Source organism: Sorangium sp. So ce363 (assembly GCF_051520435.1).
Taxonomy (GTDB): Bacteria; Myxococcota_A; Polyangia; order Polyangiales; family Polyangiaceae; genus Sorangium; species Sorangium cellulosum_B.
Genome location: NZ_CP150333.1, coordinates 7625096 through 7682766, shown reverse-complemented (window position 1 = coordinate 7682766; position 57671 = coordinate 7625096). Strand labels below are relative to the sequence as shown.

The following is a 57671-nucleotide window of genomic DNA, read 5'->3' as shown; positions in this document are numbered from 1 at the left end:
TACACTGCCAAAAGCACTGCGACCCGTCACGAGCAAACGGCGGCGCGTCAGCGCCGGCTGAGGCAGCAGTCGGGTAGTGAGCAGGCTTCGCGCGCCTACGCCTGCGGGAGGAAGGTGCCCTGGACGTCCGTCTCCGTATCCGGCGAGCGCAAAGGCAGCTCGACGACGAACGTGGCGCCGGCGCCCGGCTTGCTCTCGACGCGGATGGTGCCGCCGTGGGAGGTGACGATCCATCGAACGATGTAGAGGCCGAGGCCGAGGCCGCCGAAGTTGCGGACGGAGACGGCGCGCTCGAAGCGCTCGAAGATCCTGGCCTGGTCGGCCTCCGCGATGCCCATGCCGTGATCGCGGACGATGAGCAACGCGCGGCTGGCCAGGCTGCGCACGACGACGTGAATGGGGCCTCCCGCGCCATATTTGAGCGCGTTGGACAGGAGGTTGATGAGGATCTGCTCCATGCGGAAAGCGTCCCAGTTGCCCACCACGGGCCCTTCCAGGTCGAGCTGGGTGCGGCAGCGGGCGTCGGTGAGCTGCTCGTGCATCCGCTCGACGACATCGCGCGCCAGGGCCGCCAGATCGACGGGCGCGCGAGAGAGGGTCAGCTGGCCGGCGTTGAGGCGGGTGACGTCGAGCAGCTCGTTGACCAGGTGGGCGAGGCGCGCGATCTGTCGGTTGAGGAGCTGGATCGCGGCGTCGATGCGCTCCGGAGCGACCTCGGCGCGCTGGAGGCGGGGCAGGAGCCGGGCGAGCAGGTGGGCTTGCATCGTGAGCGAGGTGAGCGGTGTCTTGAGCTCGTGCGAGGCGACGAGGAGGAACTCGTCGCGGCGCTCGATCGCCTCCTGGGCCTCGGCGAACAGGCGGCTGTTGTCGAGGGCGAGCGCGGCGCGGCTCGCCAGCTCCTGGGCCAGCCACAGGTCGGCGGGGCCGTAGCGGCGCCGTGGCGCGGTTGCCAGCAGGGTCATGACCCCGAAGCGCCGGTGGCGCGCGAGGAGCGGGACGCGGAGGAAGGAGTGAACGCCGAGCGGATCGAGGAGGGGCGCGGCGCGGATGTCGCCCTCCTCGGCGTGATCCAGAGAGCTCGCCGCCAGGGGCCGCAGGGCGTCCATCACCGCGCCTGCGAGCTCGGCCGGCACGCCCGCGGTGACCGCGGTGACCGTCCGCCCCGGGGCGTCCTGGGCGAGGTCCACGTCGATGACGCACCGGTCGGCGAGCTCGGGCACGGCGAGCTGCGCGATGCTGTCGAGGGTGGCGCCGTAACCGAGGGCCATGAGCTTGCGGCTCGCCTCGGCGAGGAAGCGCTCGGCGAGCTCGGCGCGCTTGCGCTCGGTGATGTCGGTGGAGATGCCGCAAACCACGCCGGGCATGACGCTCTCGCCGAGCGGGAACTTGAGAGACAGGTAGGTGCGCAGCTCGCCGTCTATCAGCACCTCCTCCTCGAACTCCATCGGCTCGCCCGAGTCGAGCACCCGCCGGTCGTGCTCGTCGATGGTCGCGGTGGCGGCGGCAGGCAAGAGCTCGGCGCTCGTCTTTCCGAGGATCTGCTCTGTCGGGATGCCGAGGCCGCGGCTCACCTGACGGTTGACGAGCACGTGGCGGCCATCGCGACCCTTGAGGTAGATGGCCGCGGCGGAGTTGTCGACGATGGCCTGCAGCGTGGCCTGGCTCTCGCGGAGCTCGCGCTCCGCCCGGCGCCGCTCGGCGTTCTCCTGCTCGATGTCGGTATAGAGCATGGCGTTCTCGAGCGAGATGGCCGACTGCGAGGCGAGCAGCTCGAGCACGGTGAGCCGCCCTGGGGTGAACGCGCCGGTGACGAGGTTGTTCTCCAGGTAGAGCAGGCCGAGCAGCCGCGTTTGCCGCACGATCGGGAGGCACAGCACCGACCTCGGCCTCTTGCGCGCGAAATACGCGTCCTCCGAGAACGGGTGCCGCCCGGTAGCGTCGTCGAGCAGCACGCGCTCGTGGCTGCGGAGGACATAGTTGAGAATGGATTGCGGCAGCGCCGCCAGGGCCTCGCCCGCGTCGAGCAGCCGCGCGGCGCTCCCCGACGCGGTGATCGCCGCCGCGGTCGACACGCGATCTTCCCGGACCAGGAGCGCGACCCCCTCTCCGGCGCCCGCGTGCTCGACCACGATGCGCAGCAGCGTCTCGAGCAGGCGGTGGAGCTTGAGCTCTCCGGAGATGCTCTGAGAGGCCTTGACGACGGACAGGACGTCGAACTGCTCGGCCCGGACGGCGAAGGTGACGGTGGGGGCGATCGGCTTTCGCTCGACGAGGAAGGGATACCGCTGGTCGAGCTGCTCCACCTTGGCGTGCGCGCCCCAGCGGAAGTAGGCGGCGCGCGCCCGCTGCAGGTGGGCGACGGCGGGCGTGGACAGGCCGCGGTCGAGGTAGAAGCGGGCGGCGAGCTCGCAGGCGATGGCCTCGTGCTGGACGAAGCCGCCCTCTTGCGCCGACGAGATGGCTTGCTCGTAGAGCCGGATGGCCTCGGGCTCGCGCCCGAGGAGCCGGGCGATCTCGGCGCGGACCAGGGCGTGTTTGTGGAGGTAGTTGTCGGGGCAGCTCGCGGCCCACACGCCGAGCTGCCGCTCGCACGCGAGGAGCCCTTCGGGGAGCTCCCGCTCTGGCGAGGTCGCCGCGTCGCGCGCCTCGCGCGCGTCGTCGAACACCGCGGCGAGCGCGAGCGCGTGAACATAGAAGGTCTCGGGGATCTCGGCGCACGCGTCCATCCTCCAGTCGTAATCGACGACGACACGGGTCGACGCCGCGAGCGCCTCCCTGGGAGAGCCGAGGAGGAACAGCGCCTGCGCCTTCAGGCTGTAGTACAAGCTATGAGCCCCGTACGAGGATCCCGGAGGAAGCCGCGCCTCGAAGGCCTCCTGATCCAGCTCGGAGCCATCCAGCATCGCGTAATGGACCGGCCTCCCGCGCAGCGTCTGGATGAGGTACCGGACGCTGAGGAGGATGCCATGGATGAACGCGTAGCCGGCCTTGCGCACGAAGCCGAGGCGCTCCTCGGTCAGGTGGAGGACGTCCTCCAGCGGCTCCCCGCAGAGCAGGGGGAACACCGACGCCCAGACGCAATGGTAACATGCGTTGTTCAAGTCGCCGCACTCCACGGCGGCGTTGAAGCCGAGGCGATTGTAGGGGTAGGTCTCCCTGTAATGGCGCGTCCAGAAGACGGTCAGCTGCCCGAACAGGAAGAACACGGTGGGCTTCGTGGCGAGGTGCTCGCTCCTCTCCGCGAGGTCGTAGCCGAGCTTGCCGAACAGATAAGCCTCCTTGTATCTCCCGAACCGCGGGCCGAGCACCCGCGCGAAGGCGGTGTACGCATGGGCGGAGCTCTCGGCGTTGCCATGGAGGAGGCTGAGCGTGACCATGCGCTCGAGGACCAGGTGATGCAGGTTCTGGTCCACGAAATACGCAGCGACGGACACGCTCTTCAAGATGCTCATCGCGATCTTGATCTCCGGGTGCGTCATGGGGGGCAGGTGGATGAGGCCCTCGATCGCCCGGTCGCCCAGGGCCTTCCATACGCTCTCGGTCTCTTCGTCGATGCGCGCGTCGGTGAGGTGGGTTGGCAGATGGATGTCGTAAGAGCGCAAAAAGGAGAGACCGAGCTCCACAGCGCGGGCGCTCTGCCCGCGGGTCACGTGCAAGGCGACGGCGAGCTCGACGACGGCGGCCCTCTCGATCTTGGTCATCGAGCGATCCGTGAGCTCATCGAGCAGCCGCTCGGCTTCATCGAAGTTGCCGAGGATGTACGCGCAGCGCGCTCGCTCGAAGCTCAGGGCGTGGGTCAGCGCGTATTGCGTCTCCCAGCGCTCGCGGGGATCTTGCGCGAGGAGGGCCATGCCGGCGGCGAAGAGGGCGGCGGCAGATTCATACGCCGCGGCGGCCTGGGCCTTCCTGCCGGCGCGGAGGTTGAGGGCGGCGAGCTCGTCGCGCTCGGCCCGGGAACGGAGGAGCGCGGCGCCGCGGTTGAGGTGGCCCACGATCTCGAACAGCGTGTCCTCGCGCTCGTCCGGCCTCCGCCCCTTCAAGAGCAGCTGACCGATGCAGAGGTGCACCTCGGCGAGCTGTCCGGGCGGGATGAGCGAATAAGCGGCTTGCTGCACCCGGTCATGGAGGAAGCGATAGGCGCTGTCCCGGCGGAGCAGCAGCCCCTCCCGCACGGCCTCCTCGAGCGCCTCGCGGAGCTCCTCCGCCGGACGGCGCGCGAGCAGCGCGAGGGTGTCGAGGTCCACGCTGCCGCCGAGGCACGCGGCGAGCTTGAGCGCGTCGCGCGTCGGGACCGAGAGCCGATTGAGCTTGCCCACCATCAAGTCGACGACGTTGTCGGTGAAGCCCTTGTCGCGAATGGGGGCGATGTCCCACCGCCATGCGCCCTCGTCCGCATCGAAGGTGATGAGCCGCTCTTCGTGCAGGGTGATGAGGAACTGGAGAACGAAGAAGGGGTTGCCGCCGGTCTTCTCGTAAACCAGCCGTGAGAGCGGCTCGACCTGCGCTTCGGGGGTGCGGACCGTCTCGGCGACGAGCGCCCCGACGTGGACGGCGGAGAGCGGCTCGAGGACGATGTCGCCGAAGGCGGCGCCGCGCTTTCGGACCTCGGCGAGGGTGAGCCGGAGCGGGTGCGCGGGGCCGACCTCGTTGTCGCGATAAGCGCCGATCAGCAGGAGGTGCGCGTCGCCGGCGAGGGTGGCGAGGTGCTCGAGGAGCAGGAGGCTGCCGGCGTCGGCCCATTGCAGGTCGTCGAGGAACAGGGTGACGGGGTGCTCTTTCCGGGCGCACGCGGCGACGAAGCGCTGGAGCGTGGCGAGCAGCCGGCTCTGGGCTTCGGCGGGCGGGAGCTCGGGCACGGGCGGCTGCGGGCCGAGGAGGCGCTCGATCTCCGGGAGCACGTCGGTGAGCAGCCTGCCGTTCTGGCCGACGGCCTCGCGGAGGCGCTCTCTCCAGCGCTCGACCTGCTGCTCGCTCGCGCCGAGGATCTCCTGCACGAGCCCCCGGAAGGCGTGAAGGAGGGGGCGGTAGGGGACGTCGCGCTTGAGCTGATCGAACTTGCCGGAGAGGAAGAAGCCGCGCTCGCGCACGACGGGCCCGTGCAGCTCGGCGACGAGCGAGGACTTGCCGATGCCCGAATAGCCCGAGACGAGCACGAGCTCTGGCCGGCCGTTCGCGACCACGCGCTCGAACGCGGCGAGAAGCGCCTCCACCTCGCGCTCGCGGCCGTAGAGCCGCTGCGGGATCTGGAACCGATCGGAGACGTCGCGCCGTCCGAGCGGGAAGGCCTCGATGGCGCCGCTCTGGCGCAGCTGGGAAAAGCACGTGTCGAGGTCGTGGCGCAGGCCGAGTGCGCTCTGGTAACGCTCCTCGGCGGCCTTGGAGAGCAGCTTGAGGACGACGGCGGAGAGCTGGGGTGGAATCGAGGGGACGAGCGTGTGGGGCGGCCGCGGCGCCTGGGCGATGTGGCAATAGACCCACGCGACGGGGTCGCTGGCCTGGAAGGGCAGGGTCCCAGTCAGAAGCTCGTAGAAGGTGACGCCGAGGGAGTACAGATCGGTCCGCTCGTCGACGCGGCGGTTCATGCGGCCGGTCTGCTCCGGCGCCATGTAGGCGAGCGTGCCCTCGATGAGCCCGTCGTGCGCGAGCTCGTGGGCCCCGCGCGCGGAGAGGGAGGCGATGCCGAGATCGGTGATCTTCACCTCGCCGGTGTCGGGGTTGTAGAGGAGGTTCTGGGGCTTGATGTCCTTGTGGATGACGTGGTGTCGGTGGAGCTCTGCGAGCGCGGCAGCGAGGCGGAGGGCGAGGGGGAAGAAGCGCTCGATCGACATCGGGCGCATCGGGCGCATGGGCCCGTCGCCATCGAGCAGCCGGTCGAGCGAGCGGCCGCCGAAGTCCTCGAGGACCAGGGTCATCTGGTCGCGGAACGGCTCGATCCCGTAGGCCCTGGCGATGACCGGCGAAGCGAGCGCTCTGGCGACCTCGAGCTCGTGCTGGAGCCTGCCGAGGGCGCGGGGGCTCGCGTGATCGCGCCGCAGGACCTTGAGCACCACCGGCCGGCCGTCCTCCTCGCGCTGCGCGCGGTAGAGGATCGTGTCCGCACCCTGGTGCAGCACCTCCAGCACGCGGTAACGTGGACTATGGGGCATAGGAGGATCTTTGAAAGCCGGGACGCCAGCGGCGTGCTGCGGTTCAACTTGGTACATTGCCAAAAGCGCTGCGACCCGTCACGAGCAAACGGCGCGGAGCAGCGCCGGCTTCGGCTCCCGGTGAACGCTCATGCCGGCGGGAGAAAGGTGCCCTGGCCTTCCGTCTCCGCCTCCGGCGGGTGCAAAGGCAGCTCGACGATGAACGTGGCGCCTGCGCCCGGCTTGCTCTCGACGCGGATGGTACCGCCGTGGGAGGTGACGATCCATCGAACGATGTAGAGGCCGAGGCCGAGGCCGCCGAAGTTGCGGACGGAGACGGCGCGCTCGAAGCGCTCGAAGATCCTCGCCTGGTCGGCCTCCGCGATGCCCATGCCATGATCGCGGACGACGAGCACGGCGCGAGCGCCCTCGCGGCGCGCGATGACGTGAATGAGGCCTCCCGCGCCGTATTTGAGCGCGTTGGACAGGAGGTTGATGAGGACCTGCTCCATGCGAGACGGATCCCAGTGTCCCATCACGGGCTCGTCCAGCTCGAGCTGGGTGCGGCAGCGGGCGTCGGTGAGCTGCTGGTGCATCCGCTCGACGACCTCGCGCGCCAGGGCCGCCAGATCGACGGGCGCGCGAGAGAGGGTGAGCCGGCCGGCGTTCAGGCGGGTGACGTCGAGCAGCTCGTTGACCAGGTGGGCGAGGCGCGCGATCTGTCGGTTGAGGAGCTGGATCGCGGCGTCGATGCGCTCCGGAGCGACCTCGGCGCGCTGGAGGCGGGGCAGGAGCCGGGCGAGCAGGTGGGCTTGCATCGTGAGCGAGGTGAGCGGTGTCTTGAGCTCGTGCGAGGCGACGAGGAGGAACTCGTCGCGGCGCTCGATCGCCTCCTGGGCCTCGGCGAACAGGCGGCTGTTGTCGAGGGCGAGCGCGGCGCGGCTCGCCAGCTCCTGGGCCAGCCACAGGTCGGCGGGGCCGTAACGGTGCCGCGGCGCGGCCGCCAGCAGGGTCATGACCCCGAAGCGCCGGTCGCGCGCGAGGAGCGGGACGCGGAGGAAGGAGTGAACGCCGAGCGGATCGAGGAGAGGTGCGGCGCGGACGTCGCCTATCTCGGGCCGGTCCGGCGACGCCGCCGCCAGAGGCCGCAGGGCGTCCGTCACCGCGCCTGCGAGCTCGGCCGGCATCCCCGCGGTGACCGCCCGCCCCGGGGCGTCCTGGGCGAGGTCCACGTCGATGACGCATCGGTCGGCCAGCGCCGGCAACGCGAGCTGCGCCACGCTCTCGAGGGTGGCGCCGTAGCCGAGGGCCATGAGCTTGCGGCTCGCGTCGGCGAGGAAGCGCTCGGCGAGCTCGGCGCGCTTGCGCTCGGTGATGTCGGTGGAGATGCCGCAGACCACGCCGGGCATGACGCTCTCGCCGAGCGGGAACTTGAGGGAAAGGTAGATGCGCGGCTCGCCCTCTTTCGTCATCACCTCCTCCTCGAACTCCAGGGGCTCGCCCGCGTCGAGCACCCGCCGGTCGTTGTCTCGGAGGACCTTGACGTCCGCACCACGATAGACCTCGGCGTCGGTCTTTCCGAGGAGCTCATGGCTCGGCACGCCGGCGACGTTCCCTGCGTGGCGGTTGGCGAGCAAATACCGGCCTTCGCGATCCTTGAGGAAGATGGCCGCGGCGGAGTTGTCGACGATGGCCTGCAGCGTCACCTGGTTGGCCTTCAGCGCCTGCTCCGCCCGCCGCCGCTCGGCGTTCTCCTGCTCGATGTCGGTATAGAGCATGGCGTTCTCGAGCGAGATGGCCGACTGCGAGGTGAGCAGCTCGAGCACGGTGAGCCGCCCGGGGGTGAACGCCCCGGCCACGAGCCCGTTCTCCAGGTAGAGCACGCCGAGCAGCCGGGCCTGCCGCATGATCGGGAGGCACAGCACCGATCTCGGCCTCTTGCGGCCGAAATACTCGTCTTCCGAGAACGGGTGCCTGGCCGTCGCGTCGTCGAGCAGCACGCGCTCGTGGCTGCGGAGGACATAGTTGAGAATGGATTGCGGCAGCGCCGCCGCCTCGCCCGCGTCGAGCAGCCGCGCCGCGCCCCTGGACGTCGCGATCGCCGCCGCCGTCGACAGGCGCTCTTCCCGGACCAGGAGCACGACCCCCTCTCCGGCGCCCGCGTGCTCGACCACGATGCGCAGCAGCATCTCGAGCAGGCGCGGGAGCTTGAGCTCGCCCGAGATGCTCTGAGAGGCCTTGACGATGGAGAGGACGTCGAACTGCTCGGCCCGGACGGCGAAGGTGACGGTGGGGGCGATCGGCTTTCGCTCGACGAGGAAGGGATACCGCTGGTCGAGCTGCTCGACCTTGGCGTGGGCGCCCCAGCGGAAGTAGGCGGCGCGGGCGTCCCGCAGGTAGGCGTCGGCGGGCGTGGACAGGCCGCGATCGCGGTAGAACCGGGCGGCGAGCTCGCTGGCGATGGCCTCGTGCTGGACGAAGCCGTTCTCCCGCGCCGAGGAGATGGCCTGCTCGTAGAGCCGGATGGCCTCGGGCTCATGCCCGAGGAGCCGGGCGATCTCGGCGCGGACCAGGGCGTGTTTGTGGAGGAAGTTCTCGGGGCAGCTCGCTGCCCACTCGCCGAGCTGCCGCTCGCTGTCGAGGAGGCCCTCGGGCAGCTCCTGCGCCGGCGACCGCCGCGCTTCGTGCGGCTTGGGCGGCTCGGGCGCGCCACCGTCGGCGAGGGCCGCGAGCGCGAGCGCGTGAACATAGCAGTTCTCGGCGATGAGCGCGTAGGGCTCGTTCCTGAAGGGGTGATCGACGATCACGCGCGTCGCCGCGGCGAGCGCCTCTCCGTAAGAGCCGAGGGCGAAGAGCGCCCGGGCCTTCATGCTGAAATGGAGGCCGCGGGCGCCCCGCATATCCCCCTCGTCGAGCCGCGCCTCGAAGGCCGGCGGATCCAGCTCGGAGCCGTCGAGCGTCGAGAAGCGGACCGGCCTCCCGCGCAGCGTCTGGATGACGGCGTGGGCGCTGGCCAGGACGCCGTAGGCGAACGCGTAACCGGCCTTGCGCACGAAGCGGCTGCGCTCCTCGACCTCGTGGAGGACGTCCTCCAGCGGCTCGCCGGCGAGCAGCGGGAACAGCGGAGCCCAGACGCAGTTGAAGCACGCCATGCGCATATCGCCGGACTCGACCGCGGCGCTGAACCCGGCGCGCGTGTAGGGGTACGTCTCCCGGTAGTGGCGTGTCCAGAAGACGACTTGCTGTCCGAAGATGGTGAATACCAGCGACTTCACGGTGAGGAGTTCGCTCCTGTCCGCGAGGTCGTAGCCGAGCTTGCCGAACTTGTAGGCCTCGCGGTATCGCCCGAACCGCGGGCCGAACAGCCGTGCGAAGGCCGCGTACGCGTGGGCGGAGCTCTCCGCGTTGCCGTAGCGCAGGCCGAGCTTCACCTGGCGCAGGACGATGAGGTAGTGCAGGTCCTGGTCCACGAAGATCGCGGGGCCGGCCACGGCTTGCAGCACCGCCATCACGACCTTGCACTTCGGGTGCTCCATGGGAGGCAGGCGGATGAGGTCCTCGATCGCCCGATCGCCGAGGGCTTGCCAGAGGCTCTCGGTCTCTTCTTTGACCTGCGCGTCGGTGGGGTGGAGCGGAAGATCGATATCCGAGGCGCGGAGCCACGCGAGCGCGAGGTCGACGGCGTGGTCGGACCGCCCTCGGGTCTGGTAGAAGCTTACGGCGAGCTCGACGACCGCGGCGCGATCGAGCTCGTTGCTCGCGCGCTCCAGGAGCTCCTCGAGCAGCCGCCCGGCCTCCTCCAGGCTGCCGGTGGCGTAGGCGGCGTGCGCGCGCTCGAGGCTCAGGGGATAGGCCAGATCGTACCGAGTCTCCCAGCGCTCGCGGGGATCTTGCGCGAGGAGGGCCATGCCGGCGGCGAAGAGGGCGGCGGCAGACTGGTAGGCGGCGGCGGCCTTGGCCTTCCTGCCGGCGCGGAGGTTGAGGGCGGCGAGCTCGTCGCGCTCGGCCCGGGAACGGAGGAGCGCGGCGCCGCGGTTGAGGTGGCCGACGACCTCGAAAAGCGTCTCATCGGGCTCCTCCGCGCGCCGTGCCTTCAAGAGCAGCCGGCCGATCCCGAGGTGCACCTCGGCGAGCTGCCCGGGCGGGATGAGCGAATACGCGGCCTGCTGCACCCGGTCGTGGAGGAAGCGATAGGCGCTGTCCCGGCGGAGCAGCAGCCCCTCCCGCACGGCCCCCTCGAGCGCCCCGCGGAGCGCGTCCGCCGGCCTTCGCGCGACGACCGCGAGGGTGTCGAGGTCCACGCTGCCGCCGAGGCAGGCGGCGAGCTTGAGCGCGTCGCGCGTCGGGACCGAGAGCCGATTGAGCTTGCCGGCCATCAGCTCGACGACGTTGTCGGTGAAGCCCTTGTCGCGGATGGCGGCGATGTCCCACCGCCATGCGCCCTCGTCCGCATCGAAGGTGATGAGCCGCTCTTCGTGCAGGGTGATGAGGAACTGGAGAACGAAGAAGGGGTTGCCGCCGGTCTTCTCGTGGACGAGCCGCGAGAGCGGCTCGACCTGCGCTTCGGGTGCGTGGACCGCCTCGGCGACGAGCGCCCCGACATGGGCGGCGGAGAGCGGCTCGAGAACGATGTCGCCGACGGTGGCGCCGCGCTTCTGCACCTCGGCCAAGGTGAGCCGGAGCGGGTGCGCGGGGCCGACCTCGTTGTCGCGATAAGCGCCTATCAACAGGAGGTGTGCGTCGCCGGCGAGGGTGGCGAGCTGCTCGAGCAAGAGGAGGCTGCCGGCGTCGGCCCATTGCAGGTCGTCGAGGAACAGGGTGACGGGGTGCTCCTTCCGGGCGCACGCGGCGACGAAGCGCTGGAGCGTGGCGAGCAGCCGGCTCTGGGCCTCGGCGGGCGGGAGCTCGGGCACGGGCGGCTGCGGGCCGAGGAGCAGGGCGAGCTCGGGGAGCATGTCGGTGAGCAGAACGCCGCTCGCGCCGAGGGCCTCGCGGAGGCGCTCTCTCCAGCGCTCGACCTGCTGCTCGCTCGCGCTCAGGATCTCCTGCACGAGCCCCCGGAAGGCCTGAAGGAAGGCGCGGTAGGGGACGTCGCGCTTGAGCTGATCGAACTTGCCGGAGAGGAAGGAGCCGCGCTCGCGCACGACGGGCCCGTGCAGCTCGGCGACGAGCGAGGACTTGCCGATGCCCGAATAGCCCGAGACGAGCACGAGCTCTGGCCGGCCGTTCGCGACCACGCGCTCGAACGCGGCGAGAAGCGCCTCCACCTCGCGCTCGCGGCCGTAGAGCCGCTGCGGGATCTGGAACCGATCGGAGACGTCGCGCCGTCCGAGCGGGAAGGCCTCGATGGCGCCGCTCTGGCGCAGCTGGGAAAAGCACGTGTCGAGGTCGTGGCGCAGGCCGAGTGCGCTCTGGTAACGCTCCTCGGCGGCCTTGGAGAGCAGCTTGAGGACGACGGCGGAGAGCTGGGGTGGAATCGAGGGGACGAGCGTGTGGGGCGGCCGCGGCGCCTGGGCGATGTGGCAATAGACCCACGCGACGGGGTCGCTGGCCTGGAAGGGCAGGGTCCCAGTCAGAAGCTCGTAGAAGGTGACGCCGAGGGAGTACAGATCGGTCCGCTCGTCGACGCGGCGGTTCATGCGGCCGGTCTGCTCCGGCGCCATGTAGGCGAGCGTGCCCTCGATGAGCCCGTCGTGCGCGAGCTCGTGGGCCCCGCGCGCGGAGAGGGAGGCGATGCCGAGATCGGTGATCTTCACCTCGCCGGTGTCGGGGTTGTAGAGGAGGTTCTGGGGCTTGATGTCCTTGTGGATGACGTGGTGTCGGTGGAGCTCTGCGAGCGCGGCAGCGAGGCGGAGGGCGAGGGGGAAGAAGCGCTCGATCGACATCGGGCGCGTGGGCCCGTCGCCATCGAGCAGCTGGTCGAGCGAGCGGCCGCCGAAGTCCTCGAGGACCAGCGTCATCTGGTCGCGGAACGGCTCGATCCCGTAGGCCTTGACGACCGCGGGCGACTTCAGCGCCCTGGCGACCTCGAGCTCGTGCTGGAGCCTGCGGAGGGCGCGGGGGCTGGCGTGGTCGCGCCGCAGGACCTTGAGCACCACCGGCTGGCCGTCCTCCTCGCGCCGCGCGCGGTAGAGGATCGTGTCCGCACCTTGATGCAGCACCCCCAGCACGCGGTAACGTGGACTGTCGGTCATAGAGGGAGGGTGTCCAAAGCCGGATCGGTCTCCGAGGCGCCCGGTCGATTCGTGATGTTGCCAAAAGCACCTCGCTGCGCCACGGGAAACGGCGGCGAGCTCTCGCGCCGGCCCGCCCGCGGCGGTCTCTTGCGTCATGCAGGGCGGGAGCGGCCGGACGGCCGCTGGACGCCGTGCCTCGACAGCACCTCACGGACGCGATCCAGCGGAATGGCGTCCACGGTGCGACCGCTCCCCGTGGTGGTCTCGGCCGTGAAGAGCGAGTTGTAGATGGCCTCCTCCGTCGCCTCGATCACGGCCTGAAAGAGGGCGGACGTCTCCTGGTTCGAGAGCTCCGTGATCGCGAGCCGCTTCGCGCCGGAGCGGCGCCGCACCGACGCGCTCGTCGAGAAGGCGATCGCGTAGTCGCCGGAGCCGTTCGCGCCGGAGGATCCGGTGCGCGCGAGGCCCAGGATCGCGCGGGCAGCGAGTCGCCCGAGGTTGCGATCCGACAGCGGCGCGTCCGTCGCGACGAGGATGAGGATGGAGCCGTCCCCCGCCGCCGCCTCGACCTGCGACCGGAAAGCGTACCGGCCGAGCTCCTCGCCGACGGGCGCCCCCATCACCTGCAGCACGCCGCCGAAGTTCGACTGGACGAGCACGCCGACGCAGGCCCCGCCGAGCGACGCCGGCAGCACCCGCGAGGCGGTGCCGATCCCCCCCTTCCATCCGAACGCGATGGTGCCCGTGCCCGCGCCGACGCACCCCTCCGGCGTGGGCCCCTCCCGCGCCGAGCCCAGCGCCGCGCGCACGTGCTCGGCGGTGATCGGGCGGAGCCGGACCGCATTGAGCACGCCGTCGTTGGTCTCGCCGACGACCGGGTTGAGCGAGCGCACCTCCTCCATGTCCGGCTGAGCCAGCATCCATTCGACGAGCGCGTCGGCGGCCCGGAACGCGCAAAGCGTGGTCGTGAGGAGAATGGGAGTCTCCAGCTCACCCAGCTCGCGCACCTGGGTCGCGCCGACGAGCTTGCCAAACCCGTTGCCCACGTGGATCGCCGCGGGGACGCGATCGAGGTAGAGGTTCCCCCCGTGGGGGAATACGGCGGTGACGCCGGTGCGGATCGCGTCTCCCTCGATCACCGTCGCGTGCCCGACGCGCACGCCGCCCACGTCGGTGATCGCGTTCAGCGGGCCCGGATCGAAGATGCCAGGCGCGACGCCGAGCTCACGCGCGCGCACGGCGTCTCCCGCGCGCTTCGTGGATCCGGGCGCGAAGGGCGCGCTGCCCGCCTCGTCCGGGCAGCGAGCGATCGGGCAGCGGCAGGACGAGGCGGCCAGGCGCGACGTGCGGCCCGGTGGCGGGACACGGCCGAGAGAGGGTTTCGGCATCCACGGGGAGCGGCGGTATCAACCTCCGTGCCAGGCGCGTCGGACGCCGCCCGATCAGGCCGTGTCCTTGTCGCTGCGCCGCGAGCGGCCCGAGCAGCGGTGCGAGCCGAGGTCGCGCGCCTGAGCAGGGTTTGACCAACTCGGGGTGAGCGGCGGCGCTACCCACACGAGATTGTTAAGTGTATTACATAATGGCGAGCGCCTGACGATTCCCGGAGAGCGCGTTGAAAGGTTAGGATATTCGACGGGTCGTCCGGCCCGGAGAACGCTGGGCCGCTCGTGTCGCGTAGAAGGATCCCGAATGACCCTAGATCTCGATGGGCCCGGCTCGCACGTCGGCGCCGGCCCCTTGCCGCACGTCGGCGCCGGCCCCCTGCCGCACGTTGGCGTCGACCCCCTGCCGCTCCTCTGCGCGCTCCCGGTAGCCGCCGCTGTCTTCGATGCAAAGGGAGCGCTCCGGTGCGCCAATCCCCGTCTGGAGCAGATCCTCGCGGAAGGCGCGTTCCCCGCCTGGCCGGTGTCCCTCGCGCACACGCCAGCCGTCCTGCCCGCGTCGCCCGAGGGGCTCGCCGGCGAGGCGCAGGAGGTGCTCGCAGGCATCCGCGCCGTGCTCGAAGGCGAGCGCGAGCAGGCCGGCATCGCGCTCCGGGGCGGCGCGCCCGGCGCGCCGTCCTGCGAGATCTCGGTCACGCAGCTCCGCGTCGATGGCGCGCGCGGCGCGCTCGTCTGCGTCCACGACCCGGCTGCGCCGCGCAGCACGCCAGGGACGGTGCCCATCGAGAGCTTCCTCGACACCATCATCGAGCACGTGCCGGTCTCGGTCTTCATCAAGGAGGTGACGGAATTCCGCGTTGTCCGGATGAACGGCCACTACGAAAAGGTCTTCGGCGCCCCGCGGAGCGGCGTTCTCGGCAAGAACGTCTTCGACCTCTTCCCGCATCGACTGGAGGAGGCCAGGTGGCTCGATCGCATGGATCGGGACGTGATCGAGAAGGGCGAGATCGTGGACGTGCCCGAAACGCGCATCGCCACGCCGGCCGGGGAGCGGTGGCTTCACATGGTGAAGGTGCCGCTCAAAGACGAGCACGGCGTCTGCCGCTATCTCCTGGTCATGATCGAGGACATCACGGAGAAGAAGCGCGCCAACGAGGCGGTGCAGAAAGAGCTCGCGTGGTTCGCGACGCAGCGGAAGCTCCTCGATGTCATCCAGGAGCTGTCCACGCCGGTCATCCCGGTTCACGAAGGCATCCTCGTGGTGCCCCTCGTGGGGACCATCGACTCCGCCCGCGGCGCCCAGCTCCTGGAGACGCTGCTCCAGGGCATCGAGCGCCACAGGGCCGAGACGGTGCTCATCGACATCACGGGCGTGCCGGTCCTCGACGCCGATGTGGCTGCCCGCCTCCTCCAGGCCACGCGGGCCGCCGCGCTCCTTGGCGCCACGTGTGTCCTCGTCGGGGCGTCACCCGACGTCGCCCAGACGCTGGTCGCGCAGGGGATCGAGCTGGGCAACCTCCTGACGCAGCGCGATCTCCAGGCCGGCATCCGTTATGCTCTCGCCCGTCAGGGAACAGCGATCGTCGAGCGGCGGCGCGAGCGGCGCTGATCTCACGCCGCGGCTCGCCCGGCGCCGAGCTCTTGCCATAAAAGCGCGACGAGGACGCTGGGCGATCGCGCCTCGATCAAACCCCCTGGATGGCGGCGTCAGATCGCGACGAACCGGTCGCGGCAACCCAGCGGCCGGTACATCGGCGCGATCAGGCTCGCCCCGGCCGCGCCGCGCAGCGCGGCGGGCGTCATTCCCGCATACCGCCGCACGGCGCGGCAAAGATGGCTCTGGTCGGCGAACCCGGCGTCGGCGCTCAGCGCGGCCCACGACAGGTCCTCATCGAGGCGCGTGAGCGCGCGCTGGAAGCGCCGGATACCCTTCATCTCACGCAGCGTCACCCCGTGGTGGCGCCGCAGCAGCCGCTCGGACTGGCGCAGCGAGACGCCCAGCGCGCGGGCCAGGCCGGCGGCGTCCCGGTCGGCGAGCCAGGCGTCGCGCAGCGGGGCTGGCGCCGCCGCGCGCGGCGTCAGCGCGGCCAGCCAGCGCCGCACCGCCAGCAGGCGGTCCTTCGCCGCGCCGGCGCGCTGCGCCGCCCGCAGCAACCTCGCCACGGGCGCGGCGCCCAGGACGTCGCGCAGATCGACGCGGCGATCGACGAGGCACGCGGCGTCGACGCCGAACCACTCGGGGATCGCCCAGGGCTCGATCAGGACGATCACGGCGTGCAGCTCGGCCGACAGCCGGTAGCTGAACGGCCGGGTCGCGACGCCGGACAGCCGCACCGCGCCGCCCGCGCGGTCGTCGCGCTCGCTCTGGATCTCGCCGAGCAGGCCGACGCTCAGCACCGCATGCAGCGACGGCAAGGCGCACGGCGCCGGCGGGCCCCACGACGCGACCCGCCCCGCCACGTCGACGAGCCCGGTGACGCCGCGCTGGCCGTCCCCGGGCGCGGTATGCGTGGCCAGCGGCGACGCGCGGCCGGGGCTCCTGGCGATGGCGAGCGTCGATGTCGACATCGTTCAATACAGGGCCGCCGTCGGCGGACACACTGCGCCTGAGCCGCCGCACGCCGGCGTTGTTCGAGAGGACTGCAACGCATGAAGGCAATCGGAATCCATCACCATGGCGACGCCTCGCAGCTCGTGCCGCTGGAGCTGCCCGAGCCAGCGCCCGGACCCCACCAGGTGAGCGTGCGCGTGATCGCGTCGTCGGTCAACCCGGCGGACATCCGGGCGCGCTCGGCGGCGCCCGGGCCGCGCCGCATCGAGCGGCAGTTTCCGCTGGTGCTCGGCTATGACGTCTCCGGGATCGTCGACGCGGTCGGCCCCGGCGTCGACGATCTCGCGGTCGGAGACGAGGTGTTCGGCTCACCCAGCCTGTTCGGGCAGGGCGCGAACGCGGAGCGGGTGGTGGCCGACAGCCGCACCCTCGCGCGCAAACCGGCGGCCCTCTCCCATGAGCAGGCTGCCTGCCTGTCGCTCGCGGGCGTCACGGCCTGGGAATGCCTCTCGCGCGCGCGGCCCGCGCCCGGCGCCGCGGTGCTGGTCACCGCGGGCGCAGGCGGCGTGGGCCATCTGCAGCTGCAGCTCGCGCGTCACCTCGGGCTACGGGTGGTGGCGACCGCCAGCCGACCCGAGTCGACGGCGCTCTGCCGCGACCTCGGCGCAGCGGTCGTGCTCGATCACACGACGCAGGACGTGGGCCAGGCGTGCCGGGACCTGACCGGCGGGGCGGGCGTCGCGGTGGCCTTCGACAACGCCGGTGGCCGCGCGCTGGATCAGGCGCTCGACGCCGTGGCGCCGATGGGCACCGTGGTGAGCATCGTGCCGACGCCCGCGCCGGTCGCGGACCGGCTGTTCATGAAGGCGGCGTCGCTCCTCTATCACGTGATGGGGGCCGCCACGATCTGGCGGCTCGACCCGCACGCGCAGGGCCGCGCGCTCGCCGCGGTGGCGGAGCTGGCGGCGCAAGGCCACGTCAGGCCCATCGTCAGCGCGAGCTACCCGGTGCGCGAGCTCTCGCAGGCGCACCGCGCCATCGAGTCGGGCCGCACCATCGGGAAGATCGCGATCCGCGTGGCGGAAGGCTGGTGAGGCTGGGCGGGGAGCGCTGGGGGCCGGGGGGGAGATCGGGCGGGCGCTCGAGCGCGCCCGCGCCGCGCCGCGCTACTTCGTCTGGATCCGGCGCGCGGGAAGGAGGCGCCGGAGCGAGGGCGCCTCGAAGGACACGAGCCGCCTGGCGAACGCGCCGATCGCCCGGTATTCCGCGTCCGCGATGAGCGCCAGCTCGACGCTGATCATGAATACTGCGAACGTGCCGAGCCCCATCATGACGGCGATGCCGGCGTGGAACAGGAACGCCGCGGCGAGCGAGAGCCTGCGTGTGTGCCGGTTCAGGGCGAACAGGAACGGGAAGCTGAGCTGGAACCCGACCGTCACGTAGGTCAGCGCCGTCACCACCGCCACGCTGCGGGAGAGGCTGTCGCTGTGGCCGGGCCACGTGAACTCGCCGACGCGGGTGATGTAATAAAGGGCCGTCCCGTTCTGCCACAGCTCCCCCTGCACCTTGTAGAGCCCCGCGACCCCGTAGACCAGGCACACCTGGACGGCGCAGGCGAGGATCGCCGCGTTGTGGAGCATCCCCTTGATCCGCTGGAGCTCCCCGCCGCGCTCCCGCTGCGCGCGGAGGCGATCGGCGTCGAGCGAGAAGTACGCGCCGAGCTCGGCGAAGATGCCGTACAGCAGCGCGAGCCGGACGAGGTTGTCGCCGCCGTCGAGCAGGACGGGGTTCCGCTGATGCAACGACCAGAGCCCGACATACGTGAGCAGCGACATGAGCCGCGTGCGGAAGCCGATCACCCACAGCGCCGCGAACAGCATGGCGAGGTGGAAGACGACCTCGAAGTAGAGCGGCGACCTGCTGAGCAGGTAAATCGAGAACGCGCCGTTGCTGTGGGCCTCCTCGAGCGACCGCGCGAAGGGCCACACCCCCTCGGGGCCGTAGAGGTAATGGCGCTGGAAGTAGTTGGCCAGGTAGAGGTGGAGGATGGTCAACCCGGCGACGATCCGGAAGAGGCTGGCCCCGATGAGACAGCGCTCGCGGCTCGTGAGCTCCACGATGCGGTGCCAGCGTGCGTTCAGCTTGCTCAGCATGGCGTCACCTCTCCTCCGCGGACGCCGCCCGGAGGGCCACGGGCGTCTCGGGTCTGTCCTCGGTCGTCGCGTCCAGCGGCGCCACCGGTCGATGGGGAGCCCAGTCGAAATCATAGTACGTCATTTCACCCTTCGAGTCGGGCAGGTCGCGCCGGGAGAAGCGCGGGAATTTCAGCACCGCCAGGCGCAACCGCACCGCCGCGGTGCGGCTCGGGCCGTACAGGCTGTCACAGTGCGCGGAGCCGGCCCGCTCCAGGACGGTCTTGCCGAGCTGAAAGCCGGCGTCCTGCTCCTTCTTCACCTCGTCCCTGAGCATGTCGGCCACCTGCGCATCGGGCGCCTCGGCGCCGCCTCCGCCCGCCTGCGCGCGTGTGCGCTGCTGATCGAGCTTCTTCGCCATCTGCAGCGACGTCGGATCGACGGTGTAGATCATGCGCGCCGCGCCCGTCACCGATCGTCCGAGGCGCGTCGCGGGGCCGAGTCGGTTCTCCAGGTGGGATTCCCAGTAGGGGGTCGTGATATCGGTCCACCCGGTCTCGGTCGTGCTCCCGTCCGGCTCGTGAACGCGGCAGGCGACCATCACGAGGCGCGTGTCGGTGATGGGATCGGGGGCGAAGAGGTGCCAGTTCTGCTCGAAGAACGGGTTCATGTACCCGCTGATGAGCCGCGCGAAGCGGAGCTGGAGCGGGTTCTGCGGCGTCAGGTAAGCGAGTGTCATCGCGAAATGAAAGCAGAGCGCCGCGGCCAGCAGCGCGGGCGCGGACGTCGAGAGCACACGGAGTAAACGGCGCATGGTTTCGTCCATCCCGGGTTCGGGGTCGTCGGAGAGGAGGCCGCGCGCCGCCGGAGCGCCGCGCGCGGCCCGTGGATGCTCCGGCCCCAGCGGGCCGGCCGGGGCCGCTTGTGGCCGCCGGGGTGCGGAGTGGGGCGGAGCCCCGAGGAAACCAGCCAGGTCCGCCCGCGCGAAGCCGCCGCGAAGCGGCGCAGAGGTCCGGCCATTCCTGGCCGGACCTCTGGCCGGTGGAACTAGTTGTCGAAGAGGATGTCGGCTTGACCGGACGCCGGCGCGTCGTTCATCGCGATCCTCCTCCAGCCTCCATGGCCCCGGCCGTGGCCGCGGCCATGGAAGCCCCCTGCGTTGGCCGTCGCGACACCGACGTTGCCGTACCCGCCGGCCTGGGCGACCGACGACTGGGCGACGGATCCCGAGGTCCCGATCGCGATGCCCGCGATGCCGATGTTCGTCGAGGTGGCCACGTTGGCCCCAGGGTACCCGTAATACTGCGCCACCTTCTCGGGCGTCCCGGCGCTCGCGTCGGGGTGAAGGGCAGAGCGACCCTTCAGGCTCGAGGTGGCGGGCGTCGCCGCCTGCGCCATCGCCACGCCGACGAACAACGACATACCAGCGACCGCGGTGATGATCTTTCGTGTCATGTTCTTCCTCTTTCGTTCGATCTCGTGATGGTTGATGGTCAGAGAGGCCAGACATGCCAGCTGCGTTTGCCGACCGCGCGGAGCCCCTGCGTTCGAGCAGCTCCACCGGACTCGGAGCATCAAGCCAGCTCGCGGGTCATGTGCCCCTGTGTGCTGCGTGACCAAAGAGCACTCGTCGTGCCAGCCGCGTTCTCCGCTGGCCCAGCGCGCGACGCGCCCTCTCGTCGCGCCAAGTTGAGGCCGCGGCCGCTCGGCGGCGGTATCCGCCCGCGGTCGGCTTGCGTGTTCGAGCAAACCATCGCGCGCAACCCTTTGCTCGGATTGTCGCGTTCGAAGCGACGATCTCGCCGCCCGTGGTGAGGATGCGGCAGGGCAGGCGGGCTCAACCAGCGCAGCCGGGCTGGCTGCGCCGTTTGAACATCGCGGACACACGCGGGGCAGCGCTCCCGTACCTGCCGTGGCGCCGCGAGCTCGGCCGCCGGCCGCGCCATTCGGCACGCCGCGTGCCTCGGCCCCTGCCAATCAATGATGCCCGATCATGGAAGCATCGCTGACCAGGAGGAGTGAAGATGAGCGGTACGCTGTTATCGGTGTTCGTGTTGTCGATGCTGCCCGCTTCCGCGGCGCTCTGGAGGAGCGCGGCCGCGGAGGCCGTGGACGGCAGAGCAGGGGCGTCGGTCGACGCCAATGAGCCTGATCCTTGGCAGGCCAGCGACGCTGAGGTCGCGGCGGGCGGCGAGGATGACTCCATTGCCTCGTGCGTCGCCACCTGCCCGAAGGGCGATAAGGTCGTCACGTGTCCTGAGGGAGTGTGTCAGTGCCACTGTGACGATGGCGGTCGCCCGGTCTGCAAGTGCGAATGAGCGCACGCCGAAGGCGCGTCCATGGCGCATAGCGAGGTGTAGATTCGTGTGATACGGGCTCATCCGCCAGGCAGGCGAGCGAAGCCTACAAAAGTACGCCGCAGCGAGCCGAACGACGCGGATGAGCCCGCAGCGCGCGAAGGCTCGCGCGAGGTCGAGCGCGAGGGGCGGCCGATGGCGCTCGGCTCCTACGAGCCGCCCCTCTTCTGGTACGTCCCGACGAGCTCGACATGCGCGAGGACGTGTCCCTCCATCGCCTTCTCGAGCTCCACCTTCGTGAGCCCGCCTCGCGGGGGCAGCACCGTGTCGAGCGCATACAGCTTGAAGAAGTAACGGTGCTTGCCGATCGGCGGGCACGGGCCGCCGTAGCCGGCGCGCTTCCAGTCGTTCCTTCCCTCGAGCGTGCCCGTCGGCAGATCGGCCTTGCGCGCGCCCTCGGGCAGGCCGCCGGCGTCGGGCGGGATGTTGTAGAGCACCCAGTGGACCCACGTCGTCTTGGGGGCGCGTGGATCGGGCGCGTCCGGGTCGTCGACGATGAGCGCAAGGCTCCTCGTGCCGCCGGGGATACCCGACCAGGAGAGCGCGGGCGGCACGTCCTTCCCCTCGCAGGTGTGCACGATCGGGATCACGTCGCCATGGTGGAAATCGGGAGATTGTAACGAGAGCATCGGCTCACCTCGCCCAGCGCGCTTTGCACTGCGCGCGCCATGCAGCCGGCGTCACACGCCGGAGGGGTAGGTCTCCGGCGGCTCCTTCTCGGCCCGCGGCGCGATGTGCAGGGGCCGGACGGCCTGTGACTCGTCGACGAAGACGAGCGCGTCGTAGCGGCGCGGCAGCACCGTCGGCACGTAGTTCCCGTACCCGTCGTACTCGGGGTGGTAGACGACGCCGACGGCGCGGTGGCCGCGCCAGGCCAGCGACTCCTGCGGCAGCCTCCCCGGCTCGAAGATCAGCAGCTGATCCCGGCCGCCCGTCTCGTGCAGCAGGTCCTCCCAGCTCTCGGGCCGCCCGACCGGCAAGCGCATCACCTCCATCGGCGCGTCCCACGCCCGGGCGGCGATCACCGTGCCGCGGTGGGCGCCGAAGGCGACGAGCGCGACGCGCTCCTCCCCGTGGCGCTCGCGGGCGAGCTGGCCGAGGTTCACCTCGCCCCGCTCCGCCATGTCGGTGAAGCGCGCGTCGCCGATGTGCGTGTTGTGCGCCCAGACGATCGCGCGGCCGCGCGGGCCGTGCTGCTCGAGCAGCCGATCGAGCGTCTCGGCCATGTGCCGATCGCGGACGTTCCACGACTCCGCGTCGCTTCGCACCATCGCCCGGTAGTAGGCCTCGGCGTTCTTGACCACGAGCGCGTTCTGCTCGGCGACGAAGTGCCCGTCGCGCCCGTCGGCGCCGAACTCCGGCGTTCTCCTGCGCACCTCGGCGAGCAGCTTGACGGCCTCTGCCTGGCAAGACTCCGGCACGAGCACCGTCGCCCGGGCGTACTCCTGGGCATCGTCGGCATACGGCTCGAAGCAGCGCAGCGCGCGCCGCGCGGCCGGCAGCGCGTCGGGGGCGGCCCCCTCCAGGTAGCGCATGACCTCGCGGAGCGAGTCCCAGAGGCTGTAGACGTCGAGCCCGTAGAAGCCGACCCGCTGCTCCTCGGGCCGCCCCTCGTTGTGCCTGCGCAGCCACTCGACAAGGTCGGCGACCTCGTCGTTGGCCCACATCCAGGTCGGCCAGCGATCGAAGGCGCGCAGCACCGCGCGGGCGCTGCTCCCCGCGTCCGCGTAGCCCTTCACATAGCGGTTGACGCGGTAGCAATCGGGCCAGTCGCCCTCGACGGCGATGAAGGAGGCCCCCGCTTCGACGATCAGCCGCCTGGAGAGCGCTGCGCGCCACGTGTAGAACTCGCGCGTCCCGTGCGTCGCCTCGCCCAGGAGCGCGCAGCGCGCGTCGCCGATGCGCTCGATCAAGGGGTCGAGATCGGCCGTGGAGCGCAGCGGCCGAGCCAGCGCGCGGAGCGCGGCCAGGAGGTCGGGCGTCGCGCGCGTCCCCGGCTCGATGAGGCGTTGTAGTCGAGCCATGATGGGATCCTCCTGGGGCGCGGCGGCGGAACGGCAAGCTCGCGCGGGGTAAGGGCGAGCGTGCAGGCCGCCTGGTGACGGAAGAAGGGCCGCCCGGTGCCGCTGAGCCCGTGCCTCCGCGGGCGCATCGCCGCCGGAGTCCGGTTCGTCCTCCGACGACGAGCAGACGACCAGACACTGCGTCAACGCGACGCGACGACAAAAGTCTCGCTAACGAGTGTCGCTTCCTCGGATGCCCCGCAGGTGCGAGCTTTCGCGAGGTGTTCCCGGAGACGATCCGGATCACATCGACTACAAGCTTGTTGAATATTTGCATCCGGACCAAACGCTGCCCGCTCCGGTCGTACGATTCCCAGCGATAAGCGTGATCGAACCGCCCTCCGCTGGGAATGGGCATCTGGTGATGTCGTTCCGGCCAGCGTTCTCCAAACCTCCCCCTAACCGCCCTCCTCCCCTGTTCGTCGCGCGCGGCCCCAGCGACAGCCCCGAGACCACCGGCTCCGAGGCGCTTCCCTCCGGACCCGGCTGGACCGGAGGCGTCGTCCGGGAAGAACTTCTCCTCATCGAGCGACGTCCGCCCACCGCAGGCGACTGCAGAGAACCCGGCGAGGAAGCGAAGAGCTCGTGCTCGATCGGAGCGCATAACCAGATCCGGGACTTGCGCCCCCAAGCCCCGGGAGCGCCGTTCTCATAGCTCGATTGACGGGTCCTTGGCTTGACGGCGGACGATTCGCACCGCGCCCTGGAACTTCTCGTTCACGTGCCATTGGCATAGTCACAGCGCAAATTCGCATACGTTACGAAAGCAGCGTCACCAACGCGAAAAACGCACCAACTTCCCTATCGTCTGCTATAGATGCGGCGGTTTGCCCGCGTGTCACGTACTACGTGTCAAGGACCGCGTGTCGCATTCCGCCACTGCCCTCGAAACATGGAGGCCTTCATGTCTGTCCGTTCTCGTGCCTCGCGCAAAATAACCGCTCTCGCGATCCCCGTCCTCGCCCTCTTGAACTTCCCTGGCTGCGCTTCAGAAGTAGGAACCGGCGGTGCCGGGGGTGATGCTTCGGGCTCAGGCGGCGGGACACCGAGCGGGAGCGGGGGAGTCACCTCGGGTGCAGGCCCCGCGACCAGCGGTGCTTCCTCGACCAGCGGAGGTGCCGGTACGGGCGGCGGTGCTGCGACGAGCGGAGCCGGCACGGGCGGCTCCCCGACTGGCGGGGCCAGCACGACCAGCGGGACTGGCGAGGCAAGCGCGACCACCGGGACTGGCGGCGGCGAATTCACGTGTGTCCTGCCCACTTTGCCTGAGCCGAGCGGTCTGACCGAGGTAAACGAGAAGCTCCCGGATCCGTTCACGTTCTTCAACGGAACGAAGGTCACGACCAAGGAGCAGTGGGAGTGCCGCCGCAAGGAAATCCTGGCCATGGCAGCCAAGTACCTTTACGGTCCGGTCCCCGCCGAGCCGGATGAGGTGACCGGAACCGTGTCCGGAGGTACGGTTTCAATCACCGCCAAGGTGGGTGGAAAATCAGAGACCTTCTCGGCGAGCATCAGCGGATCCGGCAGCGTGATCGCTCTCAAGTTGTCGGGTGGGATCTTCCCGTCAGGCAGCAAGACGCTGTCGTTCGGAAGCGGCTTTGAAGGCAAGATAAGAAATCTTTTCGGCTTGTCCGAGGTCAACACCAACGTCGCCAACGGGTGGATGATTGACCGGGTGATGGATGTGTTGGAGCAGAACCCGGGCAGCGGACACGATCCCACGAAGGTGATGGTGTCGGGGTGCTCCGGATGTGGAAAAGGTGCTTACCTGGCGGGTGTCTTCAGTCGTGCACCGGTGGTTGTCATCGTGGAGTCGGGCGGTGGTGGTGTAGCCAACTTGCGCCAGGCAGAGTGGTTCAGGCACGGTGAAGGTGGTTCTGTCTGGCAGTGCAAGGATGCCAAGCCTCAGAGCATCGACAACCTCGAGGACAGCGGTATCTGCGGACCCTGGGTGACCAGCGCGGCCCGCTGGCTCCGGAACGACCCCTCGAAGGTATACAACCTCCCCTTCGATACGCATATGCTCCTGGCGACCATCGCTCCACGGCACCTGGTGCACTTCACGAATGCCAATGGCAGGGACTCATGGTGTCACCTGGGTGGGACCTGCGAAGCGCTCTCCGCATGGGCGGCAAAGCCGGTGTGGAAAGCGCTCGGCGTTCCGGAGCGCATGGGTTTTACGATGTACAGCGCAAACCACTGCGGCGCCTCGAGCTCTCAGACCGCCCTTGCAGGCGAAATGTTCAAGCGAGCGTTCGAGGGCAACACCAGCGCAAACACGGACGTGATGAACATCCTGGACAATGGCGTTCAGCAGCCGGTCAGCGAATGGAAAAGCATGTGGATTGACTGGGATATGGATACAGTGCTGCAGTAGTGATGCCCTTGGGGGGCATGAGCGCCATTCTGGCCTTGCCCCCCATTCGGCGTGATCCCCGGGCGGCGGTCATTCGCCGTCCAGGCCCGGCTCGCTCGCCGGTGACGAGCAGACGATCAGACGCCCGAGCCTCCAAGTTCCATGGGAACGCGGAGAGTGGCGCGCTGACCGCCTGGGTCTGGAGCGCGAGCCGCATCCTCGATGCCCTCGAGACCACGCCCGGCCCCCTCCCCACCATCGGTCACCAACGTAAACGTTCGGATGTAGAAGAAGGCGGCGCGAGGCTTTGACGCCTATGCGGGCGCCCGGTCCGGTCAGCAGACGGGCGGAGAAAAGCGGAGACCCAGCTCGTTCACTCCCAGCCGGAGCTGCTTGCCGCGCCCAGGATCGCGCTCACGCCGTACACCTGGCCGCCGCGCATCTTGAACATGTGCATGTCGGTGTTCCCCATGAACATGGTAAACCCGACCCCGATTCCCCTCTCGACGTCGGCGAAGATGAGACGAGGGGGAAGCGCGGGTGACCCCGAGCCCGGCTGGCCAGGATTGCAGCTCGCGCCGGCGCTGCAGGTGAACGACCCGCCGCCGTTCTCGATGCGCTTGCAGTTGCTGACCGTGTTGCAGACGCCGCCCGGGAACATCCAGAAGTACTTTTCCATCCAGCCCTCGAGCTCGTCCCGCGAGTTGCGCTCGTTCTCCGGAACGGGCTCCTCCCACTTGACGGTATCCCCGCTCGCGATGATGGCGCCGGTGTTCGAGGCAAAATTTTGCCCGGAGACCTTGTAGTCCCCTGGCCGCACGGCGATGGTCTCGATCTCGGTGATCTCCTGACCCTGGAGCTTGAGGCGAAGGGCGAGCGGGATGTCCATGCTGCCGTCCGGCACCACGGCCTGGCTCGCAGAGCTGCAGGTCTCGGTGTCGAGCGCGCTGTGAGCGTATTTGAGCGCTCCGGCGGTCCTCCAGAGCCCTTCTTGACCGAGCGCAAGGGCTTCGCCGTTCTCGGTGAATTTTACGTTGTCGGCGAGGGGCAACGTCGACGGATCGTGCGCCGCGAGCGCTTCGAAATAGGCGTCGATCGTGCTCTTCAGGAGCTCGCGCGTGCAAGCTGTGGAATTCCCACCTCCCCCTGTCCCGCTGGTCGCGCCGGTCGCGCTGTCGCCCCCGCCTCCAGCGGACGTTCCTCCCCCGCCGGTCCCACCGGCCGGCGAATCACCGGCTCCGCTGCTGCTCGTCGTGCCGACGCTCTCGGCTGTCGACGTCGTGCCCGTGCCGCCGCTGCCGCTCGTTTCCGGCGTAGGCGGCGAGTTGGCGCCGTCTCCGCCGCAGGCGATGAGCGCGAGCAACGGCAGACAGGCAGCGAGGGAGCGACGCACAGAGAGGATGGATATCACGCCATGGTCAGCCATGTCCTCGGCTACATCTCCCACGTTGGCACGTCAAGGCCGTCTTGCTCGCAGCGGCCGCGCGCCTCTCTTCGAAGGTTGGAGTGCTCCTGCGAGATAGAGAAAAATATCGTCACAACGTGCCCGTCACACGCTGGCCCGGGCTCGCTGGTCGCCGCTGGACTGGCGCTTGCCGCTCCACGGGCGCGCGTGCACGGCGCGCCCACGAGGCGGGATGCCGGACAGGAAATGCCCGGCCGGCATCTGTACCCGCGCCTGAGGCGCAAGAGAGGGCGCGTATGAGACGGTCTGCGGCTACAGGGGCGGCGCTGCGCGTGGTCGCCGCGATTCACACCATGGCCGCCTGTTCGCCGGGCGTCGACCTGCGCGAGGAACGTGGGGCGGACGAGCCCGCGGCGTCACCGCTGGGGGTCGCGACACCGAGGCTGGGCCGCACCCGGTGGGAGGCAGTCCGCCTGAACGACTTCGATGCCGACGGCATGGGGGACATACTCTGGAGCAGCAAGGAGCAGAACCTGATCGCGATCTGGCTCATGGAGGGGAACCGGCTCCTGGCGCCGGGGCCGCTCATCCCGGGACCCATCGGCCAGGGCTGGGAGGTGGCCAATGCGGGCGACTTCAACCGCGACGGCATGGCGGACGTGGTCTGGCTCAACGCAGACCGGCACCTGATGACGATATGGCTGATGAACGGAAGCCAGCTGCTCGCGCCGGGGCCGGTGCTCCCGGGGCCACCCGGCGAGGGATGGACGGTCACCTCGGCGACCGATTTCAACATCGATGGGATGTCGGATCTGCTCTGGAACAACGAGCGACAGAACCTGATGACGGTCTGGCTGATGGATGGAGGGCAGCTGCTGGCACCGGGGCCGGTGCTCCCGGGGCCGCCCGGCGAGGGATGGACGGCGCCCACCGCGCAGGACGTGAACTACGACAACATGGGGGACGTGTTCTGGAACAACATCCAGAAGAACCTGATGGCGATCTGGCTGATGGACGGAGCCGAGCTGCTGGCGCCGGGGCCGGTGATCCCGGGGCCGCTCGGCCGCGGCTTCAAGATCGTCACGTCGTCGGACTTCAACTTCGACGGCATGGGGGACGTGCTCTGGAGCAGCCCCGAGCAGGGCCTGATGGCCGTGTGGCTGATGGCCGGAGCGCAGCTGCTGTCGCCGGGACCGGTGATCCCGGGGCCGCTCGGCCGCGGCTGGGAATTGCGCCCCGGCACCGACGTGAACTTCGACAGCATGGCGGACGTCCTCTGGTACGCCGTCGGAACGAACCAGGCGGCGGTCTGGTGGATGGACGGACCGCAAGTGCTCGCTCCCGGACCGGTGATCCTGGGTCCGTACGACGGCGGGTGACGCGGCGCCGTCGCGCTCCCAGGCTCGCGACGGCTCGCGCGGCTCGATGCCGCCGCTTGTTCTGGACGCGCGACGGCGGCATTCCGGCGCGGACGGAGATAGTAGAGATCGTTGCAGGTCGCCGTCGCCTCGAGCGCCGTTGCGGGCTTGACGCTCCTGGAACGTTTCGATTTCCTCCTCTCTCATGAACGGTGTGAATTCAGTTGCCGAAACTGCCGGAGAAGGCGCAAGAATCCGACGGTCGGCTCGATCGTGGCTCGACCGGCTGACGTCGATGGCCGCGGTGTCGTTGCTCGTCGCGTGCGGTTCGGGCGATGGGAACAGCGCCAGCACGGGCGACACGGTCACGGGGGGCTCGGGCGGCGCAACGAGCGGGACCTCTCACGGTCCGTCGGGAGGTCTGGGCGGGGGCAGCGACGGCGGCGGGGCGGGGGAGGGCGGCTCGGGCGGAGACACGGACCCTGGCGCAACGTCGGGCGCCTCTGCTGGGGGCGCAGGAGCGGCCGGAGAGGGCGGCGCTGGAGATTGCGAGAGCGGCCCGGCGGCGCTCGAAGGCAGCGTCCATCAAGGCGATCTGCTCATCGCGTCGGACGCGGACGCCCTCGCAGCGCGCGCTTACTCCACGATCAACGGCACGATCTCGGTCAGCCCCGACTTCGCCGGAACGCTCGACTTGCCCAGCTTGCTCGAAGTCGGCGGTATCCAGGCCGAGGGCGGTGCCTCGAGCGGGGAGCTGGTCGCGGCGCAGATCAAGGCGATCCGCATGCCGAACCTGGTGCGTGTCCGCGGTACGTTGTGGATCTATCTGGCGTTCGAGCTGCTGGAAGCCGACTTTCGCAAGCTCGAGACCGTCGACGAGCGGTTCTGGATCCATCGAAACACGGAGCTCGCGGCGCTGCGGCTCGATGCCTTGCGCAGCGTGGGCGAGGACGTACAGATCACCGACAACTTCAAGCTCCAGGCATGCGCCCTCGAGAGGATCGAAGCCAACCTGCGCGCGGCCGGCACCACCAGCATGAACATCTCCGGAGGCGTCCAGGAGACCGGCTGTGAATGCAGGCTCGTCTGCGGACAGGGGCTCTGCTTGTAACGAGCGCCGGTCCGTGGCCGAGTCGAGGACGTGAGCCATCGGACAGGGGGGGCTCCCTGCCGGCAGCTTCGGGGCGTCGATCCGCGCGGCGCAGCGGACCATCGCGAGAGCGCCCCCATCGAGGCCTCGTGCACGGCGTCCATCCGGTCTATGCTGCGACCAGCACGCCAGGTCGTCGTGCTGGTTCGCTCGAGCGATGGGTGTGGAGTCAATCCGGCGCTTCTCATGAGGCAGGTGCGCGCGTTCTTTCGATCCGTGTGGTCCGAGCCACGAGCACCGCACCCCCCTCGACGCGTCCGGATGGATTGGGTGCTCCTGGCCGCGTTCGCCGCGCTCGGCTCGATCGAGGTCGCGATCCGGCGCGACCTGCCGTGGCGGATCGCTTCGCTGGTCCTTTGCATCGGGCTCTTGCCGACGCTGCTCTGGCGGAGGACCAGGCCGCTGCGGATGGTCGTGATCGCGTTCGGCCTCCTCATCGCGATACAGCTCGCCGTGATGGCGACCGGCAGCGCATCGCCAGGGCTCTACGCGATGGTCTACATGGTGCTGCTGCCCTATTCGTTGTTCCGGTGGGGTACGGGGCGTGAAGCGATGATCGGGCTGCCGATCATGGTGACCTCGGCGGCGGTCGACATGATCCGTTCTCATGCCAGGACCGGCGATGTCATCGGGGGCTACGCCGTCCTGCTCTCCACGATGGCGCTCGGCGCGGCGGTGCGCTACCGGGATGGCGTGCGCCTGCGAGAGCTCGATGAAGCCAAGCTGGCCGAGCGAGAGCGGATCGCCCGCGACCTGCACGACACCGTCGCCCACCATGTATCGGCGATCGCGATCCGCGCGCAGGCTGGCCTGGTCGCCGCGTCGGCTCGCCCCGAGGCTCCCGTCGACGCGCTCCGCGTGATCGCGGACGAGGCGTCTCGCGCCCTCGGCGAGATGCGCACGATGGTCCGGCTCCTGCGCCGCGGCGAGTCGGCCGAGCTCGCGCCGAGCCCGCGGGTCGCCGACCTCGGACAGCTCGCAGGCCCATCCGCCACAGGGGCTTCCGTCGAGGTGAAGTTGACCGGGAGCTTCGATGACTTGCCATCGTCGGTCTCCGCCGCGATCTTTCGCCTCGCGCAGGAGGCGATCACCAACGCTCGCCGACACGCTCGCCACGCGACCCGGATCGACGTGGAGGTCACGGCCGACGACACGTCCGTACGTTTGCGGGTCACCGACGACGGCCAGGGGACCCACGCTGGCCATTCCACGTCGGCGGGATACGGGTTGGTCGGCATGATCGAACGAGCGACGCTGCTCGGCGGTACGTGCCATGCGGGCCCGGGCCCACGGCGCGGCTGGACGGTGACGGCCGTGCTGCCTCGGAATGGACGGACAACATGAGCATTCGCGTCATCGTCGCCGACGATCAAGAGATCGTCCGCACCGGGCTCAGCATCATCCTCGACGCCCAGCCTGACATCGAGGTCGTGGGCGTCGCCGGCGACGGACACAAGGCCGTGGAGCTGGCGCTCGCCCTCCGTCCCGACGTGTGCCTGTTCGACATCCGCATGCCCGGAATCGACGGCATCGAAGCTACCCGACGGCTCGCCGGCCCGGCCGTCGACCGTCCCCTGGCGGTCGTGGTGATCACCACCTTCGATCATGACGACTACGTGGTTGGCGCCCTCAAGGCCGGCGCCCGCGGCTTCTTGCTGAAGGACGCCGGTCCCGAGCTGCTCGCGCAGGCCATCCGCGCCGCCGCGAGCGGCGACGCCTTGATCGCGCCACGTGTCACCGCCCGCCTGCTCTCCTCGTTCGCCGCCTCTCGCCCCCAGCTGCCACGAGCGCAGCCCGCGGAGGCCCTCACCGCCCGCGAGGAGGAGGTCCTCCTCATCGTGGCCCGCGGTCGAACCAACGCCGAGATCGCCGACGAGCTCCACATCAGCCTGAGCACCGTCAAGGCCCACATCGCCAGCCTCATGACCAAGCTCGGCGCGCGCAACCGGGTCGAGATCGCCATCTGGGCCTACGAGACCGGTCGCGTCCGCGACTGACCCGTCGGCCCGGGGCCAGGTGGCGGTGCACCTGGCCGAAAGTACGATCGCCCCATCGGGCAATCGGCCGACCCAGATCCGACTTTTGCGCCAATTGCGACGCAACCAGGGCCGTCCCTAGCTTGGCGGCATGACGAACGAGAGCACCACGACCCCCTCGGCGAAGCGAGACTGGCTCGTACCCGCGCTTCTGCTCGGCCTCAGCGCGGTCCCCGTGGTGGCCGGCGCCTTCCGCCTGGCCGAGCTGAGCGTCGGCGCCAAGGTCACCCCGGACAACGCCCGCTTCTTCGCTGCGCCCGTGCCCATCGTGCTGCACATCTTCAGCGTCAGCGTATTCTCGATCCTGGGTGCGTTCCAGTTCTCCTCGGGCTTTCGCCGCCGGAAGCCTCGCTGGCATCGCGCGGCGGGGTGGGCCGTGGCCCCGTCAGGGCTCGTCGCTGCCGCCTCGGGTCTGTGGATGCAGGCGTCTTACGAGCTCCCCAAGGGGGACGGCGACGCCCTCGCCGTTCTCCGGGTGCTGTTCGGCTCTGCCATGTTCATGTCGCTCGTGCTCGGCCTTGTCGCCATCTCGCGGCGCGACTTCGTCCGTCACGGCGCCTTCATGCTGCGCGGCTACGCGATCGGCCTGGGCGCGGGGACTCAGGTGCTGACCCACATGCCGTGGGTGCTGCTCGTCGGCGTGCCGGGCGAGGGCGTCAGAGCGCTCCTGATGGGCGCCGGCTGGGTGATCAACGTCGCCGTCGCGGAGTGGATCATCCGCAGGAGAGCTACCTCTCTTCGGAAAGAAAAACAGCCGGGCGCGCAACGGCGCCCGGCTGTCGTTCCCTCGATCGCTCGGCTTATCGGATCCAGCGATTGATGATGTTTTCGTACAGCTCCTGCTGACCGCTCGTGAGCTTGACCTCACCGCCAGCGTTGCCGATCTCGGCCAGCTGCTCCAGCGTCAGCTTGCCCTGCTCGAAATCGGCGCCCTTGCCGCCGTCGAAGGACGCATAACGCGCCTTGCGCATCGCCTCGAGCGGCGACTTGCGGATCAGGTCGTCGGCGATGAGGAGCGAGCGGGCGAACACATCCATGCCGCCGATGTGCCCGTGGAAGGTGTCGATGAGATCGCTCGAGTTGCGGCGGCGCTTGGCGTCGAAGTTGACGCCGCCGCCCTGGAACCCACCGCTGCGGAGCAGGATGAGCATCATCTCGACCGTCTCGTTGATGTTGTAGGGGAACTGATCGGTGTCCCACGCGTTCTGATAGTCGCCCCGGTTGGCGTCGATGCTGCCGAGCATGCCGTTGTCCGCGGCCACCTGCATCTCGTGGTCCATGGTGTGGCCGGCGAGCGTCGCGTGGTTCGTCTCGAGGTTGAGCTTGAAGTCCTTGTCCAGGCCGTGCTGGCGCAGGAACCCGATCACGGTCTCGGCGTCGAAGTCGTACTGGTGCTTGGAGGGCTCCATGGGCTTGGGCTCGATGAAGAAGACGCCCTTGAAGCCGCGCGAGCGCGCGTAGTCGCGTGCGATGGTCAAGAAGCGAGCGAAGTGCGCCTTCTCGCGCTTCATGTCCGTGTTCAGCAGGCTCATGTACCCTTCGCGGCCGCCCCAGAACACGTAGTTCTCACCGTTCAACGCGATGGTCGCGTCGAGGGCGTCCTTGAGCTGGGCGCCGGCGTAGGCCAGCACGGAGAAATCCGGGTTCGTGGAGGCGCCGTTCATGTAACGCGGGTTGGAGAACAGGTTCGCCGTGCCCCACAGCAGCTTGACGCCCGACTGCGCCTGCTTCTGCTTGGCGTACTCGACGATGCTCTGGAGGCGACGCGACGTCTCGGCGCGGTTCTCGCCCTCCTCCACGAGGTCGATGTCGTGGAAACAGTAGTGCGTCGCGCCCAGCTTGGTGATGAACTCGAAGTTCGCGTCCATCTTCATGCGAGCACGGGCCAGCGCGTCCTTGCCCTCGTCCCAGGGGAAGTTGATCGTCCCCGGGCCGAACGGATCGTGCCCGCGCCCGCAGAACGTGTGCCAGTAACACACGGCAAACTTGAAGTGATCCTTCATGGCCTTGCCGGCGACGACGCGGTTGGCGTCGTACCACTTGAAGGCGAGGGGGTTGTCGGACTCAGGCCCCTCGTAAGGGATCTTGCCAACACCCGGGAAGTACTCTCTGTCTCCAGTGACAACGGTCATAAACGGATCTCCAGCTCGTGGTTTGCGTGTGCCTTAGTTCAGAGGGCGCTTTCGACAACGGTGTCCGCGGGGTAAGCCCCAGGGCTCTGGTCTCCAGGCCAGGGTGGAGGCGGTATCTCCACGCCCGCGCTGGGCTTCCAGGCATGTTGCGTTTGTTGTGGCTCCAGCGCTCCTCAAGTCAGGTGAACCACCGGCGCGCATCAATTGCGCGCGTGGCGGAATCGGCGGGCTAGCAATAACATGGTGCCGGGTCGGAGGCTAGGGTGGGCCTCCGGCGCCTCGCACCGTTGACTCTGGCTAGCTGTGCCGCGTCAACCTCCCCGCACGGACGAGCCGCGAGACCATACCGAGGTTGGCTTCGCTGCCCTCGCTGGATCCGTCAAGGCGCTCGTGCTGCCGCCCCCTGCGATGCCGGCCGTGTTGAGCGAGCCGGTCCACGGCGGCGGTATCTTACAGCGACATGGCATTCAAGCGCCCGGCGGCGGAACTTCCACGTGGGTGGCGCCCGAGAGGGGCCAAGCCCTGCGCGTCCGTCGCTTCGCGAGGCAAGGACTCGCCCGCATCGTTTGCCGCCAGCCGCGTTCGCACGGACGCTTCGCTCACCTACCAGGTCAGCGTGTGCGTGTCAACGCTCGTCAGGACCCGCGTGACGGGGGGCGGTCGGTGGTCTGGAGCGGGCGAGACTGCGGCCATCGCGGCGGATCGCGAGCGACGGTCGGCGCCGCAAGCGCGTCGCCCAGGGGCGCCTCGGGTGGCGCAGGAGGCCTCGCCGAGCCGCCGGCCCCCTCACCGGGGGCCTGCGGGGGGAGCCGGGGACTGCTCGCGCGGCGGTGGGTGAGGGGATGTCCGCCATCGATGGCTGTTCTGGTCCAGGGTGCTGGCGTGGTGTCCTGGCCGGCGAGATCTCCGCACAGGACGCAGAGCGCCACGGCGCGTTCCTCAGGCGCCGAGCGGAGATTCTGCCCCATGAGAGGCCGGCTCGCGCGGTAGCGTGACGAGATGTCGAGACGAACCATGCGAGTCATCTGGCCTTTGGTTCTTATCACCTTGCCCCCGGGCTGCGCTGGCGAGTCGGGCGGTGAGGTGTCGAGCAGCGGGGGAGGAGCGTCGAGCGCGAGCGGGGGAGGAGCGACGAGCGGGAGCGGGGGAGGAGCGTCGAGCGGGAGCGGCGGCGGGGCGTCGAGCGGGAGCGGCGGCGGGGCATCGAGCGGGAGCGGGGGAGGAGCGTCGAGCGCGAGCGGCGGAGGAGCGTCGAGCGCGAGCGGCGGAGGTGCGGGCGGGGATCCGGGCCCAGGCGCGTGCGGCGTCACCCGGGACCGCATTCGCATCACCCAGGTCGACGTCGGGGGCCGCGTGATCAACAACGAGGATGAGGCCGCGCTGAAGCCGCTCGTCATCTCGCCGATACCGTCCGGCGGGTCGCGCCTGGCATGGATGAGCGACGACGGACAGGTCCACGTCCTCCAGCTCGACGCCGATGACAAGGCCGTGGGGCGCTCGTTCGGCTTGCCGGCGAACGACTTCGCCGACCTCTACGCCGACGACGACGGCGGCGTGCTGCTGCTCACCCGCGATGCGGAGGGCGGCGGAACGCTGAATTGCGGCACGCCCTCGAACCTGTGCGGTACGCCGCCGTCCCCTCCGGTCGCCTGTCACGACATGTACATGGTCCGCTTCGACGGCGAGCGCGCGACCTGGGCGACGAAGCTCACGAGCTCGAGCGCCGCGCTGCCGCCTTACTCGACCGGCCCCACCGGGCCCGAGGTGTACATGATCTGGTGGTACGCGCACCACGGCCGCATCGCCTTCGACGGCTCGCGCTATGCGGGCTATTTCGGCGCCGCGATCAGCGTCTCGCAAGGCGGGTGCATCAACATCCACCAGGGCGATCGCATGAAGGTCGTCGACGCGAACGGCGCGCTGCAGAGGGACGGCTTCGACTGGGGCTGCAGCCACAGCGGTTACGAGCGCGTCCTCTGGGACGACAGCGCCCGGAAGTTCGTGACGGTGTGCAAGACCGACAACAACAACCGCATCGCGCTCGCGCCGAATTACAAGACCATCTATCCGGTCGATCTCGCCTACTCGAACCTTGGGAACCTCGTCACGGCGGCCGGCGGCGGCTACTGGCTCACGGCGAGCAATATCCGCTCGGGCCAGCCGGCGGGCGCGAACGGGCTCGCGGACGTCCGGCTGCTCCACTTCACCGACGGCGCCGCGGACAAGGACCTCACGATCGCCAGCGACGCGGGCATGAACCACCGCGCTCCGCACCTGGCCGCCTACGGCCGCTCCCGCATGCTCGCGGCCTGGGAGACCACGACGAGGGCCGGCGATATCGCCCGCAACGACGCGGCGCGCGCGCTGTTCCTCCAGACGCGCGATCGCGCCACCGGCGAGGCCGAGGGCGAGCCGCTGGAGGTCGACGTGCTCGGCAATCGTTACCAGGACTTCGTCGCGTTTCCCGACGGGAGCGTGGCCTTCGCCGCGCCCGGCAGCTCGAACACAACGATCCAGGTGCTGCGCATCCTGCCCTGCGAGTAGCGCGCGCCGCTCGGACGACTCGTCACCTCCCCGGCGACCTCGGCCGTCGATGGCGGGCCGCGAGCCGGCCCACACACCTGAGGAGATGGGCAAATCGACCTTGACAGAACTGTGGTTCATCGCGCCTTCTGGGCCATCGCGTCGCGCGTCGTGACGGCGGATCGAGCGGGACCCGTATGCGCCATGGGGTGGATCTCTTCGCGACATTGCAGCAGATCGTGCGACGGGCCATGGCGATCGCGCCGCGGGCGCCGCGCGGCAGCCTGCTCCTCTGCGAAGGGAACCGCCTCGTTTACAGGGCGCTCGAAGGGTTCGACGCGTTCGCTCGGCAAGGGGTGAATCTCCCGACCGACGCGGGCCTCGCCACCGGAGGCGGCCCGCGCGCGGCGCCCGAGGCGGCGAGCGGGATGTGCGTTGTCAGTGCACATGCGTGGTATGAAGCGCACCTGCCTCTCGCGATCGCGGCAGAGGGCGCGGTGCCCGCCGGCGCGGGCGTGCTTGTCGCGCCCGTCGTCGTCCGGGGAGCGCCGGCGGGCTACCTCGCGCTGGAGCAGGCGACCCTCGAGCCTCCGCAGGGCGAGCGCCGCGTGATGCTCGAGGTGTTCCTGGACGCCGCCGGGGCCGCGCTGGAGCGGCACAGGCTCTATGACGAGAAGGCGAGATTGGCACAGGAGATTCGCCTGCTCGAGCAGGTGCTGAACGCGGTGGGCACCACGGTGGAGCCAGACCACCTGCTGGACACGCTCGCTCACGGCATCAAGAGCGTGCAGATCGACCAGCAATGGGCCTCGGTGGAGCTGTGGCTCGTCGAGGACGCCGGCGGCGGAGAGGGCGCCGTGGCCGCTTCGGGCGAGCTGGACGCCCGCGTGTTCCGGGCCGGGCGGTCGGCCCCCATGACGTACTTCCACACCCTGCGCGACGGCGCGGTCGACGCCGCGCGCGGCCTCGGCATCTCCGTGGATTTCCGCCTCGGGCCCCCCGGCGGCCCGGGGGGCCAGCGCGAGATCCTCGAGGACGGCATCCGGCGGGGTGTGGACGGCATCATCATCGCGCCGGGCGCCCCCGAGGAGGCGGAGGAGGGGTTCCGGCGCGCGGCGGAGGCGGGGATCCCGGTGATCGTCGTCGACACGCCGCCGGTGCCGGGCAGCCGGGCCCCGCTTTATATCGGCACGGACAACGTGGCGGCGGGCAGGCTGGCGGGCGAGGTGATGCGGCGGCTGCTGCCGAGCGGCGGGGTCGTGGCGCCGCAGCGGCCCACGAAGGACGCGATCAACACGCGCGAGCGCATCGAGGGGTTTTGCGCGGCGATGGAAGGGGCCGAGTTCACCGTGCTGCCCCCCCACGAGGACAGCGAGCACGATCAGGAGCTCGGGACGGAGCTCGCGCGGGCGGCCCTCCAGCGGCGGCCGGACATCGCCGGTGCCTTCGGGGTGGCGGTCGGAGGCGGGCCGGCATGGGGCCGCGCCGCGAGGGAGATCGGCAGGGGCGGAGAGCTCAAGATCGTCGCGTTCGATCTCTTCTCCGCGACGGTCGCGCTGCTCCGCCGGGGCGCGATCCACGCGACGATCGTGCAGCGCGAGTACGACATGGGGTATCGCGCCGCCGAGATCGTCCACCGGATGATCACCCGGGGCGTCGAGCCGACGCTCGCGGAGCTGCCGGCCTCGCGCATCATCCACACCGGCGTCGATTGCGTCACCCTCGAGCACACGCCGTGGTCCAAGACGCTCAGCGATCACCTCGCGCTCGACGCGGCCCGCCGCGTCGCGAGCCGGCGCGTCGAGGGCAACGCCGCCGGCCGGCCGATCGAGGTGCTGTTGATCGGCGTGGCGGCGCGCAGGGAGCCCGTCGTCGAGGAGCGCGTGTCCTTCTCGCCGCGCTCGCTGGTCGGCCGGGTGCTCGACGCCGGCCGCCCGCTCGTGATCGATCCGGCCGGGCACGGCGGGCGCGAGGGCGCCTCGCTCCTCCGCGGGCACGCCGGCGCGCGGACGCTCGTCGGGGTGCCGCTGCGGGCGCGGGGCAGCGTGGTCGGCGTCCTCGTCCTGAGCAGCGAGCGTGAGGACGCCTGCGGGAGCGACGACGTGCCGTTCCTCGAGCGCGTGGCCGGCACCGCGGCCGTGGCCATCGAGAACGCCCGGCTGTTCAGCCGGATCTCCGAGCGGACCATCGAGCTGGAGCGGTCGAACCAGCTCCAGGAGTCGATGCTCCGGACGATCCATGAGCTGTCGAGCCCCGTGGTGCCGATCGCCGATGGAATCCTGGTCATGCCCGTGGTGGGCACGATGGATGCCCAGCGCTCGAGCCGCTTCATCGAATCGCTGCTGAAGGAGATCCACGAGCACGACGCGCAGGTGGTGCTGATCGACGTGACGGGGATGGCGGTGGTCGACGCCACGGCGGCGAACCAGCTCGTCCGGGCGGCGCAGGCGGCGGCGCTGCTCGGCGCGGAGGCGGTGCTCGTCGGCGTGACCGCGGGGGCGGCGCAGATGATGGTCGCCCAGGGCCTGGACGTCGGCGCGATGGTCACGCACGTCGACCTGGCGCGTGGCTTCCGGTACGCCCTGGCGAAGACCGGCGGCCGCATCCTGTATCAGCGCTGACGGCGACGGCCGCCGATCGGGTCAGCGCGCTGAAGCATCCCCTCGAATTCTTCGGAAACTTCACAGGGAGACGGGGAGGCGGGGAGGGAAATTTCAAAATACTCCCTGTCTCCGAGCCTCCCTGTTCAATTTCTCCGCTGAAAATGGCTGCAAAATAAGGGGATTCCTTGGGTCAGCGCGAACGGGCGGCTCAAGCCGCGCTCTCGACAGGCCGGAGCTTGCTCTGCTCCGCGCCGGCGCTCGCGTCGACGCGCGCGGCGAGCATCGGGCGGAACGCGGCGCGGTACGCGAAGGCGAGGTAGAGCTCGATGGCGAGGATGAGCCAGGACACCGGGTTCCCCGGCGCGAGGAAGGTGTGGAAGGCGACGATGTTCACGATGATGGGCGCGAGGAGCGCGAGCGCGAGGGGCACGTAGCGGTTCGAGAGCAACAGCGCGCCAGCGACGACCTCGGTCCCCTTGATGAGCGGGAACATGTACCCCGTCGCCGCGAGCGCGCCCGCGAAGCTGGCCGCGGCCTCCGGAGCCGGGGGCTGCGGCAGGAACTGCAAGAAGCCGTTGAGCCCGAACACGAAGAACACGAGCCCTTGCAGGATGCGGGCGGCGGTGGGGGCGAAACGCTTGACGTTGTTCATGGTGAGCCTCGCTGAGGTGTGGCGGGCTCTCCCGATCGGAGCGCCCACGCCTTTCCTGATGCGCCCTCGCGACGCCCGGTGCTATCGTGCAACGGCTCAACTCAACGTTGCGCTGGCGCAACCTGGCGAGAGCCCCCCGATCGGCGCCGTTTACCCCTCGTGAGGTCCTACCATGCCCAGCCCCCGCGCGGCAGCCCGAGCGCGCCCTGCCCGGGCGCCCCAGCTCGATGAGATCGCCGCGTTCGCCAGGGTGGCGGAGCTGGGCTCGTTCACCGCCGCGGCGGAGCAGCTCGGCGTCCCGAAGTCGACGGTGAGCCGCGCAGTGACGCGGCTCGAGGACGGCCTCCAGGTGCGTCTCCTCCAGCGGTCGCCGCGCGCCGTGGCGCTGACCGAGGCGGGCCGTCGCTTCTTCGGCGACGTGGCGCCGCACATCGCCGGTCTCCGCGACGCGGCGCAGGCGCTGGACGCCTATCAAGGGCAGCCCCAGGGCACGATACGGCTGAGCGCTCCCCCGGATGGTGGGGAGTCTTTCCTCGGAGAGATGCTCGTCGAGTTCGGCGCGCGTTACCCGCTGCTGTCGCTCGAGGTCGACATGTCCACGCGCCGGGTGGACCTCTTGCGCGAGGGCTTCGACGTGGCGCTCCGGGCGACGGGCGAGCTCCCGGACTCCTCGCTTGTCGTGCGCAAGCTGCTCGACTCCTACGTGCAGCTCTTCGCTGCTCCGGCGTACCTCGCGCGCCGCGGCCTGCCCCGCGCGTTCGACGAGCTCGTCGACCACGAGCGGGTGGTGTTCCTCCCCAACAGCCGGCGCAGCCAGCAGCCCGTCGACGGCCCCCGCGCGGTGCGCGACGCGATGGCGACCGGGCGCATCGCGACCGACGATTTCCAGCTCATCCGCTCGGTGCTCCGGGCGGGGGGCGGTATCGGGCCGCTCCCGCGCGTCCTCGCCGCGCCCGACCTGGCGAGCGGGCGCCTCGTCCACGTGCTGCCGGAGTGGTCGCAGCGCGCAGGGACGCTGTACCTCGTCTATCCGAGCGCGCGGCACGTGCCGCGGAACGTGGCGGTGTTCCGCGATTTCGTCCTTGCCTGGGTGAAGCGGCTCGCGTGTTAGAGCGGCGGTCACCCGCTTCGGATACGGGCCCATCTCGACGTTTTCGGTGCTCAGCGCACTGGAGTGCGCTTCCGCGCCGAAAACGCCGATCTGGACCCGTCTCCTGTGCGGGTGACCGCCGCTCTGCGACGCTCGTACTGGGCTCAGCTGAAAACCGCTCTATGGCTGGTTGTCGATCATCTTCTGAAGGGTCGCCGCGATCTCGAGGAGATCGGCGTCCGCGCCGGTCGTGTTCGCGGCGAGGACGGTCTCCCGGGCGGCCGAGAGCGCGCTCGCGCGCTCTCCGGGGCCGAGCTCGACGAGCTGCTTGAAGGCCTCGGCATACGCGATGATCGCCGCCGCCTTCGTGAAGGTTGCCGTCGTCGATCCCGAGCCCTCCGAGCGTGGTTTGCTGCACGGCCTCCCTGGCCTCGCCGGTCGTCGCGTCGCGCCAGGTGACGCGCGGCGGCGCGTCGCTCGACGAGGAGCAGGCGATCGACAACGAGGCGGGGATGATGAGAGCGAGCGCTGTACGCTGAAACTGTGCCATGAACACCTCCACGGGCCGTGCGCTCTCGCACGGGCGGTGCCAGGGAAATCATCAATTATTCCGCCGATAGATGCCTCGTTTGCGCCACGGTGATCGGCTCATGTTGGCCTGAATCGTTTCAAGGTGTGCCAATGTGCGATGGGGCGCGTCCGCGGCGCGCCGGCGATGGGGGTGCGCCGAGCGCCCTCACGGCTCTGGGCCGCGCGGAGGGGCCAAATGGCCCGGGATCGAGCCCGAGAAGCGCACGGCGATGACCGCAATGCCGCCGCGGACGATGGCTCGGTGTACCCTCCCGCGCCGTGCGTGCGTTCGAGAGTGCCGTGCTCCACCCGCGCTGGCTCGCAGCCGTCGTCGTGCTCGCCGGCGCCCTGACCGGGGGTGACGCCTGGGCGGAGGTCCAGCGCCTGCGCATCGCGTACGAGGCGCACGACGGCTGTCCCGGCGCCGGGGCGTTCCTGCGCGAGGTGACCGCGCGCACGGACCTCGCCCGCGCCGCCGCGGCGGACGAAGCGGCGCTCGACGTGCGCGTGCGCATCACCTCGAGCGCGGGCAGGAGCCGCGGCCGGATCACGCTCGGCAAAGGCGAGGACGCGCGCGTCCGCGAGGTCGACGGCGCGACGTGCGGCGAGGTCGTCGCGGCCCTGGCGCTCATCACGGCCCTCCGGGTCGACCCCACCGCGTCTCTCGATCCGCAACCGCCGGCCGTCGGGCCGCGCTCGTCCGAGGCCCCGGAGGCTGGCGGGGCTCGGGATGCCGGCGGGGCGCCAGCGCCGGCCGTGGATCCCGTCGCGGCCCCGCCATCCGCCGCGGAGCCCGCCGCTCCTGCGCAGCCGGCCGGGGCCGCGCAATCCGCCGGGGCCGGCGGCGGCGCAGCGCCGGGCGCGGGGAGCTCGCCGCAGCCGCCCGCCGCCTCGCCGGCCCCACCGGCGCCGGCCGCGCGCCCCTTGCCGATCCGCCCGCCGTCGCCGGTCGCGGGGGCCTCGCACCCTCCGCGGCCGCGACGGCCCGTGGAGCGCCCGTGGACGCTCGGCCTCCAGGGAAGCGCGGCGTCCGGGGTCGCCCCCGAGGCGCTGCTCGGCGGGGGGCCCTTCGTCGAGCTGCGCGCCGATCTGGGCCTCGGCGCGGCGTTCCGCGTCGCCGCCGAGGTGGCCGCCACCGGCGCGGTCGACGCCGGGCCGGGCGGCGCCCTCTTCGTGCGCGGGATCGGCCGCGTCGACGCCTGCGCGGACCTCTTCCGCCCGGCACGCCGGCTCTCGCTCGGGCCCTGCGTGGGCGCGGAGGGCGGCTTCCTTCACGGCACCGGGCTGGTCGGCGAGGCGATCTCCGACGTGGAGGAGGGCACCGTCCCCTGGGCCAGCCTCGGGCTCCTCGCGCGCGTGACCGCCTCGCTCGGGGCCCTCGTGCGGATCGACGCGCAAGGTGGACCGGAATTTCCGCTGGTGCGGCGATCGTTCATGTTCGAGCACCCCGCGCAGCTCATCCACGAGGTGCCCGCGGTCACGTGGACGCTCCGCGTCGGCGCCGGCCTATCGCTCTGATCACCGGCCGCAGGGAGCGACGCGCGACGAAATTGGGATCCCGGGGGAGAGCCTCGGAGATTGCTACGGCGGGAGGCTCTGTCATGAGACCTTTGAAAGCCGTACCTTCACTCGGCTTCTTCTCGGTGCTCTCGCTCCTCGTCGCCGGGTGCGAGATCACGATCGTGGGTGACGACACCGGCGGTGGTGGTGGAGACGGCGGCGGCGTTGGCCACGGCACCACGGTCAGCGTCGGGGAGGGCCCAGGCAGCGGCGGGGGGGATCCCTGTTTCCCCGGCGTCCCGGTGACGTCCCAGATCCCGCGCCTTCTCAACCGGGAATACGACGCGGCGGTGCGCGATCTGCTCGGCGTGACGGCGCTGGCGAGCGCCGGCAACGGCCCGCCGTCGACGCTGCTCGCCCCCGACTTCGAGGGGGACATGACAGATGTCGCATGGAACGCCTATCTCGCGGTCGCCGAGCAGATCGCCGCCGAGGTGATCGCCGGGCCGAACAGGTCCAGGTTCGTCAGCTGCGATCCGGCGGCGTCCGGGTGCCTCGAAGAGACGATCATCGACTTCGGTCGCAAGGCCTTCCGTCGTCCTCTGCTCGAAGAAGAGGTGCAGAGCTTCCTGCGGCTCACCGCGGTGGAGCCCCAGGGCACGCCCGACGAGATCGCCGAGGCCATCCTCTTCACCTTCCTCGCGTCGCCCTCGTTCATCCTGCGCCCCGAGCTGGCGGAGGAGCCAGAGGGAAGCGCCGTCAAGCTCTCCAGCCACGAAGTGGCGGCGAGGCTCTCGTTCCTGCTCTGGGACTCCGTTCCAGATGACATCCTGAACGCCGCGGCCGACGCTGGCCAGCTCGCCACCAGGGAGCAGATCCTGGCGCAGGCGCGGCGGATGATCCGGATCCGCGAGAAGACGGCGCCGGTCGTGGTCGCCTTCCATCGTGATTATGCGGAGATTCGCCAGGGCTCGCACTGGGGAGTCCACGATCACGACACGACCGTGTACCCCGAGTTTTCCCCGGACGCGGTCGCTCCCATGATGGCGGAGATGGACGCCCTCTTCGAGGAGGTGGCGTTCGAAGGGGGGTCCTTCGAGGACCTCTTCCTGAGCAACGTCGCCTTCGTCAACGAGGACACCGCGGCGCTCTATGGGCTCGATCCAGCGAATTTCGGCGCGGAGCTGACGCGGGTGGAGCTCGACCCGACCGAGCGGCCGGGGTTCTTGACCCGCGTCGGGTTCTTGAGCTCCTACTCGTCCTACGCCGCCACGAGCCCGATCCTCCGGGGCGCGTTCATCTCGAGGCTGCTCGGGATCAGCCTGGTGCCCCCGCTTGCCGTGGAGCCGTTGCCCCCTCCGGGCGAAACCACCACGCAACGCCAGCGCGTCGAGGCGCTGACCTCCCCGGCGATGTGCGCCGGGTGCCACGGCCCTTACATCAATCCGCCGGGCTTCGTGCTCGAGAGGTACGACGCCGTCGGCAAGGTGCAGACCACCGATCCGCTCGGCGGTCCCATCGATGGAACCGCCGACGTCCACTTCGGCAGGGACGTCGCCGAGACGATCGAGACACCGATCGAGCTGATGAACGAGCTCGCCGCTGCCCGGGCGGCCAAGCACCACTATGCGGAGCGGTGGGTCACCTTCGCCACCGGGCGGCAGCCGAACCCGAACGACATCTGCGACGTCGATGAGCTCGACGCCAAGCTGTCTGCCGACGGTTACACCATTCTCGACCTGCTCGCCGATCTTACCCAGACAGATTCGTTCCGTCTGCGCGTCCGCGGAAACTGAGGAGGGAATACGCCACGACGCCGGGCGGCGGCGGCGGGGCGCGGCGCTCGGCGTGACGCGGCGCTCCCTCGAAGCGCGCCCGAGCAGGCCCCACGCTGGCCGCATCGAAGCGGGCGCCGGGCCGACGTGCGCGACGAAATTGTGATCGCGGGGAAGCCCCCCGGGGATTGTACGCCGGGAGGCTTTGTCATGAGGCTCTGGCGCGCCGTATCCTCGCTCTGCTGCTTCGCGGCGCTCTCGCTCGTCGCCCCTGGGTGCGGGATCACGATCCTGGGCAAGGGCACCGACCGCGACGATCAGAGCGGCGGCAGCAGCGGCACCACCGCCGGCGTCGGGGGGGGATCAGGCGTCGGGGGGGGATCAGGCGTCGGAGGGGGGGATTCCTGCGTGCCCGGCATCCCGGCGACGTCCCAGATCCCGCGCCTGCTCAACCGGCAGTACGACGCGGTGGTGCGGGATCTGCTCGGCGTGACGATGCTGGAGAGCGCCGGCAACCTCCCGCCGTCTTCGCTCCTCGTCCCCGACTTCGACGGGGACATGACAGAGCCCGCATGGAACGGCTATCTCGCGGCCGCCGAGCACCTCGCCGCCGAGGTGATGGGCGGGCCGAACAAGCCCAGGTTCCTCGCCTGCGATCCGGCGGCGTCCGGGTGCCTGGAAGAGACGATTACCACCTTTGGTCGCAAGGCTTTCCGCCGTCCTCTGCTCGAAGAAGAGGTGCAGAGCTTCCTGCGGCTCACCGCGGTGGAGCCCCAGGGCACGCCCGAAGAGATCGCCGAGGCCATTCTCTTTGCCTTCCTCGCTTCGCCCTCGTTCATCATGCGCCCTGAGCTGGCGCAGGAGCCCGAAGGAAGCGCGATCAAGCTCTCCAGCCACGAGGTGGCGGCGAGGCTCTCGGTCCTGCTCTGGGATTCCATTCCAGATGACATCCTGGACGCCGCGGCCGACGCTGGTCAGCTCGCCACCAAGGAGCAGATCCTGACGCAGGCGCAGCGGATGATCCAGGACCGCGAAAAGACGGCGCCGGTCGTGGCCCGGTTCCATCGTGCTTATGCGGACATTCGCCCGGGGTCGCGCTGGGGAGCGGTCGAGCACGACACGACCCGCTTCCCCGACTACTCCCCGGACGTGGTGGCTCCGATGATGGCAGAGATGGATGCCCTCTTCGAGGAGGTGGCGTTCGAGGGGGGGTCGTTCAAGGACCTCTTCCTGAGCAACGTCGGTTACGTCAATCAGGACACCGCTGCGCTCTATGGGCTCGATGCGGCGGATTACGGCGCGGATCTGACGCGGGTGGAGCTCGATCCGAACGAGCGGCCTGGGTTCTTGACCCGCGTCGGGTTCTTGAGCTCCTACTCGCGTTATGGCGCCACGAACCCGATCCTCCGGGGCGCGTTCGTCGCCAACAGGCTGCTCGGGATCGACCTGGCACCCGTGCCCAGCGCGAGCGAGACGCCGTGGCCTCCGGGCCCGTTCTCCACGGAGCGTGAGGCCATCGAGTCCATGACCTCCCCGGCGGGGTGCGCCGGATGCCACGGCACGTACATCAACCCGCCGGGCTTCGTGCTCGAGAGGTACGACGCCGTCGGCAAGGTGCAGACCATCGATCCGCTCGGCGGCGCCATCGACGGGACCGCTGACGTCACCTTTGGCGCCGACAACGTCAAGACGATCACGTCACCCATCGAGCTGATGAACGAGCTCGCCGCTGATCCGGCCGCCATGCGCCATTATGCCGAGCGGTGGGTCGCCTTTGCCACTGGACGGGAGCCAAACGGGAGCGACAAGTGTGACGTTCACGGGCTCAGCGTCAACCTGCTTGTCGACGGCTATACCATCCTCGATCTGCTCGCCGATCTCACCCAGACGGACTCTTTCCGCCTGCGCGTCATCGGGAACTGACGAGGGAATACGACAGGGCGAGGAGCCTGTTCGCTCGCCTTCGCGCGAACGGCTCAGCGTCCCTCGCTCCCGCGGCGCCGTGGCGTGGCCCGGCGGCGGGCTCTTCCGGCGGCTTGAGCGGCGGCACCTCCGCGCGTAAGGTTCGCCGATGAAGCTCCCGTTCGACAACACCTACGCCCGCCTTCCCGACCGCTTCCACGCGCGCGTCTCCCCCGCACGGGTCCGCGCGCCGCGCGTCGTGAAGGTGAACCGCGCGCTCGCGGAGGTGCTCGGGCTCGACGCGGAGCAGCTCGCCTCGGCGGAGGGGGCGGAGGTGCTCGCGGGCAACGCGCTGGCCGAGGGCGCGGAGCCGATCGCGCTCGCGTACGCGGGGCACCAGTTCGGCAGCTTCGTCAGCCAGCTCGGGGACGGGCGGGCCATCCTGCTCGGCGAGGTCGTGGGCAGGGACGGCAAGCGGCGCGATCTCCAGCTCAAGGGCGCGGGGCGGACGCCGTTCTCGCGGGGCGGAGACGGGCGCGCGGCGCTCGGGCCGGTGCTGCGCGAGTACGTCGTGAGCGAGGCCATGGCGGCGCTCGGCGTGCCGACGACGCGCGCGCTCGCCGCGGTCACGACGGGCGAGCCGGTCTATCGCGAGGAGGTGCTCCCCGGCGCGGTGCTCACGCGCGTGGCCGCGAGCCACATCCGCGTGGGCACGTTCCAGTTCTTCGCCGCGCGGGACGACCGCGAGGCGCTGGCCACGCTCGCCTCGTATGCGCTCTCCCGGCATTACCCCGAGGCGATGGGCAGCGGCAACGACGCGCTGGCGCTGCTCGAGCGCGTCGTCGACGCGCAGGCGTCCCTGGTCGCGCGCTGGCTCGGCGTCGGCTTCGTGCACGGCGTGATGAACACCGACAACACGTCGATCTCCGGGGAGACCATCGATTACGGGCCGTGCGCGTTCCTCGACGAGTATGATCCCGCGAAGAAGTTCAGCTCGATCGATCGGGGCGGCCGTTACGCCTTCGGGAACCAGCCGCGCATCGCGCAGTGGAACATGGCGCGGCTCGCCGAGGCGCTCCTGCCGCTCCTGGCCGAGGGCGAGGAGGAGGCCGTCCGCCTGGCGACCGAGCGCGTGGAGCGCTTCTCCGCGCTCTTCGTCGCGGCCCACGCGCGCGTCCTGCGGGCCAAGCTGGGGCTCGCGCGCGAGGAGGAGGGAGATCTCGCGCTCGCCGCGGATCTGCTGGAGCGGCTCGCGTCGAACGGCGTCGATTACACGGTCTTCTTTCGCCGGCTGTGCGCGTCAGCGGCCGATCCAGCGGCCGACGCGCAGGTGGCCGCCCTGTTCGCGGAGCCCGGCGCCTTCCGCGACTGGGCCGAGTCGTGGCGCCGGCGGCTCGCCCGGGAGGAGGCCACGTCCGAGGCGCGCGCGAGCGCGATGCGGCTCGTCAACCCGGCGTTCATCCCGCGCAATCACCGGATCGAGGCGCTCATCCAGGCGGCCGTTCTGCGTGACGACTTCGAGCCGTTCGAGACGCTGGTGCGGGTGCTCGAGCGACCGTACGACGATCAGCCGGAGAGCGCGCATCTGAGCGAGCCCCCGCAGCTGGACGAGCGCGTGCAATACACGTTCTGCGGGACCTGACCATTCTCGAACAGCGAGGCATCTCAGGGAGTCGTCCATAACGGTCGGGCACCAACGTAAACGTAAACGTAAACGTGAACGTTAGGATGTGGGAGAACGCGGCGGGAAGCTTGGTTAACGCGTAGGAGGGCTGGCGGACGGTTCGACGGGGTGATAAACTACGGTTTCTTCGAGCGCTCGGGCGGCAACCACCCTCCAGGAACCGGCCACCATGAGTCAGAGGAAAGGCAAGCCGCGCCCCGCGTCAGGAAAGAAGGCCCGGCGAGACGCTCGCAAGGACGGCGCGGGCCGCGTGCATCTCACGGTCCTTCGCGACCCCGCGAGCGGGCATGAGCGCGTGGCGCTCAGGAGCCCGGTGTTCCGGGAGGCGTGGCAGAACGACATCGCGGCGGCCGCGGCGAACACGGCTTATTCCGCCCTGCGCGGGGAGCCGAGCGTGGATGGCGCGGTCGAGCTGGCGCGGGACGCGATGGCGGCCACGTCGCGGCTCGCTGCGGGGCTGCTGGCGCGCGCGCCCGATGGCGCGGTGGCGTGCAGGGCGGGTTGCGATCACTGCTGCCATCAATCGGTCGGGGTCACTCCGCCGGAGGCGCTCGCGATCGCCGACCACCTGAGGTCGACCCTGTCCGACGCGGAGCTCGCGCGCGTGGCTCAGCACGTGTCCGGGTGCCACGACAGGACGAGAAGCCTGCCCTCGGCAGAGCGGTTTTCGCCGGACCACCCCTGCCCCTTCCTGCGGTCGGGGCGGTGCTCGATCTACGAGGTTCGACCGCTCTCCTGTCGAGGGATGAACTCGCTCGACGCGGGAGAGTGCGCGGCCAGGCTGCGGGACCCCGAGGCGCGCGCCGCGTTCCTGGCGCGCGGCGTGGGGGGCCGCTCGTTCATGGAGCCCATTCGCGGCGTCCACGCCATCAGCGCCGGCCTGCAGCTCAGCCTCTCCGAGCTCTTTCGCCTCGACATGCGCCCCCTGGAGCTGACGGCGGCGATGCACCTGCTCCTGAACGGGCCGGACTCGCTCGCCGACGCGTGGATCCGCGGGGAGCGGCCGTTCGAGTCAGCGCGCAGCGCCGACAACGCGACGGATCCCGGCCTGGGCGAGCTCATCGCAGCGGTGGGTCTCGCGCCCGGCCGGGAGCCCTGAACGGCTCGAAGCGGGGTGCAGGTTCGTGGGATACGGGCTCAGCCGCTAGGCAGGCGAGTGAGGCGTACGTAAGTACGCCGCAGCGAGCCGAACGACGCGGATGAGCCCGTAGCGCACGAAGATGCGCCCCGCTTCAGGCCTTGAGCTCGGTGAGCTCGCCCGGCTTGGTGATGCCGGCCTGAGCGTCCCTGCTGTCGAGCTTTCCAAACTCCGTGACGGGCCCACCGCCTGGCGCCGTGCACCCGACGGCGTTCATCAGCGTCACGTAGAGCTTGTTGATGGGGACGCTGCCGGTGTTCGAGCCCGTGCCGAAGCCGACGCTGGTGTCGCCGCCCGTGCAGTCCGCCTCGCTGTTGCCGGTGCCGAGCTTCCCGCCGTCCACGTTCACCACGTGGCCCTGCTTGAGGTAACCCCCTGCGCTGCCCGCGATCACGATCGGCAGGTTGTTCGTGTTGTGGGCGTTGCCGTCGGCCAGCTCCGGGAGCCACATCGTGGCGGTGTTGTCGAGCAGCGTGCGATCCCCCTCCGCGATGCTGTCGAGCAGGGTGACGAGCCGCACGTACTTGGCCGCGTACCAGGCGTCGATCTGCGCGATCATGTCGAGCACGCCGTTCTTGCAGGTCCCGCCCACCGCGAACGAGCCGTTCCGGTGCGAGAGGCCGTGGTGGTCGGCGTCGTGCTGGATGCCATCCCAGTCGAAGGTCACGTAACCTGGATAGACGAGGATCATCGACCGGTTCATGTCGCAGATCATGCTCAGCGCCATGAGGTTCATCATCATGTCCCCGCCGGCCGTGAACGACGTGCCCAGGCCCGCGCCGAAGCCGCCGCCCGAGCTCGCAGCGTCGACCTTGGCGGCCGTGACGCCGACCGTGGCCGCGGTCGCCTCGTTGCACGCCGTGGGCGCGACGTTCTGCTCCGTGCTGCGGAGCAGATCGAGCCAGTCGCTGATCCGGCGCTGGTCGGATTTGCTCATGGTGAGCCGCTGGTAGCTCTGAAGGTCGTCCTTGACGAGATCGATGGCGCTCTGCCCGCGCTTGACGCGGTAGTCGGCCTCGGTCTCCTGCCCGCCCCCGAACAGCCCGGTGAGCTGCTGGTACACCGTCTTGGGGTTGACGACGGCCGGGAAGGCGGTGTTCGGCGCCGAGAAGGACAGCACCTCCTTGATGCTGCTGCTCGACGGGCCGACCGAGAGCACGAGCGGGCTCGCCTTGCCGGGGTTGATCTGCTTCGCGATCTCGTGGTCGAGCGAGTGGGACGTCGCGTACCGCGTCTTGTCGTCGCTGATGAGCGCGCAGGTGAGCTTCCCCCCCATCGCCTGATCGTGCGGGTCGATGGACTGGATCTCCGCGTAGGAGTTGAACATCTTCAGGCCGCGCGGGAACAGCAGCTTCGACACGAACGGCGTCAGCCCCGCCAGCGTGGTGCCCTTGATGTGCTCGGCCGTGAGGGCGCCGCTCTCGATGGTCGGGAACCAGCGGTTGGTGAGGCACCCGTTGTGCGTGTAGAAGATCACGAGGCGCCGGGGCGGCGACGACTGGGGCGCGGACTGCGCCTTGACCTCCCGCTCGTGGACGGAGCTCAGGAACGGAGCCGCGAGAGCGGCGCCAGCGACACCCTTCAGGAAGACTCTGCGCTTCATTCGCCTACTCCAGTTCTACGGCTCGGGTTCGGAACGACGGAGACTGTGTGAGGTCCGTGACGAGGTTGAGGACCGTGTACCCCCCGGCGGTGATCTTCGCGGACACGTCGCGCACCGTGCACGAGTCGAGCGGGTGGCCGTCGCGCTCGTAGGCGTACGAGACCCACTTCTGCGCGTACTGGCGCTGCGCGTTCGGGGAGACGGCGAGCTTCGCCATCAGATCGGCCGGGCTCGTGACCCTCACGGGCTGCCCGTCGATGCGCACGTCCGCCACCGTGTCGATGAGCGCGCCGGTCAACGCTTCTTGCGTCTGCCACGACCCCATGGCGTCGTACGCCTCCATCACGAAGCCCGGCGGGTTGATGGTGTTGTGGTGGCACGCGGCGCAGGTCGCGCCCGCCGTCTGCGCGTCCACGCGCTTGCGGTTCGTGTCGAGATCGTCCCCTTCTGGCAGCGGCGTCTCGAGCGCGCCGGGAGGTGGGGTGCCCGGGTCGATGCCGAGCACGTCCTTGGTGATGAACACGCCCCGGAGGATCGGCGAGGTGCGGTTGTACGACGAGTACGCGTTGAGGAAGCCCACCCGCGTCAGGAACCCCGGCCGCTGCGTCGGGTCGAGGGACACCTCCTCGAGATCCGCCCCGAACTGGGCGGGATCGAGCCCGTAGAGCGGCGCGGTCGCCGCGTTCACGAAGGCGACCGGGCTGAGGAGGAACTCCTGGAACGTCCCCTCGCGCGTGAAGACCAGATGATCGAAGAAGCGCTCGGTCTCTTCCGCCATGATCGGAATGAGCGCGCGATCGAACATGGGGAACATGGTCGTGTCCCGCTGCGCCGAGTCCCAGCGCGTGTTCGGCCCCAGCTCCAGGTAGTATCGATGGAAGGCGGCCACCATCTGCCGGGCCCTCGGGTCCTCGAGCATCCGCTGGGCCTGCGCCAGGACCTGCTCCGCGGTGGACAGCTGGCCCTGATCGGCGGCCTGGTTCAGCGCCTCGTCGGGGATCGTCCCCCAGAGCATGTAAGAGAGGCGCGACGCGACCTCATGGTTCGAGAGGGTGAACCCCGCGGCGCCGCCGGGCGTCTCCGTGATCTCCGCGCGCTGGATGAACGTGGGGGAGATCAGGAACATGAACAGCAGCGCCTCCGCGACCTCCTCCGGGGCCCCGCTCTCGGTGATCTCCGGCCCCTTGGCCACGATCGCGTCGAACCTCGCCACCTCCGCGTCCGTCAGCGGCCGCCGGAAGGCGCGCCGCCCGAACTCGAGGATCGTGTCGTGCAAACACGCGGCGCCGTCACCGCTGGGCGTGCACTTCAGAAAGTTCTTCTTGAGCGCGGGGTCCGCCATCACCTGCGCGGCGACCATCTCGGCCACGGCCCTGTAGGCGCTCCAGCCCAGATCCGTGAGGCTCCCTGCCTGGTCCGTCGCCAGCAGCGTCGAGGGCGCCACGTTGCCGGAGGCCGTCAGCGCCGTGACGCCCAGCAGATCGCGGACCGTCCTGTCGTACTGCGCGTTCGTCAGGCGCCGGATCTGCGATGTCGGCGCGATTCCGGGCTTGCACTCGCCGCTCGCACCTGGGCCGTCCGGCGTGCCGTCCGTGCCCCCGGTGGGGTTTTGCCCGCCCGACTCCGAGTCGACCTCGGCGTCTCCCACGGAGCCCACACAGCCAGCCGCGAACGCGGTGGCGACGATGATGCCGCTCCTCCACGTATGCATCGCACTCACCTCAGGTGTTATGTTCCAGATCAAAGAACCCAGACGGAAACAGCAAGGGCGTCTTTTGCGACCGACACGCGACGTTCGGTGGCTGCCCTGCTCCCCGCGCACCACATCCTCTCATGTCGAGAGGATGTGGTGCAATGATGTGTCGGTGAGGGCTCTCATTTTTTTCGGTGATTGACGCTCTAATTTTTCATCAAAGGCATGCGGGAACATTTTGATGTTCACCCAAGTGCGCTTTTCGTCAAAGGCATGAGGGAACCCATGGATGTTCACCCATGCGCGCCCGCAGCCTCTCGCGCGAGCTCCGCGAGCAGGCCGCCGCCCACCGGCCGTGGCCGCGGTTCGCAGCGGCCAGAACGGAAGGCCGGCGACGACTCGGCATGTCCAGCTTGGTGATGGCGCGGCTGTCGCGCTGTACGTCCGCGCCGCCACGCGCGATGACGCGGCGTGGGGCGAGTGCTGCTCTATTGCCGCGCTGCCCCTGAACGGAGCCGCCCTGCGTCATTCACCGCCCGAGCCAGCGCGTCCTCTCACGCGCGAGGCGCGCGACGGCCGCCCAGTCGATCGGCGCCGCTCTGCGCAGCTCGTGGGCGGGTGAAGCTGTGTTTTCCCACATGTCCTTCGCGCCGAAGAGCACCTCGACCACGGCCGGGTCCTCGTCCCACGCGACGGGCACGAGGTCGTCGAGGCACGTTGTATCGATGGGCGCCTCGGGGTTGGCCGGCTCTTCCCACAGCTCGGAGAGGGCCACGTGTGTCCCGAGGATGACCGATCCCCGTGGCTCGCCTCCGCCGGGCTGCGACATCAGGTCGAGCAGCGTCTGTATGTAATGGCCGACCACCTGCACGTCGCCCGGCTCGCAGCGGTCGATGCGGTAAGCGAGCGGGAAGAGGTGCGTCCGCAGGCCGCGGAGCTGGACGAGTGTCCGCTCGTGCGGCTTCCGCTCAACGCGGGCTCTGTTTTCCGTGCGGGCCGCGGGGCCGAGGGAGGCCCCCGGCCCGCACGGCGGAGGGGCCCTCCGCTCAGAGGAGCTTGAGATAGGCGACCATGTCCGCCTCCTCCTGGGCGGTCAGGGTCGAGCGCCCCCCGAGGATCGGGGCGGCCAGGATCGGCGCGGCCTCGAAGGCCAGCTTGTAGTGGTGGACGAGATCCTCCAGCGTAGGGGCCGAGTTGTCGTGGAAATAGGGCGCCGTCTCGTTGATGCCCCAGAGGGAGGTCGTCTTGCCGTCCCCCAGGACGTCCAGGGTGCCAAGAACGAGAGCGGAGCCCGGATCGGCGGCCAGCATCGAGAGGACGCCGTTCTCGAGCCTCGGCTGGTAGACGGCGATGAGCGGGAAGTACAGATCCGGATCGGAGCAGAGGAGGCCGCTCCCGTCCGACGGGCAGGCCATGGCGTAGCGACGCATCGGGTTCGGCGTCGGCCGCACCTCCGAGGTGCCGAGGACCTCGCCCGAGAAGCCGGTCAGCACGCCGGTGATCCTGGTGAATGCCCCGAAGGGGAACTGCTCGCTGCTCGTGTTCAGCATGGGCCCGCTGTGGCACTGGCCGCAGACTCCGTTCGGGAGAAAGTGCTTGCGCCCGCGCTTCTCGGACCGCGTGTGGCCGCGAGGCAGCTCGGGCTCAGGCCCGCCGTGCGCGTAACGGCGCAGCTCTCGCGAGCTGAACAGCGTCCGCTCGTAGTCGGCGATCTTCTCGAGCTGCCGCCGCGTGGGCGTGACCGTCGGCTCGAAGTGCGCCAGGATCGCGTTCGCGGCCTGCGTCTCGAGGTCGGGCTCACGGGCATCGAACGTGATGAGCGGATCGAGCGCGGGCGAGTTCTTGACGGAGGGGACGCCTCGGAAGACGGTCACGCTCGTGGCCGCGGGGTCGTCGTAGATCCAGACGTTCGGGGGCAGCGGGAACTCGAAGCGGATCGTGGCCTCGTTGAGGAGCCGCGTGTAGCTGTCGCCGACGCCGTCGTCGCTGTCGATCGGGCGGAAGAGGGGATCGTTCGGGTTGGCCGCGTACCGCGCCTGCACGTCCGCCGGGGAGATCGTGCCGGTCTCCTCGCTGTGGCAGGTCACGCAGCGGCGCCCGTTGCCGCCGAAGGTCGCTCTCTCGAAGAGCTGCTCGCCGCTCTGGACCCGGTGCGCCTGGGCGGCGACCGCGACGAGCTCGCCTGTGTCCCACTCCTCCTGCCCCGCGCAACCCGCGGCCCCCAGCAGCGGGATAAGGAGGAAGAGACAGGCCATGAACACGCCTTGATGGGAATTGAACATGTGATTCATAAACCCTCCCTGATGATGAGTCTGACAGGGGAGCGTCGCCCGGAGCGAACACGGTGTCGTGATCGCGCCGGTCGAGGGACGCGCGCCTGAACGGGGCGCGCAGCCATCATGTTTGATCTAGATCACGGTGATTCGGGCGTCCGCGCGAGGTTGCGGCGCGCCGCGAAGAGGACCCCCAGGTGACCTCGCAAGTTTTCAGAGAAAACGAATCGGTCCCCAGCTGTCAAGGGAGCTCAGCCGTGCTCGATCCGATTGCCATGGTGTGCGTGTTCGTGGGGTTCAGGTCGCCGATGCGCGCTGGGTGCCGCCGCTGTGTGACACCGCGTCGCCTGCCGGACCGAGGGAGCCTCGAGGGCCTGGCCTGGCCAGGCCGGTCCGGAAGCCTGCCCCATCAACGCGTGTTACCCTGCGACGGTGGTCATGGAGTCGCAGCTTACAATCGACGCCCTCGAGACCGGCGTGATCCATGTACATGCCTGCCGCGCGCCGGAGATCTGCTCGATACAGCGCGCCGCCGTGCACACCTATTCGGTCCTCGCCTTTCACCTCGGCGGCCGGATGCGGGTGGAGCACCGCGGCGAGCTGGAGCTCACGGCTGGCCAGGTCCACCTCATCCCGGCCGGCGATGCCCACCGGTGGCTCACGGCGAGCAAGGTGGATCTGCGCGGCGTGGCCTTCTGTCGCTCGTGCCTCCCTCAGGATCGTTTTCAGGAGCTGCTCGCCCCGCTCGACCGCGTCCGGCGCGGGGCTTTCCCGGTCGTCGAGCTGCCGACCAGCAGGCAGCCCCACGTGCTCGGCCTGCTCGAGGAGCTCGAGCGCGAGCTGTCGCGGTCCTCGGGCATGCTGCCCGTCGTGGCCGAGAGCCTGCTCGGGCTCCTGCTCGCCGAGATCGTGCGCGCCGCCCCGCGCGACGCAGCTCCCCCCGAGGCCCCCTCGATCGTGGCCGAGGCGCTCGCCGTGATCGAGGCGCGCTGTCTGGGGCCGCTGACCCTCGGTGAGGTGGCCCGCGCGGTGCACCGATCCCCCGCCTACGTCACGACCGCGGTGAAGCGGTCGACGGGCCGCTCCGTGGTGGCGTGGATCCTCGAGGGCCGCCTCGCCGAGGCGCGGCGTCGCCTGCGCGACACGGACGAGCTCGTCGAGATCATCGCCGAGCGGGTCGGTTATGCCGACGCCAGCCAGTTCAGCCGCCTCTTCCGCCGCCGCCACGGCGTGGCCCCGGCCGCGTGGCGCGCCCGCGAGCGCGCGCTGCCTCGCCCTGGGTGAGCGTCCGGCAGGCCTGTCGCGCCGAGCGCGCTTTCCGGCCGGCTCGAGCGCCGTGAGCCCTCGCGCGCGGCCGCCAGGCGGCCTTGCAGCGAAGTTGCCTTCGTCGATCGCGTGGGGCATCACCCCGGTCCCCCAGCTGGTCGGCACGCCGCCGCGCGGGTCGCGGCGGTGGTCCGTCTGGAACGGGGCCGAACGAGAGGAGAACAACGATGAGCTACGTCGACGGTTTCGTTGTGCCCGTGCCCGCGGGCAAGAAGCAGGCTTATCGCGATCTGGCCGAGAAGGCCGCAGCGGTGTTCAAGAAGCACGGGGCGATTCGCGTCGTCGAGTGCTGGGGCGACGACGTGCCCGACGGCAAGATCACCGACTTCAAGGGCGCGGTGAAGGCGGAGGAAGGCGAGGTCGTCGTCTTCTCGTGGATCGTCTGGCCCTCGAAGGAGGTGCGGGACGAGGGCAACAAGAAGGTGATGGAGGACCCGCTCATGAAGATGGACGAGGACTCGCCCTTCGACGCAAAGCGGATGATCTACGGCGGGTTCGACGTCCTCGTCGACGTCTGACCGGCAGGCTGCGGTCCTCGAGCCCGGCCCCTCCAGGACCGGCTCGGCCAGGCGGCGGAGATCATCAGAACGCCGGTGCCAGCTGGAGAGCGACGAGGCTGGCGATGGCGAACGCGGCGACGAGCTTCTCGACCCGATCGAAATGAATCGTTTGCCGCGCGGGACCGAGGAAGATCCGGCGCCCGCGGGCGACTGCCACGCCGACTCCGCCGACCACCGCGGCGACGAGGGCCCACGGGATCAAGGGAGATCTCGTGGGCAGCAGGAAGAGCTCAGCCCCCTCGAGCAGCGCCTTCATTCCGATCGTCAAGAACAGGGCCGTCGCCACGCCCTGCGCATCGGCCTGGGGCGAGCTCCTGAGAAGCGCCCGGCTCAGGGCCTCGATGAGGACCAGGGACAGCAGGTTGATGGAAGGGACGCGCAATGCGAGCAGCAGAGAACGCGGCGCCGACGACCAGCGCGTGACGGGGAGTAGCTCAGGGAGTCGATCGTAGAGGAGCGCGACCAGGGTCACCACACCGAGGGCGGACGCCCAGGAGAACAGCCGCGTCACGAGGGGCATGGTGCGGATCCTGGTGCTCGTGCTCCTGGAGCCGTTTGAGCTCGAATGACCGCATGCCATCGTTCGCTCTCGTGGACGAGGCTCACGGCAAAGTGCTCCTCGTCCAGCTCCACGAGGATGGGGTCGGACTCGTCCCAGCTCGCACCGGCGAGGACTGCGGCCACGCAGCCGGCAGCAAGCTCCTTGCGGCCTCCGTCCTTGAGCGCAGCGACCCTGGCGCGAGCCCAGCCGGTACGAGCATCGAGCAGCAGAGCGACAGTCGCGGACGGGAATGCGCGCTCGAGGTGGGGGAGCGCTCGAGAGGCGGCTGACGGATCACCTCCAGGGGTGGCGATCAGGACGAAGAGCTCCGAGGTACGGGGGTCGCCCTGGAGCGCGGCGCTGTAGCGAAAGAACTGAGGGCTGTGCTCGACGCCAGGGACCGGCAGCATGACGAAGCGGCTCGGCGTGACCTCACCCGCCCCAGGATGTCCGGGCGGAACGAGGAACCCGTCCTCGATCGGCGTCACCTGGGCCGACACGGCGTGCTGGCGCGCCGCGCGCGCCGTCACCCCGGGCCCCGCAGCGCCTCGACAAGCGCCTCGACAAGCGCGCGCACCGGGAGCGAGGGCGACCGCTCGCCGAGCAGCTCGAGCACGTCCTCGTCGTCCTCGCCGCACGAGAGCTGTACGGCCGCGACAACGGCCCCGTCGCGCTCGACCGCCAGGTCGAAGATCCCCTCCTCGTCGCTCACCGGCGCGCCGAGCAGCGCCGACAGCCGGCGGCCCAGGAGCTCGGCCAGCGGCTCGTCACCGTCGAGGCTCGCCTCGTCGGGCTCGATGGTGGCCTGGACCGCGCGCGTCGGCGCCCCGCTCACCTCGGCGCCCTCGCGATCGAGCCGGAAACGAAAGCCACGTGCCTCGAAGAACCCCGTCGTCACGCGCGCGATCAAGGCACGCCGCGGGCGCCGGGGCAAGTGGATGCCATTCGTCTGGGAGCTGACGACCCTGTTGCGCCGGTGGCTTACTCCCGAAGCCCAGTAGCCCGCCCAACAAGC

At 70.0% G+C, this 57671-nt stretch carries 39 protein-coding genes; 21 read left to right on the top strand and 18 right to left on the bottom strand.

Features of this window, described 5'->3' with window-relative positions:
- Nucleotides 1–95: 95 nt before the first annotated feature.
- The 3 genes from WMF12_RS28775 to WMF12_RS28765 all read right to left on the bottom strand — a co-directional run bounded on the left by WMF12_RS28775 (nt 96) and on the right by WMF12_RS28765 (nt 13539).
- Nucleotides 96–6146 (bottom strand): AAA family ATPase, encoded by a 6051-nt coding sequence (locus WMF12_RS28775; protein ID WP_437850537.1) that lies wholly within the window; start codon nt 6144–6146, stop codon nt 96–98.
- Between the two features lie 128 nt (nt 6147–6274).
- Nucleotides 6275–12319, bottom strand: coding sequence for an AAA family ATPase (locus WMF12_RS28770; RefSeq protein WP_437850535.1), 6045 nt, complete (start codon nt 12317–12319; stop codon nt 6275–6277).
- Nucleotides 12320–12453: 134 nt separating this feature from the next.
- Nucleotides 12454–13539, bottom strand: a complete 1086-nt coding sequence (locus WMF12_RS28765) for a P1 family peptidase (RefSeq protein WP_437850533.1) — start codon at nt 13537–13539, stop codon at nt 12454–12456.
- 451 nt (nt 13540–13990) lie between these two features.
- On the opposite strand from WMF12_RS28765, the gene WMF12_RS28760 reads away from it, so the two are divergent.
- Nucleotides 13991–15292 carry a PAS domain-containing protein gene (locus tag WMF12_RS28760; RefSeq protein ID WP_437850531.1) on the top strand — a complete coding sequence of 434 codons (1302 nt, stop codon included), beginning with the start codon at nt 13991–13993 and terminating at the stop codon, nt 15290–15292.
- Nucleotides 15293–15390: 98 nt separating this feature from the next.
- Here WMF12_RS28760 and WMF12_RS28755 read toward each other — a convergent pair whose 3' ends face one another.
- The gene (locus WMF12_RS28755) at nt 15391–16251 is read right to left on the bottom strand and encodes a helix-turn-helix domain-containing protein (RefSeq protein WP_437850529.1); all 861 of its coding nucleotides are present in this window, start codon (nt 16249–16251) and stop codon (nt 15391–15393) included.
- A gap of 81 nt (nt 16252–16332) precedes the next feature.
- On the opposite strand from WMF12_RS28755, the gene WMF12_RS28750 reads away from it, so the two are divergent.
- Entirely contained in the window at nt 16333–17328 is a 996-nt protein-coding gene (locus WMF12_RS28750) for a quinone oxidoreductase family protein (protein WP_437850527.1), read from the top strand.
- Between the two features lie 72 nt (nt 17329–17400).
- Here WMF12_RS28750 and WMF12_RS28745 read toward each other — a convergent pair whose 3' ends face one another.
- From WMF12_RS28745 to WMF12_RS28735, 3 genes are all read right to left on the bottom strand, one after another.
- Nucleotides 17401–18387, bottom strand: coding sequence for an HTTM domain-containing protein (locus WMF12_RS28745; protein WP_437850525.1), 987 nt, complete (start codon nt 18385–18387; stop codon nt 17401–17403).
- Between the two features lie 4 nt (nt 18388–18391).
- Nucleotides 18392–19180 carry a DUF5819 family protein gene (locus tag WMF12_RS28740; protein WP_437850523.1) on the bottom strand — a complete coding sequence of 263 codons (789 nt, stop codon included), beginning with the start codon at nt 19178–19180 and terminating at the stop codon, nt 18392–18394.
- Between the two features lie 233 nt (nt 19181–19413).
- Nucleotides 19414–19821: a hypothetical protein gene (locus WMF12_RS28735; RefSeq protein ID WP_437850521.1), complete on the bottom strand. Its 408-nt coding sequence runs from the start codon at nt 19819–19821 to the stop codon at nt 19414–19416.
- A 569-nt stretch (nt 19822–20390) separates the two neighbouring features.
- On the opposite strand from WMF12_RS28735, the gene WMF12_RS28730 reads away from it, so the two are divergent.
- Nucleotides 20391–20684, top strand: a complete 294-nt coding sequence (locus WMF12_RS28730) for a hypothetical protein (protein WP_437850519.1) — start codon at nt 20391–20393, stop codon at nt 20682–20684.
- 188 nt (nt 20685–20872) lie between these two features.
- Here the strand turns inward: WMF12_RS28730 and WMF12_RS28725 are convergent, their stop codons facing one another.
- Nucleotides 20873–21352, bottom strand: coding sequence for a YbhB/YbcL family Raf kinase inhibitor-like protein (locus WMF12_RS28725; RefSeq protein ID WP_437850517.1), 480 nt, complete (start codon nt 21350–21352; stop codon nt 20873–20875).
- A gap of 51 nt (nt 21353–21403) precedes the next feature.
- Nucleotides 21404–22747, bottom strand: coding sequence for an erythromycin esterase family protein (locus WMF12_RS28720; protein ID WP_437850515.1), 1344 nt, complete (start codon nt 22745–22747; stop codon nt 21404–21406).
- 1300 nt (nt 22748–24047) lie between these two features.
- Between WMF12_RS28720 and WMF12_RS28715 the strand changes: the two genes are divergently transcribed.
- Nucleotides 24048–25163 carry a glucuronyl esterase domain-containing protein gene (locus tag WMF12_RS28715; RefSeq protein ID WP_437850513.1) on the top strand — a complete coding sequence of 372 codons (1116 nt, stop codon included), beginning with the start codon at nt 24048–24050 and terminating at the stop codon, nt 25161–25163.
- Between the two features lie 2 nt (nt 25164–25165).
- Nucleotides 25166–25453, top strand: coding sequence for a glucuronyl esterase domain-containing protein (locus tag WMF12_RS28710; RefSeq protein ID WP_437850511.1), 288 nt, complete (start codon nt 25166–25168; stop codon nt 25451–25453).
- A gap of 62 nt (nt 25454–25515) precedes the next feature.
- Here the strand turns inward: WMF12_RS28710 and WMF12_RS28705 are convergent, their stop codons facing one another.
- Nucleotides 25516–26535 (bottom strand): hypothetical protein, encoded by a 1020-nt coding sequence (locus WMF12_RS28705; RefSeq protein WP_437850509.1) that lies wholly within the window; start codon nt 26533–26535, stop codon nt 25516–25518.
- A gap of 308 nt (nt 26536–26843) precedes the next feature.
- Here WMF12_RS28705 and WMF12_RS28700 point away from each other — a divergent pair, with 308 nt between their 5' ends.
- From WMF12_RS28700 to WMF12_RS28680, 5 genes are all read left to right on the top strand, one after another.
- Complete coding sequence (locus tag WMF12_RS28700; protein WP_437850507.1) at nt 26844–27926, top strand: FG-GAP repeat domain-containing protein; 1083 nt, start codon at nt 26844–26846, stop codon at nt 27924–27926.
- Nucleotides 27927–28200: 274 nt separating this feature from the next.
- On the top strand, nt 28201–29016 hold the full coding sequence (locus tag WMF12_RS28695; RefSeq protein ID WP_437850505.1) for a hypothetical protein: 816 nt from the start codon (nt 28201–28203) through the stop codon (nt 29014–29016).
- A gap of 225 nt (nt 29017–29241) precedes the next feature.
- A complete protein-coding gene (locus WMF12_RS28690) occupies nt 29242–30399 on the top strand; it encodes a sensor histidine kinase (protein WP_437850503.1) in 1158 nt (385 codons plus the stop codon).
- The gene (locus WMF12_RS28685; RefSeq protein ID WP_437739882.1) at nt 30396–31052 is read left to right on the top strand and encodes a response regulator; all 657 of its coding nucleotides are present in this window, start codon (nt 30396–30398) and stop codon (nt 31050–31052) included. The genes WMF12_RS28690 and WMF12_RS28685 overlap by 4 nt, the downstream gene beginning before the upstream one ends.
- 130 nt (nt 31053–31182) lie before the next feature.
- Nucleotides 31183–31911 (top strand): DUF2306 domain-containing protein, encoded by a 729-nt coding sequence (locus WMF12_RS28680; protein WP_437739881.1) that lies wholly within the window; start codon nt 31183–31185, stop codon nt 31909–31911.
- Here the strand turns inward: WMF12_RS28680 and xylA are convergent.
- A complete protein-coding gene (xylA, locus tag WMF12_RS28675) occupies nt 31892–33223 on the bottom strand; it encodes a xylose isomerase (protein WP_437850501.1) in 1332 nt (443 codons plus the stop codon). The two genes, WMF12_RS28680 and xylA, sit on opposite strands and share 20 nt — an antisense overlap.
- A gap of 1014 nt (nt 33224–34237) precedes the next feature.
- Here xylA and WMF12_RS28670 point away from each other — a divergent pair.
- Both WMF12_RS28670 and WMF12_RS28665 read left to right on the top strand, forming a co-directional pair.
- On the top strand, nt 34238–35767 hold the full coding sequence (locus tag WMF12_RS28670) for a hypothetical protein (protein ID WP_437850499.1): 1530 nt from the start codon (nt 34238–34240) through the stop codon (nt 35765–35767).
- A gap of 176 nt (nt 35768–35943) precedes the next feature.
- A complete protein-coding gene (locus WMF12_RS28665; protein WP_437850497.1) occupies nt 35944–38367 on the top strand; it encodes a substrate-binding domain-containing protein in 2424 nt (807 codons plus the stop codon).
- A gap of 190 nt (nt 38368–38557) precedes the next feature.
- Here WMF12_RS28665 and WMF12_RS28660 read toward each other — a convergent pair whose 3' ends face one another.
- Entirely contained in the window at nt 38558–39001 is a 444-nt protein-coding gene (locus tag WMF12_RS28660; protein WP_437850495.1) for a DoxX family protein, read from the bottom strand.
- Nucleotides 39002–39173: 172 nt separating this feature from the next.
- Here WMF12_RS28660 and WMF12_RS28655 point away from each other — a divergent pair, with 172 nt between their 5' ends.
- The 7 genes from WMF12_RS28655 (at nt 39174) to WMF12_RS28625 (ending at nt 48621) form a co-directional block, all read left to right on the top strand.
- Nucleotides 39174–40112: a LysR family transcriptional regulator gene (locus WMF12_RS28655; RefSeq protein WP_437850493.1), complete on the top strand. Its 939-nt coding sequence runs from the start codon at nt 39174–39176 to the stop codon at nt 40110–40112.
- A gap of 383 nt (nt 40113–40495) precedes the next feature.
- Complete coding sequence (locus tag WMF12_RS28650) at nt 40496–40630, top strand: hypothetical protein (RefSeq protein WP_437850491.1); 135 nt, start codon at nt 40496–40498, stop codon at nt 40628–40630.
- A gap of 310 nt (nt 40631–40940) precedes the next feature.
- Nucleotides 40941–42179 carry a hypothetical protein gene (locus WMF12_RS28645; protein WP_437850489.1) on the top strand — a complete coding sequence of 413 codons (1239 nt, stop codon included), beginning with the start codon at nt 40941–40943 and terminating at the stop codon, nt 42177–42179.
- 83 nt (nt 42180–42262) lie between these two features.
- The gene (locus tag WMF12_RS28640) at nt 42263–43957 is read left to right on the top strand and encodes a DUF1592 domain-containing protein (protein WP_437850487.1); all 1695 of its coding nucleotides are present in this window, start codon (nt 42263–42265) and stop codon (nt 43955–43957) included.
- 189 nt (nt 43958–44146) lie between these two features.
- Complete coding sequence (locus WMF12_RS28635; protein WP_437850485.1) at nt 44147–45859, top strand: DUF1592 domain-containing protein; 1713 nt, start codon at nt 44147–44149, stop codon at nt 45857–45859.
- Between the two features lie 148 nt (nt 45860–46007).
- Nucleotides 46008–47480, top strand: a complete 1473-nt coding sequence (locus WMF12_RS28630) for a protein adenylyltransferase SelO (RefSeq protein WP_437850483.1) — start codon at nt 46008–46010, stop codon at nt 47478–47480.
- Nucleotides 47481–47691: 211 nt separating this feature from the next.
- Nucleotides 47692–48621, top strand: a complete 930-nt coding sequence (locus tag WMF12_RS28625; protein ID WP_437850481.1) for a YkgJ family cysteine cluster protein — start codon at nt 47692–47694, stop codon at nt 48619–48621.
- 133 nt (nt 48622–48754) lie between these two features.
- Here the strand turns inward: WMF12_RS28625 and WMF12_RS28620 are convergent, their stop codons facing one another.
- The 4 genes from WMF12_RS28620 to WMF12_RS28605 all read right to left on the bottom strand — a co-directional run bounded on the left by WMF12_RS28620 (nt 48755) and on the right by WMF12_RS28605 (nt 54247).
- The gene (locus WMF12_RS28620) at nt 48755–50263 is read right to left on the bottom strand and encodes a DUF1552 domain-containing protein (RefSeq protein WP_437850479.1); all 1509 of its coding nucleotides are present in this window, start codon (nt 50261–50263) and stop codon (nt 48755–48757) included.
- Nucleotides 50264–50267: 4 nt separating this feature from the next.
- Complete coding sequence (locus tag WMF12_RS28615) at nt 50268–51974, bottom strand: DUF1592 domain-containing protein (RefSeq protein WP_437850477.1); 1707 nt, start codon at nt 51972–51974, stop codon at nt 50268–50270.
- A gap of 511 nt (nt 51975–52485) precedes the next feature.
- Nucleotides 52486–52827: a hypothetical protein gene (locus tag WMF12_RS28610; protein ID WP_437850475.1), complete on the bottom strand. Its 342-nt coding sequence runs from the start codon at nt 52825–52827 to the stop codon at nt 52486–52488.
- Nucleotides 52828–53002: 175 nt separating this feature from the next.
- On the bottom strand, nt 53003–54247 hold the full coding sequence (locus WMF12_RS28605; RefSeq protein ID WP_437850473.1) for a hypothetical protein: 1245 nt from the start codon (nt 54245–54247) through the stop codon (nt 53003–53005).
- A 420-nt stretch (nt 54248–54667) separates the two neighbouring features.
- Here WMF12_RS28605 and WMF12_RS28600 point away from each other — a divergent pair, with 420 nt between their 5' ends.
- Together WMF12_RS28600 and WMF12_RS28595 are read left to right on the top strand one after the other, a co-directional pair.
- A complete protein-coding gene (locus tag WMF12_RS28600) occupies nt 54668–55513 on the top strand; it encodes a helix-turn-helix domain-containing protein (protein ID WP_437850471.1) in 846 nt (281 codons plus the stop codon).
- Nucleotides 55514–55722: 209 nt separating this feature from the next.
- Nucleotides 55723–56073: a DUF1428 domain-containing protein gene (locus WMF12_RS28595; protein WP_437850469.1), complete on the top strand. Its 351-nt coding sequence runs from the start codon at nt 55723–55725 to the stop codon at nt 56071–56073.
- Between the two features lie 64 nt (nt 56074–56137).
- On the opposite strand, the gene WMF12_RS28590 is transcribed toward WMF12_RS28595, so the two are convergent.
- The gene (locus tag WMF12_RS28590; protein WP_437850467.1) at nt 56138–56635 is read right to left on the bottom strand and encodes a hypothetical protein; all 498 of its coding nucleotides are present in this window, start codon (nt 56633–56635) and stop codon (nt 56138–56140) included.
- A gap of 547 nt (nt 56636–57182) precedes the next feature.
- Nucleotides 57183–57554, bottom strand: coding sequence for a hypothetical protein (locus tag WMF12_RS28585; RefSeq protein ID WP_437850465.1), 372 nt, complete (start codon nt 57552–57554; stop codon nt 57183–57185).
- Nucleotides 57555–57671 lie beyond the last annotated feature (117 nt).

Excerpts from the sequence above, each read along its gene's own strand:
- WMF12_RS28665 (WP_437850497.1), top strand. The coding sequence starts at position 35,944 with ATGCGCCATGGGGTGGATCTCTTCGCGACATTGCAGCAGATCGTGCGA.
- WMF12_RS28630 (WP_437850483.1), top strand. The coding sequence starts at position 46,008 with ATGAAGCTCCCGTTCGACAACACCTACGCCCGCCTTCCCGACCGCTTC.
- WMF12_RS28635 (WP_437850485.1), top strand. The coding sequence starts at position 44,147 with ATGAGGCTCTGGCGCGCCGTATCCTCGCTCTGCTGCTTCGCGGCGCTC.
- WMF12_RS28720 (WP_437850515.1), bottom strand. The coding sequence starts at position 22,747 with ATGGCTCGACTACAACGCCTCATCGAGCCGGGGACGCGCGCGACGCCC.
- WMF12_RS28725 (WP_437850517.1), bottom strand. The coding sequence starts at position 21,352 with ATGCTCTCGTTACAATCTCCCGATTTCCACCATGGCGACGTGATCCCG.
- xylA (WP_437850501.1), bottom strand. The coding sequence starts at position 33,223 with ATGACCGTTGTCACTGGAGACAGAGAGTACTTCCCGGGTGTTGGCAAG.
- WMF12_RS28740 (WP_437850523.1), bottom strand. The coding sequence starts at position 19,180 with ATGCGCCGTTTACTCCGTGTGCTCTCGACGTCCGCGCCCGCGCTGCTG.
- WMF12_RS28755 (WP_437850529.1), bottom strand. The coding sequence starts at position 16,251 with ATGTCGACATCGACGCTCGCCATCGCCAGGAGCCCCGGCCGCGCGTCG.
- WMF12_RS28745 (WP_437850525.1), bottom strand. The coding sequence starts at position 18,387 with ATGCTGAGCAAGCTGAACGCACGCTGGCACCGCATCGTGGAGCTCACG.
- WMF12_RS28640 (WP_437850487.1), top strand. The coding sequence starts at position 42,263 with ATGAGACCTTTGAAAGCCGTACCTTCACTCGGCTTCTTCTCGGTGCTC.
- WMF12_RS28595 (WP_437850469.1), top strand. The coding sequence starts at position 55,723 with ATGAGCTACGTCGACGGTTTCGTTGTGCCCGTGCCCGCGGGCAAGAAG.
- WMF12_RS28600 (WP_437850471.1), top strand. The coding sequence starts at position 54,668 with ATGGAGTCGCAGCTTACAATCGACGCCCTCGAGACCGGCGTGATCCAT.
- WMF12_RS28680 (WP_437739881.1), top strand. The coding sequence starts at position 31,183 with ATGACGAACGAGAGCACCACGACCCCCTCGGCGAAGCGAGACTGGCTC.
- WMF12_RS28770 (WP_437850535.1), bottom strand. The coding sequence starts at position 12,319 with ATGACCGACAGTCCACGTTACCGCGTGCTGGGGGTGCTGCATCAAGGT.
- WMF12_RS28735 (WP_437850521.1), bottom strand. The coding sequence starts at position 19,821 with ATGACACGAAAGATCATCACCGCGGTCGCTGGTATGTCGTTGTTCGTC.
- WMF12_RS28605 (WP_437850473.1), bottom strand. The coding sequence starts at position 54,247 with ATGAATCACATGTTCAATTCCCATCAAGGCGTGTTCATGGCCTGTCTC.
- WMF12_RS28625 (WP_437850481.1), top strand. The coding sequence starts at position 47,692 with ATGAGTCAGAGGAAAGGCAAGCCGCGCCCCGCGTCAGGAAAGAAGGCC.
- WMF12_RS28655 (WP_437850493.1), top strand. The coding sequence starts at position 39,174 with ATGCCCAGCCCCCGCGCGGCAGCCCGAGCGCGCCCTGCCCGGGCGCCC.
- WMF12_RS28670 (WP_437850499.1), top strand. The coding sequence starts at position 34,238 with ATGCGAGTCATCTGGCCTTTGGTTCTTATCACCTTGCCCCCGGGCTGC.
- WMF12_RS28760 (WP_437850531.1), top strand. The coding sequence starts at position 13,991 with ATGACCCTAGATCTCGATGGGCCCGGCTCGCACGTCGGCGCCGGCCCC.
- WMF12_RS28695 (WP_437850505.1), top strand. The coding sequence starts at position 28,201 with ATGGCCGCGGTGTCGTTGCTCGTCGCGTGCGGTTCGGGCGATGGGAAC.
- WMF12_RS28730 (WP_437850519.1), top strand. The coding sequence starts at position 20,391 with ATGAGCGGTACGCTGTTATCGGTGTTCGTGTTGTCGATGCTGCCCGCT.
- WMF12_RS28685 (WP_437739882.1), top strand. The coding sequence starts at position 30,396 with ATGAGCATTCGCGTCATCGTCGCCGACGATCAAGAGATCGTCCGCACC.
- WMF12_RS28710 (WP_437850511.1), top strand. The coding sequence starts at position 25,166 with ATGCCCTTGGGGGGCATGAGCGCCATTCTGGCCTTGCCCCCCATTCGG.
- WMF12_RS28590 (WP_437850467.1), bottom strand. The coding sequence starts at position 56,635 with ATGCCCCTCGTGACGCGGCTGTTCTCCTGGGCGTCCGCCCTCGGTGTG.
- WMF12_RS28620 (WP_437850479.1), bottom strand. The coding sequence starts at position 50,263 with ATGAAGCGCAGAGTCTTCCTGAAGGGTGTCGCTGGCGCCGCTCTCGCG.
- WMF12_RS28750 (WP_437850527.1), top strand. The coding sequence starts at position 16,333 with ATGAAGGCAATCGGAATCCATCACCATGGCGACGCCTCGCAGCTCGTG.
- WMF12_RS28660 (WP_437850495.1), bottom strand. The coding sequence starts at position 39,001 with ATGAACAACGTCAAGCGTTTCGCCCCCACCGCCGCCCGCATCCTGCAA.
- WMF12_RS28615 (WP_437850477.1), bottom strand. The coding sequence starts at position 51,974 with ATGCATACGTGGAGGAGCGGCATCATCGTCGCCACCGCGTTCGCGGCT.
- WMF12_RS28700 (WP_437850507.1), top strand. The coding sequence starts at position 26,844 with ATGAGACGGTCTGCGGCTACAGGGGCGGCGCTGCGCGTGGTCGCCGCG.
- WMF12_RS28690 (WP_437850503.1), top strand. The coding sequence starts at position 29,242 with ATGAGGCAGGTGCGCGCGTTCTTTCGATCCGTGTGGTCCGAGCCACGA.
- WMF12_RS28775 (WP_437850537.1), bottom strand. The coding sequence starts at position 6,146 with ATGCCCCATAGTCCACGTTACCGCGTGCTGGAGGTGCTGCACCAGGGT.